The organism is Halocynthiibacter sp. SDUM655004 (assembly GCF_026015885.1).
Taxonomy (GTDB): Bacteria; Pseudomonadota; Alphaproteobacteria; order Rhodobacterales; family Rhodobacteraceae; genus Falsihalocynthiibacter; species Falsihalocynthiibacter halioticoli.
The window spans coordinates 675,511-731,657 of record NZ_JAPDUG010000001.1; the positions used below are offsets into that span (position 1 = coordinate 675,511).

The following is a 56,147-nucleotide window of genomic DNA, read 5'->3' on the forward strand; positions in this document are numbered from 1 at the left end:
CTCCAGTTTGGGTGCTTTCTTAGTAAATTTCGACAGATGCGGCGCTTCGTCTGCTTTCTTGGGCTTGCCATCGGCGCAGAATCTTTGCCATAACGACGCCAAGGTTTTAAGGAGATCGCAATGCGCGCCCGTATTTATCAGCCAGCACGAAACGCCATGCAATCCGGCATGGGCAAAACCAAGACCTGGGTGCTTGAGTTTGCACCTGCCTCGGCTCGTTCGGTTGATCCGCTGATGGGGTGGACAAGCTCGAATGACACGCAAAGCCAAGTGCGCCTGAAATTCGACAGCAAGGAAGCCGCGCTTGCCTATGCTGAAGATAACGGGCTCGAAGCTGTTGTGATGGAGCCGAAAAACCGTAAACCTGTGATCCGTCAGGGCGGCTATGGCGAGAATTTTGCCACCAACCGTCGCGGTGTCTGGACGCATTAACGATTTACGGCTGCTAAGTCGCAGCCAATACAAACAGAACTACGGTCCCGTAGCTCAACTGGATAGAGCACCTGACTTCTAATCAGGGGGTTGGGGGTTCGAGTCCTCCCGGGATCGCCATTATCAGAAAATGCTTGGTTCTCACGGCCTGCCGTTGATGGTTTGCAGTAGCTTCGTGTGCTTTCATCTCGTTCTGTTAGAATTCTGCTCCTTTAAAGCGAAACTCCCACGGGCCAGTAGCTAACCGAATTTCTCACCAATAACTTGTGCGATTGCTTTGACCCCATGCCTTCACACATGGCTCTGGCCAAGGACCTTCAGCCTCTGCAAGACCAGAGGCCGGCCAAGCGCAATCAGCTGCAAGCCCCAAGCACCCTGAGCGGGCCAGCTCAAGCCATATGGCACACTAAAGCGACTTATTCAGGATTGATCGGCGGATTGTATTGGCGCATGACATCTAGTGGTCGTTTTTGGGAGTATGCGACCATCGCGTTTGGGTCCGGGTATCCAACTCCCATGAAGAAAATCGGACGCTCGTATCCCTCAAGACCAAGGACCTTCTCCGCTCGCTTTTCGTTCTTCTCGACATCAGGCCAGTTGAAAATGCAGGAGCTCAAGCCAAGGGTTTCCAAAGCGTAGTTGAAGGACATAGCGGCGAGGGAGCCGTCAATGTAGATCACGTGCCGATCTCGCTCGCTGTAGAAAGCGTCCAGGGTTCCCACGATTGCTACAATCACTGGAATGTTGTGTTTGAAGCCGGCAGTCCCCCCAGGCAATGACGCCACGGTCGAGACTGTTTCCGGGTCATCGAAAACGAGGAACCGAAAGGGTTGCCGATTACATGCACTCGGGGAAAGGCCAGCCACTGTGAAGGCCTTGTCTAACAATTCTCGGGGTACTGGCTTTTGCTCGAACCACCGCACTGATCGGCGCAAGACGGCCAACCGTTCGAATTGCTCGAAGGAAACGGGTTTCTCATCAAGGTTGCGTTTGTAAGGGACACGCTCGGAACCTGTGCAAGTGTCCTTAGGAACCGGACATTTCTCAAAAGCCTCACGGGCCAGATCGAGCACCGGGTCAGGAGCAACTGCGCCGAAATATGTGTTAAGAACGTCGTACGCCCAATGGAGAGATTCTACCGTGCTTTCCTCGGAGCGCGAAGGCTCTGCAACGAGTTTCCGGTAAACGTTGACGGTTTCAAGGATATAGTCCTTCGCAAATACCGGCCGCCGAGGTTGCATCAACAACCCTTTTTCTATGCGATGCACATTCCGACGCATCAGGAAAATATTGGCATCATTCTCTTGCAATTCTGCGTGGTACTTTGCGCGCCCAAGAAGAACCGCTCTTTCTTCTCTTTGGAAACGCCACGACAACAGCGAGTAGTAGGCTGATGCCAAAGGCTTGGCTTGCGATGCAATTTTGAGACCAGATGTATGCGCCGATGAGGCCAAACGAGCCGCTCCCGAAGATCGGTAACGTAGGCGGGCGTCTCGAAGTCGATCAAGCTGACTCTCAGGTAGGATACTCTTTACTAAAGTCTTCATCGTTAACTATTCTCCCTAAAATTATCGCTTTGGGCTCGGGTACATGTGCTTGGCGAGTTCGTCCTTTATGTTTTGACTATCTGCTCAATTGAATGGGTCATACGCGTTTGATCATTAAACGGCCAAACCCCCAAAGCGAACAAGTATAAATTCTCTCAGCGTCAAGCAGGTTTGTTGTTAGCCGCCCGCCTGTGCAATCGGGTTTAATCTTGGCGATCATTAATATTGCCCCGCGCAAGAAGCTTCTGGCCCTCGTCTTAGTTCTCAGAAACCTGTCTGCCTGGCTCTATTACGATACCCGTATCGGTAAGACTGTTGCTTTACGAATGGACCTCCCCGTCGAAGCGCACATGTCTATACCACAACTTTCAGTAATCTTTGTTGAAGCAAAAAACAGATCAATAAACACGCTCAACACTTTAGATGCTGCGAATACAAAAAATATGATCAGACGCCCTGAATGTGGACGGCCCGCAGGCAGCAGTATCAGCCGACTAATCTTTGCAAATCAAGAGTTTTTCTAACGCCGCATAGGGCACAGCAAGGAATGCCAGCCTCACGGACTTAACGATGTACCAACAGGCGGCATTCGGAAATTCAGTCTTTTTGTATGAATGATTGCTACGAAACCTTCGCCTCATTCAACCCTTTTGAAACCCAGATGTGGTCACACTGAGGTAAGACCGCCATCTGACTAGATCGCCTTAAATTTTCATTTTTTCATACAGGCTTGCTTGCAACTTGATGCGCTTTTGTGTGTCAGAATTTCTCTGAAAACCCTGGACTTTGTTGCTGAAAGCTCGAATTGCCATATTTCCATACGAGACTTCGAGCCAACGCGTTTGCTCACCCCGTTTCTTTCAACCGTTGCTGTTTCTGCAGAACTCCCCCAAGTTTTTTCACCGCTCCAATGATAGGTATTGGCGCAAGTTCGTTACCAACCGGCCATTGGATTCATATTAGGCGTAGGAGTTGAAAACACGTCAGAAGATGCGCGGCAGATTCAATCAGCGGATCAAGATGGTGCAAATGATTGATCTTAATTAGGAATGCCCATTTGAGACGGTCGACGCAGTCAACGAAATTTTGAAAGCAACTTCCCTTCAGGCGAGCTACGAGAGTGTAACGCACGCCTCTTGGTAATTGCCGAACAATCTCGGTTTGTTCATTGAATTCAACGCAGAGGAACTATTCAAAAAATATAGTTGTTTTCGCATTGGCTTAGCGGGTGCCTCTCTAGCTTTGGAACCGAATGAAAAATGATTTCGAGTGAAAAGAGCTGCCTCTGGTGCGCTGGCGCTAACTTTTTCGCGTGCAGCACATTCCTCTACCTTTCGCTTTCCATCCATACAACTGGTCTTCGCTGCAACTAATTGGCAAGGCACAATCCACTCAAGGCGCTATGAAGTGCTTCTCAATTGAAATGACTTCGTAACATCATGCATTGCATCACGCGTGTTACGAGGCTGTTTTGTGACGGCGCTCACGGTACAATCAGTGAATCTCGCCCTGATTAACGGTGATATCGAAACGATGAGGCCTACATAACCGATCGCCGAGGCTGTAGCGATTCGCGATGGAACCATCTTGTTTGTTGGCAATTGCGATGATGTGAAGGCTTTGGATGTGCGTCTGCGCGGCATGGAAACGTGCCTCCCATGGCGGCTAACCTCGGCATATGGGAAATTGGCCGCCCGACGATGGTAGACGGGAATGTGAGCCTCGGCGCTGTTCTAAACTCATTGGCGCTGGCAATCGCTGTGACCACCAAATACACGCCTGATATGCAGCCTAGCGCGACCTATTTAGACCGAGACGCGAATGGCAGCCCAACAGAGCTTGCGATTGAAATGAATTTTCGCAGTTTAAGTGAAATCGGTCTTTCGCGATCCAGAACGATCGTGCCGGAACCTACCATGCGCTGCAGCAATTCCTCGCCACTAGAAAACAAGAACGGCGCGGCCACGAAGGCTGCGCCGTTATTTTTTGGAACGCCCTATACCAAATTAGTAGAGGCGCAAACAAAGAGCGGTTTAGTCCCACTCAACCCCGAACTCGCGCACGAGGCCTTGAACCTGTGCTTCCGTAAGCAGATTTGGCGTCATACCGCGGGTCATCAGGGTGAGCTTGGCGGTTTCTTCGAGTTCTTCCATCGCATAGGCCGCCGCCTCGAGCGTTTTTCCCGCCACCACTGGCCCGTGATGAGCTAAAACCACTGCCGAGCGTTTGCCAGCAAGCCCACGGATTGCGCCGCCCATCGCCGGATCGCCGGGCATGAAATAGGGCAGGAGTGCCACCTTGCCCAACCGCATCACGCCGTAGGCTGTAATCGGTGGCAACATGTTGTCTGGGTCCACATCGGGCAGCACAGAAAGCGCGACCGAGTGGCAGGAATGCAAGTGGACAATCGCGCCAGCCTTGTCTCCGCGCGTGTCGTAGAATGCAGAATGCAGTGGCATTTCCTTGGTCGGTTTGTCGCCGCCAATGTGGTTGAGCTTGTCGTCAAATCGGCTCAGGCGGGCGGGGTCAAGGCGCCCGAAGGAACTTCCTGTGGGTGAGACGAGCAACCCGCCATCTTCGGTTCTGGCCGAAATATTGCCGCTCGCGCCCGCCGTAAGGCCGCGATCAAACAGCGACTTTGCAATCAGGCAAATCTCTTCGCGGAGTTTGGTTTCGCTGCTGCTCATAGCTCCTCCAGAAGGGCAAGTGCGTCGGCAAAGAATGTCTCTGCGCCGAAGTTGCCCGATTTGAGGGTGAGTGCGATTTCGGTGTCACCGCTCTCGCAATAAGTCCAAGGCACGCCAGGAGCGATTTCTGGGCCGATGGTCATGCGCTGAACGCCCAGCCCTTTGGTCACAGCGCCCGATGTTTCACCACCTGCGGCCACAAAACGTTGGGTGCCCATGTCACGCGCATCCACGGCCAGTTCGGCAAGCGCCGCTTCAACCAATTCACCCGCGCGCGCAACGCCAAGTTTTTCCTGCGCTGCCAATACGGCCTCGGGTTCTGCGCTGGCATAGATCATTTTGACCGCCTCAATCGGTTGCGCCTTGAGCCACGCGCGCGCCGCTTCGTTGCCATTCTCCGCAAGGTCGAGCGGGTCAAGCCTAAGCGAGGCTGCTGAGCTTTTGATCGCGGCAACTTGTTTGCGGGTCATTTCCGAGCAACTACCTGCTAGAATAATTGCGCCCTTGGCAAGCTGCGGGGCGCTTGGGCGCTCGGCGTTCGCATCAAGTACACCGTCCTTGATGTAAAGGTCAGGCAACGGCATGGCCACGGCGCTGCCCCCTGTCATAAGCGGCATGTCGCGGCAGGCTTCGGCGATCGTATAGAGATCTTGGTTGGCCACGGCGTCAACGATTACGTGCTGCGTCCCCGTTGCTTTCAATTCGTCAAGACGCATACGAAGCGCATCTACGCCGCGATCCACCGCAAGACGATTCACAAGACCAACCGCGCCCGAAACCTGCGGCTCCAGAAGGCGCATCAGGTTGCTGTCGCGCATTGGGGTAAGCGGGTGGTTCCGCATCGGGCTTTCAGCGAGGGGCGCTTCGTTTACGAAGAGGTTGCCCATAAAGATGCTACGCCCGTTTTCTGGGAAGGCTGGGCAATAGATTGTCTGGTCAGTCCCGAGATCTGCCATGAGCGCCTCGGCGACGGGACCGATATTGCCTTTGTCCGTGCTGTCGAACGTAGAGCAGTATTTCCAGAAAAACCGCTCCGCTCCAGCAGCCTTGAGCCATTCAAGAGCACGACGACACTCTGCAACAGCCTCGTCAACGGGCGACGTCCTACACTTAAGGGCGATCACCTCGAATGCGGCGGTTGTTTCGGGTTTGGGCGCTTCATCGGGAATGCCCATGCGTAGCGAAACCTTAACGCCGCTACGTGCCAGTAGTCCGGCCAAATCCGTAGCGCCGGTGAAATCATCCGCGATACATCCGAGAATTGTTTTCATTTTCTTACCTGATGTTTGCAAGCACCGCGTTCGCCGTAGATTCATTTACGGCGAGTTGGGTGTCATAGAGAATGGCCAGTCGAAGAAGCGATTTAACATCAACGTCATGAGGCAGGGCCGACAGCGGGTCTATAAAGAATACAAGCGCATCAAGCCGCCCCTCGGCAATCATTGCTCCAAGCTGCGCATCGCCGCCTTTGGGCCCGCTTTTGAGTGCCGTGAGCGTTAGCCCGACCTCGTCAGTTAGCCGGCCGCCTGTTGTACCCGTGGCAAATAGCGTGAGCGGCTCGAGAGCAGCCTTGTTGCGCTTGGACCAGTCGATCAACAGGTTTTTCATACCATCGTGCGCGACAAGCGCCATTGTACTGCCCGAAGTCATAGGCATCCTTTCTGCATAATTTAATGTATGCGTAGTTTTCGTTTTCTATCCAGTTTCAGTGTGAGCGTAAAGTGCGGCGCCAATGTTTCGCGATTAGAATGGCGTAAATGCGATGGCAACCCCGATCAACGCGATCAAGAGCCCGCCGCGCGCGCCCGAAACAAATTTTTTCATGAGTGCCGCGTCGGGCGCCGTTTTCTTGCGCGCTGCATTCAGGCTCAGGAAATTCAGCGCTGCGGAGCAGCCAAGAACAATCGCCGCGCCGACGAGTTTTCCATAAAAGGCCCAGTTCAGGACCAGCGCCCCCTCCAGCGCCTGCACAAGCGCGATACCGGTAATCCAAAGAACAAGGATAGCGCCGAGGCTTATGAAGCCGAGCGTTCTCATGGCCGATTGAACAGGCGGGGCGGGCGGCGTTTTGGCCTTTGCATGGGCGGACTGCACGATGGAGCTGGCGATGGACACGCCACCGAAAAACAATGCTAGAAAATGCAGAAACTTAAGGAAAATCACCAACACATTCGGCTCCCGTGCTCAGAAATCACTTTGTTAACCGCATCATAGGAAGGTTTTGCATTTGATCCTAATGGTTTGTCCAACAAGTGGGAGTTTTTCTTGATGCCAGCGAGAAGGGGCGCGGGGGCCAAATTTGGCCGTCACGGCCCGAAATGGTAGGGTAAGGGTATTCTCAACCCAAGTTCATTGCAGAGAGTGAAAGGAATTTTCCATGGCCTATGTTGACGGATTTGTTGCCGCTGTTCCTGATGTGCGGAAACAGGAATTTATCGAACACGCTGAAATCATTGGTAAAGTTTTCATTGAACACGGCGCAATTGAATGCGTCGAATGTTGGGGTGATGAGGTGCCCGAAGGAGAGATCACGTCATTTCCGCGGGCCGTTCAAAAGAAGGACGATGAAACCATCGTGTTTTCATGGGTTCTATGGCCTGACAAAGCCACACGAGATGCGGGTATGAAGAAAACCATCGACGACCCGCGCGCACAGCCCGATGTCGCCCCGATGCCATTTGATGGAAAACGCATGCTTATTGGCGGATTTGAACAGATTGTTAAGTCTTAGGCCGTAAGACAGAGTCGCCCCGCGCAATTATCGCTGTTTGAAACGGAGGGTGGCCAAATGTTTGATGTGTTCGGAGCTGTGATGCTGCTTGCATTCATCGCGTTGGCGCTCTGTGCCGTCTATCTGCTGTTTGCGATTATTGGAGACATGGCCAAAGCCCGAGGGCATTCCCCGTGGGCATGGTGGACGATGTCTTTGCTCTGGTCGCCAATCGGCTCAATTTTCGTACTTTGGCTGTTCTTCCCAATTGAGACAGGCAGGGACAGCAACTGATGCAACTGGGCGTAGCCGAAAGCACGAACTACAGCGTTTGCTGAGCCTTGATCGGGAATGTCAGGTAGGATTTGGTGGAGCCTAGGGGAGTCGAACCCCTGACCTCTTGCATGCCATGCAAGCGCTCTACCAACTGAGCTAAGGCCCCTCACGCAGATATTGTCTGCGACCGTGTACTTATGGAAGCGCGCGCCGATGATCAAGCGAAAATCACGCGCGCTTCTGATAATTTTGCGATTAATCGTCGTCGTTGGTAGAGACGTCCGCGATTTCCTCAAGAGGCACTGTATCGTCGTCGTCGTCATCCTCGAGGATGTCGTCGTCGAGTTCTACATCGAGGTCATCTGCATCATCCTCGATCACGGCCTCATCGCCATCAACCAGATCTTTGGCTGTTGTTTCGGCGTCGGCTTTGTCTGCAACAAGGTTGCGTGTTTTCGCGCCCTCTTCGACGACAACTTCTTCGCCCGTGTAGGGGCTGATGATCGGAGTCTTATTGAGATCGTAGAAGCGTTTTCCGGTCTGGGGGCAAACGCGTTTCGTTCCCCATTCTTCTTTGGGCATTGTGATCCCCTTCAAGCTGGCTCATAAATTCGGATTTGGAGCCAACTGCCACAACAATTCGAGGGTGTCAAAGGCTTTTGAGGTTCCGGCACGATTGTTGCGGTATTTGGGCAGAAGTTCGCATAGGTTTGAATGAATGTTTAACAAGCGGGTACAGGTTGACAGTTTGCGGCTTTCAGGGTCTCCCGAGGTTGTTGTGAAGCTGCGCCGGTCTGCGCGTGCCAAGCGTTTGAGTTTGCGTGTGTCCCGTTTGGATGGCCGTGTCACTCTAACATTGCCGACGCGCGCGCGCGTCAAAGAAGCCGAACGATTTGCGAATGAAAAAGCCGATTGGATCCGCGCGCAACTTGGCGCTCAGGTCGAGCAGATTCGGCCCGCGCCGGGAAGTTGGGTCTGGTTTCGCGGGCAACGGTTGGAGATTGCCGAGGGTACGGGTCGCTCTGCGCGCTTGGTTGGCGGGCGATTGGAGGTTTCAGCAGAGCGTGCGGGCGTTAAGGTCGCGACATTCTTGAAACATGCGGCGCGTGCGGATTTGCTCGAGGCGAGCGAGGGGTATGCGCATGATCTCGGCGTCGAAATCGGCAAAATAACCTTGCGAGATACGCGCTCTCGATGGGGGTCCTGTTCTTACGAAGGGAACCTGATGTATTCGTGGCGGCTGGTGATGGCGCCGCCGGATGTCTTGCGTTATGTCGCGGCCCACGAGGTTGCGCATCGGTTGGAGATGAACCACTCACAGGCGTTTTGGGATCAGGTCGCGCGGATCTATCCCGATTATGTAGCGCCCCGTAAGTGGCTTCGAGACAAGGGGCAAGAACTGCACCGGTTTCGCTTCAAGGATTGACCTCCGCAAGATTTGTGATCACATTGCGGCATGACGTTCAAACTCAAGGAAAATGAGGCCGTTCACGAACAGGTCTATCGCCATCTCAGGGCCAAGATCATGCACGGTGAACTTGCGCCCGGCCAATCGCTCACGCTGCGTGGGGTTGGTAAAGATTACGGAATATCCATGACGCCCGTGCGCGAGGCGGCGCGACGTTTGGTAGCCGAAGGGGCGCTGACGCTGTCCTCATCTGGGCGGATTTCGACGCCGGAATTGTCGAACGAGCGGATTGAAGAGCTTGCCGCGCTGCGGGCGTTGCTTGAGCCGGAGCTGTCGAGCCGCGCGCTTCCAAGGGCGCATATGGCGTTGATTGAACGGCTTCAATCCATCAACGCAACGATCGCCGAGCATGTGGCGAAACAGGATGCGGTTGGCTACATCCGGACTAATCTGGAATTTCATCGCACGCTTTATCTGCGCGCACAGGCCCCAGCGATTTTGGCCATGACAGAAACGGTCTGGCTCCAGCTTGGGCCGACAATGCGCTCGCTCTATGGAAAATTGCGCCGGACCGATCCGCCGCGCAATCACCGACTTATCATTGCAGCACTTCGGGCGGGAGACGAGCCAGGGCTGCGCTTGGCCATTCGTACAGACGTTACGCAGGGGCTTCGACTTTTGGCGAGTTGACTGGCGTTATTGCGCAGGAATGACCTGATCGTATGGGGATACAACGGCTGTATCTGGCGTAGGTGCCTGCGCGCTCGCCACGCATTTGTTTACGTCACGCCCTGAAAGGCGAAGGCCAGAAGCAAGGCTGCGCAGGAATTGCACCTCAGGGCGGATCAACCCGCGATGGCGCGTCGCAATCTTGAGGGCCGCACTATAACAGAGTCGACGGTTTGCGAGGCTCAACCCCTTTCCAAGCGCACGACATTCCAGCGGTGTCATATCGCGTTTGGTGTTCTTGATCAGCTTCACGATTTCTTCGGGCGCGATGTGATGGCCTGTCATTTCATAGCCAAGACGCGCGATCACTCGGATTTCATGCGCATCCACCTTACGATCGATGATCGACATATGGCACATGACATTCACAACGGCCTCTGCGTCCGATCTGCTTGGCGGCGTCGCGCGTGCAGGAATGAGCGCGCGCAGTGAGGGTACAAAAGCAAAGAGCGCTGCAATCGCGGCTAACAACAGCGCAAATGCACCAAGGATGACTGGCGTGCGGTGTTTTGGAGAAAGGTCAGGGGTTGCAGGAAGAGCGGCGCTAAACACACCCTCAGCCTGCGCATCCCGGAAGCCACCAGGGAAAAATTCCTTGTGGCTTCCGGGAGTGCAACTGGATTCACTAGCTACATACCGTTGGTTGGTCACTGCGAGCTCTAGCCCAAAAATTGTTGTTACGTCTGCAAGGACACACAGTGAGAGGGCCGGCGCATGGGGGAGCGCGGCGTGTTCTGTTTCGACAAAGTAAAGTTTTTGGCCGGTACGAGCCTCTGATGGGAGAGGCGAATTTACTGCTAGGACACTTGTTAATATAGCCAGTAACGCGTTGCGCATCTTGCACCTTTGCAAAAAGAAGACGGACAGCCCGCAGGGACCATCCGTCACTTGTCATGCAAAAATGCGGCACGATTGTGCCGGATTAGGGAAATTAGCTAGGCGTGGATCGCGCCGTCGCCACAGGCAAGGGCCGCTTCGCGAACCGCTTCCGAGTAGGTCGGGTGCGCGTGGCAGGTTAGGGCGATGTCTTGCGCGCTGGCGCCGAATTCCATGGCCACGCAGATTTCGTGGATCATATCACCCGCAGCAGGGCCGATGATATGCGCGCCGAGAACACGGTCTGTGTCTTTGTCCGCGAGGATTTTCACGAAGCCTTCGCCTTGGAACACGGCCTTTGCACGGGCATTGCCCATGAAGGAAAACTTGCCGACCTTATAGTTAACGCCCTTTTCTTTAAGGCTTTGCTCGGTCGCGCCAACGCTGGCCACTTCTGGGGCGGTATAGATCACGCCGGGGATCACGTCATAGTTCACGTGGCCGGATTTGCCCGCGATCTGCTCGGCAACGGCCATACCTTCGTCTTCGGCTTTGTGCGCGAGCATCGGCCCTTCGATCACGTCGCCAATGGCATAAACGCCGTCGACATTGGTGGCCCAGTGACCGTCGGTTGCGATCTGGCCGCGCTCTGTCATCTTCACGCCAAGCGCATCGAGGCCGAGGTTGTCAACGAACGGACGGCGGCCTGTGGCGACCAGAACAACATCGGCGTCGATGGTTGCTTCGCTGTCATCCTTGCGCAGTTTGTAGTTCACTTTGGCCTTGGTTTTGGTCTTGTCGACGGACTGAACCGCAGCGCCCATAACAAAGCTAAGGCCTTGTTTTTTAAGGATACGTTGCAGAGTCTTCTGAACGTCTTTGTCCATGCCAGGTGTGATTTCATCAAGGAATTCAACCACGGTCACTTCGGCACCCAAACGCGCATAAACCGAGCCAAGTTCAAGGCCGATTACGCCAGCACCGATCACAACCATTTTCTTGGGTGTTTTGGGTAGGTCAAGCGCGCCAGTGGAGGTCACGACGATCTTCTCGTCTACCTCAACACCGGGTAGGCTGCTGGCTTCGGAGCCTGTCGCGATCACGATATTCTTGGCAGTGTGAACCTCGTCACCCACTTTGACTTTGCCAGCTTCGGGGATGCTGCCCCAGCCTTTGAGCCAGTCTATCTTGTTCTTTTTAAACAGGAATTCGATGCCCTTTGTGTTTTGGTCCACGACGTCCTGTTTGTAGGATTTCATCTGGTCCCAATCGACAGAGGGCGACTTTCCTTTGAGACCCATTTTCGCAAAGTTGTGCTCTGCTTCGTGCAGTTGGTGGCTGGCGTGCAGCAGCGCTTTGGACGGGATGCAGCCCACATTGAGGCAGGTGCCGCCGAGCGTTTCGCGGCCCTCTACACAGGCCGTTTTCAGGCCGAGTTGTGCAAGACGGATCGCGCAGACATAGCCGCCAGGGCCGCCGCCAATTACGATTGCATCATAGTTCGCCATGGGTCTTCTCCTTGGTCATTTTCGCCAAAAATGGCGATATTATTTGCATATGTTTTGCATATGATTTCCATATGCTCAAATTCGGACTGGCTTTGCCTGTGTCATGGTGGGTTTTGACAGTGTTCAGAACCATGGCACGAGCGCCGCGATATAGAGGGCGAAGGTGGCCAGAAAACCCGCAAGCCAAATGAGGCTCCGTGCCGGAATCATTCCCTTAAGATAGGTCACCACATAGATCGCCCGCGCCCCCAGAAACAGCCCCGCACAGATTTGGGTGACGGGGGTGGATTGGTCTGTCAGCGCAAGGATGACCACGGCAGGTGTGAAAAAGATCAGCGCCTCGCCGCTGTTGTTCAGGCACCGGTGAAGACGGCCAGTGATCCCCTTGAGGTAGGGCGAAACATCTTCGTCGCGCGTCCCGTAGAGCACCGAATGGGGAACATGCCGGCGCGCGATAATCATCAGCGCCAAGTAGAGCGCCGCGTGGATGAGGCCGGTGAGGGCAAGGGCTGTGAGTTCGGTGGTCATAGGCGGAATGCCTCTGGCGCGGGAAAGGAAAGGGGGCGATGCGCCCCCTTGGTTTTTACAGGTCCATCAACAGGCGGCGTGGATCTTCGAGCGCTTCTTTGACGCGCACGAGGAAGGTTACCGCGCCTTTGCCGTCAACGATCCGGTGGTCATAGGACAGAGCCAGATACATCATCGGGCGGATAACGACTTCGCCGTTGATCGCCATGGGGCGTTCCTGAATTTTGTGCATGCCGAGAATACCCGATTGTGGCGGGTTGAGGATCGGCGAGGACATCAGCGAGCCATAGACACCACCGTTGGAGATGGTGAAGGAGCCACCCTGCATTTCGGCCATCGAAAGCTTGCCGTCGCGGGCGCGGGCGCCTTTTTCGGCGATGGCTTTTTCGATGTCAGCAAAGGACATGCTGTCGGCGTCGCGGATCACAGGCACAACGAGGCCAGTTGGCGTACCGGCGGCGATGCCCATGTGGACATAGTTTTTATAGACGATGTCTGTGCCGTCGATCTCTGCGTTCACTTCGGGCACTTCTTTGAGTGCGTGGCAGCAGGCCTTGGTGAAGAAGGACATAAAGCCGAGCTTGACGCCGTGCTTCTTGAGGAACAGCTCTTTGTACTCGTTGCGGAGTGCCATCACCTCGGTCATGTCCACCTCGTTATAGGTGGTGAGCATGGCGGCGGTGTTTTGGCTATCCTTGAGGCGGCGCGCGATTGTCTGGCGCAGACGGGTCATCTTCACCCGCTCCTCACGCGAAGCATCGTCTGCTGTGACAGGCGTGCGCGCGGATGGCGCGGCTGCAGGGGCAGGGGCGGCTGCCGGAGCCGATGCGGCTTTCTGCACGTCTTCTTTCATGATGCGGCCATCGCGACCTGTTCCCTTAACGGAGGCAGGGTCGATGCCTTTTTCGGCCATAAGCTTTTTGGCGCTTGGAGCATCTTCCACGTCTTTGCCGCTGGTTGCGGCCGCGGGGGCTGCTTCTGCGGCGGCAGGCGCGGAGGAGGCGGAGGCAGTTGCACCGCCGATAACGGCGAGCTTGGCGGATGCGTCAACGGTTGTGCCTTCTTCGGCAACGATCTCGCTCAGGACGCCAGCGGCAGGGGACGGGACCTCAACCGAAACTTTATCTGTCTCAAGCTCACAGAGCATTTCGTCCTGTGCGACGGTATCGCCGACCTTTTTGAACCATGTGGACACAGTTGCTTCGGTCACGGACTCGCCAAGAGTTGGCACCATCACGTCAACCGCTTCGCCACCTGAGTCAGCAGGAGCAGCGGCGGGCGCTGCTTCGGCTTTGGCGGCAGGAGCAGCACTGTCGGATGCGCCATCGGCGATTGTAGCGAGCAGGGCGTCAACGCCAACGGTTGCGCCTTCTTCGGCAACGATCTCGCCCATTGTACCAGCAGCAGGGGCCGGAACTTCGACGGTCACTTTGTCTGTTTCCAGCTCACAGAGCATTTCATCAACGGCAACGGCGTCACCCGGTTTCTTGAACCAAGTGGCAACGGTGGCTTCGGTTACGGATTCGCCCAGTGTTGGAACGCGAACTTCGGTGGACATATTGGTTTATCCTTCGAGTGTGAGCGCGTCGTTAACGAGCGCTGCTTGTTGAGCTTTGTGTTGCGATGCAAGACCTGTGGCAGGGCTCGCGGAGGCGGCACGACCGACATAGACCGGACGTGTGTGCTTGGCTTTGATGCGGTCCAGAACCCATTCGATGTTGGGCTCCATGAAGGTCCACGCACCTTGGTTCTTTGGCTCTTCCTGACACCAGATAACCTCTGCGTCGGGGAAGCGGCCAAGCTCGTTAACGAGCGACATGGCGGGGAACGGATAGAACTGCTCGACGCGTAGAAGATAGATGTCGTCGATGCCGCGGGCGTCGCGCTCTTCGAGGAGGTCATAATAGACCTTGCCCGAACACATGACCACGCGTTTGATCTTCTTGTCGGCTACCAGCTTGGTGTCGCTGTTGCCCTGCTGCGCATCATCCCAGAGGACACGGTGGAAGGAGCTTCCGGTTGTGAACTCTTCTTTGGTGCTGACGGCGAGCTTGTGGCGCAAGAGCGACTTTGGCGTCATCAACACGAGCGGCTTGCGGAAGCTGCGGTGTAGCTGGCGGCGCAGGATGTGGAAGTAGTTGGCTGGCGTTGTACAGTTGGCAACGATCCAGTTGTCTTGTCCGCACATCTGTAGGAAGCGCTCAAGGCGGGCGGAGCTGTGTTCCGGTCCTTGCCCTTCAAAGCCGTGAGGCAGAAGCATCACGAGACCCGACATCCGCAGCCATTTGCTTTCACCAGAGGAAATGAACTGGTCGAACATGATCTGCGCGCCGTTGGCGAAATCGCCGAATTGCGCTTCCCATGCAACAAGGGCGTTCGGCTCGGCCAGCGAATAGCCATACTCGAACCCGAGCACAGCATATTCCGACAGCATGGAGTCAATTACTTCGTAGCGGGCTTGCCCTTCGCGGACGTGGTTCAGCGGGTAGTAGCGCTCTTCGGTTTCCTGATTGATCAGGCCGGAGTGACGCTGGCTGAATGTACCGCGGGTGGAGTCCTGTCCGGCAAGGCGAACGGGATAGCCTTCGGTCAGAAGGGAGCCGAAAGCCAGCGCTTCGCCGGTTGCCCAGTCGATGCCTTTACCGGTTTCGAACATCTTGTTCTTTGACTCAAGCAGGCGGCTCACAGTCTTGTGCAGCGGGAAGTCCGCAGGCACCGTTGTGAGGCTCTTGGCTACATCATCAAAGGTTTTCTCGGAGATAGCGGTTTTGCCGCGCTGGTATTGCTCGCCCTTTTTGTCGAGATGCGACCAGCGGCCATCAAGCCAATCCGCTTTGTTGGGTTTGAAGTCTTTGCCGATTTCAAACTCTTCGTTCAGGTGGGCCTGAAACGCCGCTTTCATATCCTCGATCTCGCCCTCGGGGATAAGGCCGTCTTTGACGAGGCGCTCTGTATAGAGCTGAAGCGTTGTTTTCTGCTTTTTGATCTTCTTGTACATGATCGGGTTGGTGAACATGGGCTCGTCGCCCTCGTTGTGACCAAACCGGCGGTAGCAGAAGATATCCAGAACCACGTCTTTGTGGAACTTCTGGCGGAATTCTGTGGCAACCTTAGCGGCATGCACAACAGCTTCCGGATCATCACCGTTCACGTGGAAGATCGGAGCCTCAACCATCAGCGCGATATCGGTTGGATAGGGGCTGGAGCGGCTAAAGTGCGGCGCAGTGGTAAAGCCGATCTGGTTGTTCACGACGATATGGATGGTGCCGCCAGTTTTGTGACCGACGAGACCAGAAAGGCCGAAACACTCCGCAACAACGCCCTGACCGGCAAAGGCCGCGTCGCCGTGCAGAAGCACAGGCAGGGTTGCGATACGGTCTGCGTCGTTGGTTTGTTCCTGTTTGGCGCGGGCCTTGCCCAGAACAACGGGGTTCACGGCCTCAAGGTGGCTTGGGTTCGCCGTAAGCGATAGGTGAACCGAATTGCCGTCAAACTCACGGTCGGACGATGCGCCGAGGTGATATTTCACGTCGCCGGATCCGTCGACATCCTCGGGCTTAAAGCTGCCGCCCTGAAATTCGTTGAAGATCGCGCGGTAAGGCTTGCTCATCACGTTACAGAGAACGGAGAGACGGCCCCGGTGAGGCATACCGATCACGATATCCTTAACGCCGAGGGACCCACCGCGTTTGATGATCTGTTCCATCGCGGGAATGAGGCTCTCGCCGCCATCAAGGCCGAAACGCTTGGTGCCCATGTATTTGACATGGAGGAACTTCTCGAAACCTTCAGCCTCGACCAGCTTGTTGAGAATGGCTTTACGGCCGTTCTTGGTAAACTGGATTTCCTTGCCAAACCCTTCGATGCGCTCCTTGAGCCAAGCAGCTTCGTCAGGGTTGGAGATGTGCATGTATTGCAGCGCGAATGTACCGCAATATGTGCGCTTCACGATCTCTACGATCTGGCGCAGGGTCGCGATTTGAAGGCCGAGCACATTGTCGATGAAAATCGGGCGATCCATGTCGGCATCGGTGAAGCCGTAGGATTTTGGATCAAGCTCTGGGTGCTTTGTGTCTTCACGCATACCAAGCGGATCGAGATCAGCGGCGAGGTGGCCACGGATACGATAAGCACGGATCAGCATAAGTGCGCGAACGGAATCAAGAACAGCGCGTTTCACTTGCTCGTCCGAAACATACGCGCCTTTTTCGGCGGCCTTTTCTTTGATCTTCTTGCCCGCAGCTTCGGGCTCTGTGCCCCACTGACCATCAAGAGCGGCGGTTAGCTCGTCGTTTGGAACAGGCGGCCAGTCATTGCGCGCCCAGCTTGGGCCAGCCGCTTCGGCAACCACGTCGCTGTCCAGATCGCCAAGAGCCGCAAAATACTCCTGCCACGCCGCATCAACTGCGTTGGGGTCATTGGCATATTGAGCGTAGAGCTGCTCGATATACTCCGCGTTGTGCCCTTGCAGGAAGGACGACGCGTGGAATTGTTCGTTGTTTGACTGGTCGGTCATTGGGGGGCCTCATTCGGGTTGGGACCGTAAGTATTCGGGTTTGGATCAGAGGGGCGTGTCAGCCACCAGATCACAAGAAGCGGGGCGAAAATGCCAATCACAAGTGCGGGAAACAGGATCGCGAGGGACACAGCGCCGAGAGCCGTGGCAAGGCCGCCCAGTCCGAGCGTGCCGCCGGTAAACGCGATGGTTCCGGCAGAGAAGGACAGGAACAGGCCGATGCCAATCATGGCGATCAGCGGGAAAAACAGATACAGGCCGGAGCGTCCGCTGTCGTGCATGCGCCGCCAACCGACCGCGAGAAGCGGGATCATAGTTGCGAGCGAAAACAGGCGGCCGAGCGGGCCGTTGTCGTGAACTTCGGTGGTTGTTGTGTGGGATGCATCATCGGTGGTGATGGTAAGATCAACGCCAAAGAAGGTTACATCCAGCACCGTTGTCACGATATTGCCGAGAATAATAAAAAGGAAAAAATACCAATACTCCGGACGAGAGGCCCGTCCGGAGAAAGTAACGTATTTCTGAAAACACGTCTTTATGGATTGGGTAAAGCTCATTGATCGGCCTCCACAGGGCAGGGACCATATTCGTACTCTCCAGGCTCGGACGGAGCAAACCCCCAGAGAAAAATAATCAGCAGTGCGACGGCAGATAGGATTGTAGCAGGAAGCCCTGTAAGGAAACCCACAATCAGGGCAAGAGGAATTGAAGCGTAGGCAACTAAGCTAGATAGAGTTGCCGCAATGGTCGGCGCAAGGAACGCGCAGAAGACTGCAATCCAAGCGAAGTAGCTGGGATACCCAATGTCGTGGACCCGCCGCGTCAGCATAACCAAAAGCGGCAAAACACAAAGCCAACCGACAATGCTGCTTGCCAGTCTTGGGCCATAATCCGTGACCTGACGTACTTCGACGCTTATTTCACCTGTGAGCAGACTCTTTGAAGTTGTTGTCTCCTCATAAATTTCAGGCCCGAGCACTAACAGATCGAAGGCCAGTGCCGCACACATGGCCAGTAAAATTGGGCCTACGACACGCCAGTAGGATTTGCGGCCAGAACGACCCGCAAAGATAGCGCCAAGCTTACGCTGTGGTGCGGCAGTGTCAGTCATGCCTCGTTTCCTGCTAATTCATTAACGAATGATTTGCGCGATCCGCCCCGACCTACCGAAGGCGAGCCTCCGGTTGATCGAGCAGGCGCATCGCACCTGCCCTCGGGTATGGCGCCGCGTACAGCGCTATGTGCGGATCGCAGCATGTGCATTAACCGAGCTCAATCGCTTTGATCACGGCTTCGCCAAGGGTGGCGGGGCTGTCGGCGACAACGATACCAGCGGATTTCATCGCTTCGATCTTGTCTTCGGCACCGCCTTTACCACCGGCAACGATCGCACCGGCGTGGCCCATGCGACGGCCTGGAGGGGCTGTGCGGCCAGCGATAAAGCCAGCGGTTGGCTTCCAGCGGCCTTTTTTCTTCTGCTCGGCGAGGAATTCAGCAGCTTCTTCTTCTGCGGAGCCACCGATTTCACCGATCATGATGATGGACTGTGTTTCGTCGTCATCAAGGAACATGTCGAGCACGTCGATGTGCTCTGTGCCTTTGATCGGGTCGCCGCCGATGCCAACAGCCGAGGACTGGCCGAGGCCAAGGTCGGTTGTTTGCTTTACGGCCTCATATGTGAGGGTGCCGGAGCGCGAAACCACACCACAGGAGCCACGTTTGTGAATGTGGCCAGGCATGATGCCGATTTTGCAGGCGTCAGGTGTAATCACGCCGGGGCAGTTTGGCCCAATGAGGCGGGATTTGGAGCCTTCAAGCGCGCGCTGAACACGCATCATGTCGAGCACAGGGATGCCTTCGGTGATACAGATGATGAGTTCCATCTCTGCGTCGATGGCCTCGAGGATCGAGTCCGCCGCGAAGGGGGGCGGAACATAGATCACGGACGCATTGGCTTCGGTCACGTGCTTGGCTTCGTGAACGGAGTTGAACACAGGCAGGTTCAGGTGGGTTTGACCGCCTTTGCCCGGTGTTACGCCGCCAACCATCTTGGTGCCGTAAGCAATAGCCTGTTCGGTGTGGAATGTGCCCTGCGAACCGGTGAGGCCCTGACAGATCACTTTTGTGTTTTCGTCTACGAGTACTGCCATGATCCTAGCCCTTCACCGCTTTAACAATTTTTTCGGCGCCGTCTTTGAGATCGTCGGCGGCAATCACGTCAACGTCGGAGTTGTTGATGATGGCTTTGCCTTCTTCAACGTTGGTTCCTTCTAGACGTACAACCAGCGGCACCTTGAGGCCCACTTCTTTCACCGCAGCGATCACACCTTCGGCGATCACGTCACAGCGCATAATCCCGCCAAAGATATTCACGAGGATGCCTTTAACGTTTGGATCGGAGGTGATGATCTTGAACGCTTCGGTCACTTTCTCTTTGGTTGCGCCGCCGCCTACGTCGAGGAAGTTGGCAGGCTCGGCACCGTAAAGTTTGATGATGTCCATGGTTGCCATGGCAAGGCCCGCGCCGTTGACCATACAGCCGATTTCACCGTCGAGCGCGATGTAGTTGAGGTCGTATTTGCTGGCCTCAAGCTCTTTTGGGTCTTCTTCGGTGTCGTCGCGCAGGGCGGCGATGTCGGAATGACGGTAAAGTGCGTTGCCGTCGAAGGAGACTTTGGCGTCGAGCACCTTGAGATCGCCTTTGTCGGTCACGATCAGCGGGTTGATCTCGAGCATCTCCATGTCTTTTTCGAGGAATGCTTTGTAGAGCAGACCCATCAGCGCAACGCACTGCTTGACCTGCGCACCTTTGAGACCGAGCGCAAATGCGATGCGGCGACCGTGGAAGCCTTGGTACCCTGTTGCCGGATCAACCGAGAAGGAGAGGATCTTCTCTGGTGTTGCTGCCGCAACTTCTTCGATGTCCATGCCGCCCTCTGTGGAGCAAACGAAAGACACGCGGGAAGTTTGGCGATCAACGAGCAATGCGAGGTAGAGTTCGGTTTCGATGCCGGAACCGTCCTCGATATAGATGCGGTTCACTTGCTTACCAGCAGGGCCGGTTTGATGTGTGACCAATGTACGGCCCAGCATCGCTTTGGCGTGCTCTGCGGCTTCCTCAACGGATTTCGCAAGACGCACACCGCCTGCTTCGCCCGCTGCTGCTTCTTTGAATTTCCCTTTGCCGCGACCACCTGCGTGGATCTGCGCTTTAACAACCCAAAGCGGGCCGTCCATTTCGCCAGCGGCGGTTTTCGCGTCTTCGGCCTTGAGTACAACACGCCCGTCCGAAACAGGTGCGCCGTAGCTGCGAAGTAGCGCCTTCGCCTGATATTCATGAATGTTCACGAAAAAATCCTATCTACTACTGCGTTCTTTTCCACGTAAACACGCATATAGGTCGTAAACAAACGGATTTCATACAGTGGTGGCGGATTTTGGCTGATTTAGCCGATTTTGTGATCACAGCCCCAAATAGTGTGATCACAAAACGTGAAATACCCGAATCGCAGCGCCTAAAATGTTAGCGCTCCCTTAAGAATAAGGGGTTCGGGGCGGGAAACGAAAAAGGGCCGGAAAACTCCGGCCCAGTTTCAATAGATTTCAAGCAAGGCTTAGCCAAGCGAAGGATCGATTTCCTTACAAGCTTTCACGAGGCCTTTTACCGCGTCGACAGAGTTGTCGAACATGGCTTGCTCTTCTTTGTTCATCTTGATGTCTACAACGCGCTCGATGCCACCGGCGCCGATTACGGTTGGAACACCCACATACATACCTTCGAGGCCGAGAGCGCCGTCAACATAGGCTGCGCAAGGCAGAACGCGCTTCTGGTCTTTGAGGTAGGCTTCGGCCATTTCGATTGCCGATGTGGCCGGTGCGTAGAAAGCGGAGCCTGTTTTCAGCAGGCCAACGATTTCGGCGCCACCGTCGCGGGTACGCTGGATGATCGCGTCGAGCTTCTCTTGTGTGGTCCAGCCCATTTTCACGAGGTCTGGAAGCGGGATGCCTGCAACAGTCGAGTACCGTGCGAGCGGCACCATTGTGTCGCCGTGGCCGCCGAGAACAAACGCTGTGACGTCTTTCATAGAAACGTCGAACTCGGATGCGAGGAAGTGGCGGAAGCGTGCGGAGTCAAGAACGCCAGCCATGCCGCAAACTTTCTCGTGCGGAAGGCCGGAGAATTCGCGCAGCGCCCAAACCATCGCATCAAGCGGGTTGGTGATGCAGATCACGAATGCGTTCGGTGCGTGCTTTGCAATGCCTTCGCCGACGGATTTCATCACCTTGAGGTTGATGCCGAGCAGGTCGTCGCGGCTCATGCCGGGTTTACGTGCAACACCAGCGGTCACGATGCAAACATCCGCGCCAGCGATATCAGCGTAATCGGTTGTGCCCGACATAGTAGCGTCAAACCCTTCGGAAGGGCCGGACTCCGCGATGTCGAGGGCTTTGCCCTGAGGGATGCCGTCTGCGATGTCAAAGAGGACGACGTCGCCCAATTCTTTCATTGCGGCGAGGTGTGCGAGCGTGCCGCCGATTTGTCCCGAGCCGATTAACGCGATTTTGGGTCTGGCCATGAATTTGATCCTTGGTCTGTTATGTCCACGAGTTTCCCTAGCCATTTGCGGCGCGTCACGCAAGTGCGCTGCACTGCGGCGCGTCTGTGGAAAAGGGGTTACGTTAGCGCTATCGAACGTATAATGGTGTTGGGAATTACCAATAAAACACCGCGCTACAGGGCAGTTACACCATGGAATTCGATCTGGTTTTTTTCGCGTTTGCCATTCCGGCTGTGCTGTTTGCGGGTATATCCAAAGGTGGTTTCGGGAGCGGCGCGGCCTTTGCGGCGACCCCGTTTTTGGCCCTGATTCTCGAGCCGGGGCAAGCGGTTGGATTGATGCTGCCACTGCTTATGCTGATGGATATCGGTGCACTTAAGGCGTTCTGGAAGCAGTGGAATTGGGACGATGCCAAACTGATGATCCTTGGCTCGCTTCCCGGCATCCTGCTCGGCGCAGCGCTTTATAGTGTGGCTAATCCCGATGTGTTCAAGTTCTTGATTGGTCTCGTGGCGGTCGGGTTTGTGGCATATACCGCAGCGCGATCAAGCGGGCTTTTGAAGACGGCGGAGAAGCCCTTGCCGCGTGCAGCGGGGGCGATTGCAGGGGCGGTTGCGGGCTTTACAAGTTTCATTAGCCACGCGGGTGGGCCCCCTGCGGCGGTTTATCTTTTGTCGAAAAAGATGAGCAAAACTGAGTTTCAGGCCACAACAGTGATCATTTTTTGGGCGATCAACCTTATTAAGTTTGTGCCTTACCTGATGCTCGGCATCTTCAGCAAAGAAACCGCGATTGCGAATGTCTTGCTTGCACCCGTTGCGTTTCTTGGCGTGTATCTCGGGGTTATCGGGCATCGCAAAATGCCTGAAACTTGGTTCTTCCGTCTGACATATGCGTTTTTGCTGATTACGGGCTGTAAGCTGATTTGGGAAAGCCTCACCTAGGGCGGCTTTGCGGCGGGTGTGACGCGGCGAAAATTGCCGAGGCGGCGGATTTTTCTGCGTTGCGGCAAAAATAGCCTTGCCATTTTGGTGCGAATTGGGGATTGTTTGCGCAATATTATTGCGAGGACGATTGATGTCAGACACCATCCCCCCCAAACTTGTGCGCTCTGTTCTTTATATTCCGGCGTCCAAACCGCGCGCGCTTGAAAAGGCCAAGGGGCTGCCTGCGGATGCGATTATCTTTGATCTAGAAGACGCTGTTTCGCCCGAAGAGAAAGTTGCTGCGCGCGCAACGCTTGCCGATGCACTCAAATTGGGCGGCTATGGAGAGCGGCTCAAGGTCGTGCGGGTGAATGGCGCGGACTCCGAGTGGGGGGCTGCAGATTTGGCGGCTCTCAAAGGGCTCGCGTTTGATGCGGTGCTGCTTCCCAAGGTTCAAACGGCGGACGATGTTGCAGCGGCGCGGAAGGTGCTTCCGGAGGTGCCGGTTTGGGCGATGATCGAAACTCCGCTTGGGGTGCTCAACGCGGCCGAAATCGCCGCTCATCCCGCGCTTGAAGCATTTGTCATGGGGACGAACGATCTTGCCAAAGAGCTCAACTGCCGTTTCCGCGCAGATCGTTTGCCGCTGATGGGGGCGCTTCAATCCTCGCTTTTGGCGGCGCGGGCGCATGGGGTTATTGCGATCGACGGTGTGTTCAACGCATTCAAAGATGACGAGGGCCTTGCCGCGGAGTGCGAGCAGGGGCGCGACCTTGGTTTTGATGGAAAAACAGTGATCCACCCCGCCCAAATTGCAACCGCCAACGCTGTCTTTTCCCCGAGCGAAGAGGCCATCGACCTTGCGAAACGCCAGATCGCGGCGTTTGACGCGGCCAAAGCAGAGGGGCAGGGCGTTGCCGTTCTGGATGGCAAGATTGTAGAGAACCTGCACGTTGCCACAGCCCGCGATATCCTCGCCAGGGCAAAGGCCATTGCGGAGCGCACGGAATAGGGGCAATGTGAACGAGATTCACATTGGGAGGTTTTTATGATCTGGCTTTTTCTCGGCGTTCTACTCTGGATGGACGCGCATATGTTCAAACGGATTTTGCCACAGGTGCGCGAACGCATGGGCAATGCTGGCAAGGGCGTTGTGGCAGGCACGCTCTTATTGAGTATCGTGCTGATGGTGATCGGCTACCGCAGCGCGGAGGTTATTCCGGTTTATACGCCGATGGCGGGGATGGGGCACCTGAACAATCTGCTCATGCTCTTTTCTATTTTCCTGCTTGGTGCAGGAAGCGCTCCGGGCGTTGTGCGGACCAAGATCCGCCATCCAATGTTGACAGGTGTGATTGTTTGGGCGGTTGCGCATTTGCTGGTCAATGGCGATCTGGCCTCGATCATCCTATTCGGTGGTTTGGGTCTCTGGGCCATTGCACAGATGCTGCTTATCAATCATGCAGAGGGCGCTTGGCAACGCCCTGAAGCGGGCACTTGGGCCAGAGATTTGCGCGTCGCGGTAATTGCGATCGTGCTCTATGCGGTCATTGCCGGCATTCACACTTGGCTAGGATATAGCCCATTTCTAGGAACCTACGGATGAAACTTTACCGACTACTCACAGAAGACGATACATCCGCATTTTGCCACAAGGTAACAGATGCGTTGAACAAGGGTTGGGAACTGCATGGCTCTCCCTCTTACGCCTTTGATCAGGCCAATGGCGTCATGCGGTGCGCGCAAGCCGTAATCAAAGAGGCCGAAGGCACATACACACCTGAAACCAAACTGGGCCAGCACTGATGAAAACCAACGCGGGGCGCTTTTTCGAGGATTTTGCCGTTGGGCAAGAGATTATCCACGCTGTGCCCCGCACGCTCTCTGGCGGGGAGCGCGCGCTGTATCACGCGCTTTATCCCGCGTGCCATGCGATCCATTCGTCCGATGAGTTTGCCCGAAGCTCCGGATTGCCCGAAGCACCGCTTGATGGGCTCATCGGTTTTCATACGGTGTTTGGCAAAACGGTGCCTGACATTTCGCTAAATGCGGTTGCCAATCTTGGATATGCGGAGGGGCGTTTCTTAAAGCCGATTTATGCGGGTGACACGCTTCGGTCTGTCAGCGAAGTGATTGGCGTTAAGCAAAACAGCAACGGCAAATCCGGTGTTGTCTGGGTGCGGACCACGGGGTTGAACCAGCGAGATGAGGCGGTTTTAAGCTATGTGCGCTGGGTAATGGTTAAAAAGCGTGACGTCGGCTCAGAGGCGCCAGAGACCGTAATTCCAAAGCTTAATCCTGTCGTGGCGGCGGACGACTTACCCGTTCCAAAGGGATTGAATTTTAGCGGTTATGATTTTGACCTAGCCGGAGAGCCGCATCGGTTTGCAGATTACGAAGCTGGCGAGATCATCGACCATGTAGACGGCGTAACCATCGAGGAAGCCGAGCATATGATGGCCACCCGCCTTTGGCAGAACACGGCCAAGGTGCATTTCGATACGCGGCAGCGCCCAGACGGGCGGCGGCTTATCTATGGTGGGCATGTTATGTCTCTTGCGCGGGCGCTGTCATTCAATGGATTGGCCAACGCGCAACTCATCGTCGCGATCAATGGCGGATCCCACGCGAACCCCTGTTTTGCGGGTGATACGGTCACTGCGTGGAGCGAGGTGTTGGACAAGGCGGAGGTTGGCGCGCCGGGTGTTGGCGCTTTGCGGTTGCGGCTCGTGGCGAGCAAGGGTGGAGCGGTTGGTGCGTTGAAAGACGGTGTGGGGAAATACAATCCCGACGTTCTGCTTGATTTGGATTACTGGGCCTTCGTTCCGGTCTAGGGCAGGTCGCGGCAACCCGAAATCTAGCCAAACCGGCACAATCCTTAGAGATTCTCTTATCTTCGCAAAAGTAGCGAATTGTTACTTTATTTGTGATCACGGGGTTGCAAGCTGTGATCACATCCTGGGGTTTATCGCTAACTTGCGGCAATTTTCCCGCGATTTTACGCGCTCAAAGAGTGACAGCTTCGATTTTTCCGCTATTAGTGGCATAAACATACCAAAGGCATCACATCCTGAAAGGGAGTCCCCATGGCAGATCCAAAGCAGAGCGCGCGGCCGCTCTCTCCGCATCTCACCGTCTATCGCTGGCAGATAACCGCGATCTCTTCGATCCTGACGCGGATCACAGGAAACGCATTGCTGGCGTCATTCGTGCTTGGGGTCTGGTGGCTTTTCGCAGCGGCGAGCGGGCCGGAGTATTTCGACTTCGTCAATGGCATCCTGACCTGCTGGGTTGGTGACATCATCATGACGCTCTCGGTGCTGGGCATTTGGTATCACTTCCTCGCTGGTTTGCGGCATCTCTATTATGATGCGGGCAAGGGGCTTGATATTCCGACCGCCGAGAAGCTGGGCTGGGCCTGTGTGATTGGCTCTGTCGTTCTGACCATTCTGACAATCGTGATCGTCTAAGGGGGCCGAGATGCGTTATATTACAGATCGTAAACGGGCCGAAGGCCGCGGTGCATCGGGCACAGGAACCTATGACCATTGGTACATGCAGGTAAGCGCCGTTGGCCTTGCTGTTTTGACCCCGTTCTTTGTTTACATTTTCGGCAGCGCGCTAGGCGGTACTTATGAAGAGGTGATCGCCACGTTCTCGCGCCCCATCCCTGCGATTATCACAGGCTTGATGCTTGTCTTTGGTCTTCAGCACTTCCGCAAAGGGGCGCAGATGATGATCGAGGATTACCTGCGGGGCTTTGCCAAAAAATTCTGGATCGTGACGGTGATCCTTTTCTCTTACGGGGTAATGGCCGCTGGCCTGTTCTCCCTCGCCAAAATCGCGCTTTAAGGAGCTGGCTCCATGACTGCATATGAATATGAAACCCACGACTATGATGTAGTTGTTGTTGGTGCCGGCGGTGCCGGTTTGCGGGCGACACTCGGAATGGCGGAGCAGGGGCTGCGTACGGCCTGTGTGACCAAGGTTTTCCCAACACGTAGCCACACTGTTGCTGCGCAAGGCGGGATTGCGGCATCGCTGTCGAACATGGGCCCCGATAACTGGCAGTGGCATATGTATGACACGGTCAAAGGGTCGGACTGGCTCGGTGATACGGATGCGATGGAATACCTCGCTCGTGAAGCGCCCAAGGCGGTCTATGAGCTTGAGCATTACGGCGTGCCATTTTCGCGCACCGAAGAGGGCAAGATTTACCAGCGCCCCTTCGGCGGCCACACAACCGAATTCGGCGAAGGCCCCCCCGTGCAACGGACGTGCGCCGCTGCCGACCGGACAGGCCACGCCATCCTTCACACGCTTTACGGCCAGAGCCTCAAGCACAATGCGGAGTTCTTTATCGAGTACTTCGCGATTGATCTCATCATGTCCGAAGATGGCGAATGTCAGGGCGTGGTTTGCTGGAAGCTCGACGATGGGACAATCCACGTCTTTAACGCCAAGATGACCGTACTGGCCACCGGTGGTTACGGCCGCGCCTATTTCAGCGCCACATCGGCCCACACCTGTACGGGTGATGGCGGCGGTATGGTGGCTCGGGCTGGCCTCGCGCTGCAGGATATGGAATTCGTGCAGTTCCACCCGACCGGCATTTACGGCTCCGGCTGTCTGATTACTGAAGGTGCGCGCGGCGAAGGTGGTTATCTCACCAACTCTGAGGGCGAACGCTTTATGGAGCGATACGCGCCGACCTACAAAGACCTCGCGCCACGCGACTATGTGAGCCGGTCGATGACCATGGAAATCCGTGAAGGCCGCGGTGTGGGCGAGGGGAAAGATCACATCCACCTCAACCTGAGCCACCTCCCGGCGGAAGCCTTGGCCGAACGCCTTCCTGGTATTTCGGAAAGCGCCAAGATTTTCGCGGGCGTTGACGTGACCAAGGAGCCAATCCCCGTCATTCCGACCGTGCACTACAACATGGGCGGTATTCCGACGAACTACTTCGGCGAAGTGCTGAACCCGACCAAGAAAGACCCCAACGCCGTTGTGCCGGGCCTGATGGCTGTGGGTGAAGCGGGCTGTGCTTCGGTGCATGGCGCGAACCGTCTTGGTTCGAACTCGCTCATCGACCTCGTGGTGTTCGGTCGTGCCGCTGCTATCCGCGCCGGTTCCGTTGTTGATGCCGAAGCGCCGAACCCTGTGCTGAATCAAACATCGGTTGATGCCGCGCTTGATCGTTTCGACGGGCTGCGCCACGCGAAGGGCAATGTCGCCACCGCCGAGTTGCGCCTGGAGATGCAGAAAACCATGCAAGCCGACGCCGCTGTATTCCGTACCGATAAAACCCTCGCAGAGGGTGTTGAGAAGATGACGGTAATCGCAGGCAAGGTGGATGACCTCAAAGTCACAGACCGTAGCCTCGTGTGGAACAGCGACCTTATGGAAACGCTGGAACTGACCAACCTCTTGCCAAACGCGATGGCAACGATTGTTGGCGCCGAAGCCCGTAAGGAAAGCCGCGGCGCGCACGCGCATGAAGATTATTCCGAGCGCGATGACGAAAACTGGCGTGTCCACACCATCAGCCGCGTGGATGGCAACAAGGTCGATCTGAGCTATCGTCCTGTTGTTGTTGATCCGCTGACGACCGAAAAAGAGGGTGGTATTTCGCTCAAGAAAATCGCCCCTAAAGCGCGGACGTTCTAGGTGTGTTGATGATGAAGCGCTTCACAGAAGACCGGATCAACCTTGCCCCCATGGGCGAGGTTTGTGACACCGACAAAGATTACAGGCGTTAGGAGTCTGAAATGGTTGAACTCGTATTACCGAAAAATTCTAAAATTAAAGTAGGGAAAACGTGGCCAAAGCCCGAGGGCGCGACGAATGTGCGCAAGTTCCAGATTTATCGCTGGAATCCTGATGATGGCAAAAACCCCCAGATCGACACCTACTTCGTCGACATGGACACCTGTGGTCCAATGATTTTGGATGCGCTGATCAAGATCAAGAACGAGATTGATCCAACGTTGACTTTCCGCCGGTCCTGCCGTGAAGGGATTTGTGGCTCCTGCGCGATGAATGTAGGCGGTGTGAACACGCTGGCCTGTATCTATGGCATGGACGAGGTGAAGGGTGACGTTAAGATTTATCCGCTGCCGCATATGGAAGTGGTGAAGGATCTGATCCCTGACCTCACCCATTTCTACGCGCAGCACGCATCGATCATGCCGTGGCTCGAAACCAAGACAAACCGCCCTGCGAAAGAGTGGAAACAGTCTATTGAGGACCGCAAAAAGCTTGATGGCCTCTATGAGTGTGTGATGTGCGCGAGCTGCTCCACATCTTGCCCAAGCTATTGGTGGAACAGCGATAAGTATCTCGGCCCTGCGGCGCTTCTTCATGCGTATCGCTGGATTATCGACAGCCGCGATGAAGCAACCGGCGAGCGTCTGGACGATCTTGAAGATCCATTCAAGCTCTACCGTTGCCACACGATCATGAACTGCGCCAAGACCTGTCCGAAGGGTCTGAACCCCGCAGAGGCGATCAGCCACATTAAGAAAATGATGGTCGAGCGCGCAGTCTAAGGCACGCACATTTTAACGGAAAAGCCCCGCCATTTGGTTGGGGCTTTTTTGTTGGGGGCGTGTCAGTCAACGCAGATGCGTTCAAGCCGCCCTTTGCGTTTGACGATATTTTTGTAATCCCATTGAACCAACGGCGCTTCCGCCAGCCATGCTCGCAATAGGTCATGGTCGATCTCCTGCGCATCAGTAAAGCGCGCTTCTGCTGCTTTGAACTTTCCCTCAGGTGCAAGGCCACGCGCCTCGAAGGATTGTCCGCTCCAAAACAACAGCCGCACGCAATGTTTGAGCTTGCTGTAGCCGACGATCGGGTTACCTTCCAGAAACCAGACCGGATGGGCATGCCATATTTTGCTTTCGGCAAGTGGGAGAGCCGCGTCGATTTCGGCGCGAAGCGCATCGCAAATCTTCTTATCTTCTGGAGATTGTGCGGCGTGATAATCGGAGATCGTCCTATGGGTCATGCGCCCAAAATAGCAGATGAATGCGCCGATTCAAAAAACATCACCACTCTGATTTGCTTTTTGCGTCACAACACCCTAGATGAATCAGCATGGGCATGCGCACGGCGCGGCCACGACATCCAATGTGTTTTTTGGCATATGAGGGCGGAATTATGGGTAAGAATACGCGAAAATTTGCGCTTTTCTAGGACGGGGATTGCCGCCTGAATCCGACGTTGCTCGTTGTATTTCAACGAGTTACGAGCCTCTCTCTCATGCTGATGAAAAAACTTTGAAGTCGCGCAGCAAAAAACTGTTGATTTTGAAAACGATTCATCACAAATACCGCTTCTAGACGCCAACGCACGCGCCTCTGTCCCAAGGGTTTCATCCCCCATGGTTACGTAGCGACGGTAACGTCTCTGAATGGAAGTGAGCGGTCATATATGGCCGGGTCTGTTGGAGATGACCATGAACGCATACGTAACCGAGTTTTCGGTCCCTGAATCCTTTTCGCCTGTTCACCGAGCAGAGCAGTATATCCGTAACACCCGTTTTGACCGCCCCACGCTCGTGGTGGACCTAGAGCAGGTTGCCGCCCAGTATGATGCGCTCAAAGCTGGCCTTGGACGGGCCGCCATGCACTATGCGGTAAAGGCAAACCCAGCTCCGGAGATCATTGCGAAACTGGCGGAAATGGGGTCGAACTTCGATGCGGCCTCCCGTGCGGAAATCGAGTTGTGCCTGTCGCAAGGCGCGCCTGCGGAGCGGATTTCCTTTGGTAACACCATCAAGCGCGTGTCCGACATTGCATTTGCGTATCAAGTTGGCGTGCGTCTCTTTGCGGTCGATGCCGAAGAAGAGATGCACAAGATCGCCGAAAACGCACCGGGGGCGGATGTATTCGTTCGCGTGATCGTTGAGAATTGCGATGCGGATTGGCCGCTCACCCGCAAGTTCGGTTGCGCGCGCGATAAGGTGCTGCACCTGCTGGAACTTGCTGGTTCGCTTGGTCTGAACGCAAAGGGGCTGTCGTTTCATGTTGGATCGCAAACGCGCCAAGCTGCGATGTGGGAAAACACGCTCGATCAGGTTGCTGCGATTTGGCAAGACGCAAAAGAGGCAGGGTTTGATCTGTCTCTGCTTAACATCGGTGGCGGCTTCCCTGCGTTCTACGGCGACGAGATCCAAGGGCCGACTGATTATGCACGCGCCGTGATGGCGCAGGTTCAAGCGCGGTTTGGTGATGTTCCTGAGCTTATCGCAGAGCCTGGTCGTGGGCTTGTTGCCGAAGCGGGGATGATCGCTGCCGAAGTTGTATTGGTCTCGCGGAAGTCTGAAAATGATCTGAGCCGCTGGGTTTACCTTGATATCGGCAAGTTCTCTGGCTTGGCCGAAACCATGGACGAGTGTATCCGCTATCAGTTCCTGACTGATCGCGACTACGAAGACACCGGCCCTTGCATCCTCGCTGGTCCAAGCTGTGACAGTGCCGATGTGCTTTATGAAAAGCGCCCTGTGCACCTGCCACTTGGCCTTAAATCGGGTGACCGGATTATCATCCCGTCCTGTGGGGCCTATACCTCAACCTATGCTTCCGTCGGGTTTAACGGCTTTCCGCCGCTCGATGTGGTTGTGCTACCGTAAATCGGGCAGTAGAGGCAAAAAGAAAAGCGGCGAAGGGCAACCTTCGCCGCTTTCGTTTTAAGAGGTAATTGGTTTACGCAAACGCCGCTTCGAGCGCGATTTCAACCATATCACCAAAGCTCTTCTCGCGGTCCTCGCTTGGCAGGGCTTCCCCTGTCAGCAGGTGGTCACTCACCGTAAGAACAGCAAGCGCGCGGCGGCCATAACGGGCGGCGAGATTATAAAGCTCGGCGGCTTCCATCTCGACGCCAAGAATCCCGTGACGCTGCATTTGCTCGTTCAAGTCCGGGCGTTCGTCATAGAACACGTCGCTTGAGTATATCCCACCAACATGGGTTGGGGTGCCTTTGGCTTCGGCCGCATCCGCAGCCGCTTTGAGCAAGCCATAGTCGGCGCACGGCGCGAAGTTGAGTTCCTTGAAAATCCCGCGCGAAGGGGTTGAGAGGGTGGAGGCGGTCATTGCGATGATCACATCACGCACCCCCACAGATTTCTGCATCCCGCCGCAAGAGCCAATACGGATCAGCGTTTGGGCGTTGTATTCGGAGATCAATTCATTCGCATAGATCGACAGGCTGGGCATCCCCATACCAGAGCCGTGTATTGTAACGCGGTTGCCTTTCCATGTACCGGTAAAGCCGAGCATTCCGCGCACCTCGTTCACGAGTTTTACATCGGACAGAAAGGTTTCGGCCGCCCATTTCGCGCGATAGGGATCGCCGGGCAGGAGGACAGTTTCGGCAATATCGCCGGGTTTTGCGCCAATATGGACAGTCATTGCGGGCCTCGCGTTTTTTGATCGGATGGACAATCACTGCACAAACCGAGGCCGAGTTGCAAGCGTTACTCCGCGGCGGCGCGGGCCGGATCAACGAGGGTCACGATGTCATGCATGATGCGATTGAGCTCGAAATCCTTGGGCGTGTAAATCCGAGCGACCCCCTTGTTGATAAGACGAGTTGCATCCTCGGCGGGGATAATGCCGCCTGCGATGATCGGGATATGCCCAAGCCCCGCGACATGCATCCGCTCAAGCAATTCCTCAATCAGCGGCACGTGGCTTCCCGACAGAATCGAAAGCCCAACAACATGCGGGTTCTCACGTTTTGCCGCGGCAACGATCTCTTCTGGCGTGAGGCGAATACCTTCGTAGCTAATATCCATGCCGCAATCGCGCGCGCGTGTGGCAATTTGCTCAGCCCCGTTTGAGTGGCCATCAAGACCGGGTTTGCCGACAAGCAGCTTCATCCGGCGGCCAAGATTCTGGCTCGCCACATCAACAGCAAGGCGAATGTCCTCCAGCCCCTCCGTCTGGTTTGACGGTGTTTTGCGCACACCGGTTGGCGCGCGATACTGGCCGAATACAGCGCGCACAACATCGCCCCATTCTCCCGTCGTTACTCCCGCTTTGGCACAGGCAATCGAGGCGGGCATGATGTTTTCTCCACTTTGAGCAGCGGCGCGCAGAGCGGCAAGCGCATTGGAAACCGCATTGGTATCACGGCTTTCACGGAAGGCATTGAGCCGCGCGATCTGGTCTTCTTCGGCGCCTGCGTCAGCTTCCATGATCGCACGGTCGCCGGTTGTGAGTGGGCTGTCGGCAGTTTCCGTCCAGCGGTTCACGCCAACAACGGTTGTTTCGCCTGTCTCGATCTTGGCTAAGCGTCTTGCGTTGCTTTCGACGAGCCGCGCTTTCATATATTCAATCGCCGCAATCGCGCCGCCCATGTCTTCGATCTGTGCAAGTTCTGCGCGCGCGCCGTCTTTGAGCGCTTCGACTTTGCGGGTTACGGCAGGGTTCTCGTCAAATAGGTCATCGAATTCCAGCAGGTCGGTTTCATAGGCCAGAATTTGCTGCATCCTAAGCGACCACTGCTGATCAAAGGGGCGGGGCAAGCCAAGCGCTTCGTTCCACGCCGGAAGTTGTACCGCGCGGGCGCGCGCATTTTTGCTTAGGGTTACGGCCAGCATTTCAAGAAGGATGCGGTATACGTTGTTCTCTGGCTGTTGTTCGGTCAGGCCAAGGCTGTTGACCTGAACACCATAACGGAAGCGGCGGTATTTCTCCTCCGTGATGCCGTAACGCTCGCGGGTAATCTCATCCCAAAGCTCAACAAAAGCGCGCATTTTGCACATCTCTGTAACGAAGCGAATGCCCGCGTTTACGAAGAAACTGATGCGGCCAACCATCTGAGGGAAATGCTCTGCTGGTGTTTTCTTGCGTAAGTCATCCAATACGGCAATTGCCGTGGCGAGGGCGAAGGCAAGCTCCTCCTCCGGCGTCGCGCCCGCTTCCTGAAGGTGGTAGGAGCACACATTCGTGGGGTTCCATTTCGGCAAATGCGTGCGCGTATAGGCGGCCACATCAGTAAGCATCCGCAGGCTCGGCTCCGGCGGGCAAACATAGGTACCGCGGCTTAGATATTCCTTGATGATATCGTTCTGCACGGTCCCTTTGAGTTGGGAAACATCCGCGCCTTGCTCTTCGGCGGTGGCAATATACAACGCCAGTAACCAAGGGGCCGTCGCGTTGATGGTCATCGAAGTGTTCATCTGCTCCAGCGGAATATCACGAAACAGAGCGCGCATATCACCGATGTGGTTGATCGGAACGCCGACTTTGCCAACCTCACCCCGCGCGAGCGCATGGTCGCTGTCATATCCTGTCTGGGTCGGCAGATCGAACGCAACCGAGAGTCCGGTCTGACCTTTGGCGAGGTTTTCACGATAAAGCGCATTAGACGCTTTGGCCGTGGAATGGCCTGCATAAGTGCGAAACAGCCATGGGCGGATCTGGTCTGGATTTGACATCTCGGAGTCGCCTTGCAATTAAATTTCTAGATGGGTCATATTCGCGTAATAAAATATCTCTGTCAATCGCTGCATTGCGGCATTAGCGGGTTTACTCCGAGGCAAGGGGCTGAAACCTTGGGCTGATGTTTCAAACCGTTGAAATTCCTGTCTGGGTAATCGTTATTGTCGCGCTATTGGCGGCGGTTGCGGCATTGGAACGGATCCTTGTACCGTCTGTACGATGGTTTTTTCGCCGCCGGATGGAGCGCGTTGTGGCGCGGCTCAACACACGGCTGGAGCGGCCGATCGAACCATTCAAGCTCGCGCGGCGCCATGACACAATCCAGCGGTTGATTTATTCCCCGCAGGTCTCCGAAGCGATTAACGAATATGCCGCAAGCGAAGGTGTTCCGGAAAACGTCGCGTTCGAGAATGCACAGCGTTACGCCAAAGAGATTGTGCCCTCATTTTCGGCAACAGCCTATTTCGGATTTGCGATCCGATTGGCACGGGTGATCTCGCGTTCGATCTACCGGATCAGGATCGGTTATTTCGACGAAGAGGCGCTCTCGAAAATTTCTCCTGAAGCAACGGTTGTGTTCGTGATGAACCACCGTTCCAACATGGATTATGTGCTTGTCACCTATCTCGCGGCAAAGCGTGCGGCTCTCTCATATGCCGTCGGCGAATGGGCAAGAGTCTGGCCGCTCCAAGGGCTGATCCGCTCTATGGGGGCTTATTTTATTAGGCGAAAGTCTTACAACGCGCTCTATCGCGGGGTGTTGGCGCGTTATGTTCAGATGGCCACCGAGGCGGGCGTAGCGCAAGCAGTATTCCCGGAAGGGCGGCTTTCGTTAACGGGCGGCGTCGGCGACGCGAAGCTTGGCATTTTGAGCTATGTGATCTCTGGCTACCACCCGCTGCGCGATCGGGATGTGGTTTTCGTTCCTGTGGCGCTTAACTATGACCGCGTTCTTGAAGATCGGGTACTCCGCGAGGCAGCGCATGGCGGGCGCAGCAAATTCAAATTCTCAGTTTGGCGAAGCTTTGGGTTCATGTTCCGACAGCTTCGTTTCATGCTTACCGGACGTTTCCACAGATTTGGATATGCAGCTGTGAGCTTTGGCGAGCCACTGTCCCTGCGGGCGTTTTCGCAAAGCCAGACTGGGAACCTCCCACCGCTTGTCGCCGAAGAGTTGATGACGCGCGTGCGGGCTGTTGTTCCGGCGGTTCCCGTTCCGATGGTTGCAACGATCTTTGAACAAGCAGAGCGCCCGCTTACGCACGATGATGTTGTCGAGCGATATGTGAAAATGCTCGATCTGCTGCGCTCAAACGGTGTTCATGTGCATGTGCCGCGCGATAACCCTGCTTATGGCGCGGAAGTTGGGCTACGGATGTTGAAGCTGCGCCGCTTCGTGTTGGAACAGGATGATGGCTTTGTAATTAGCCCAAAATCAGCTGAATTCGTTACATATTACGCTGAATCCATTGCGCATTTCTTTGAGGCGCCGGAGGTGTCGCCCTGATTATTCTGCAGCCGCTCGGTTATTAAATTACAAAAATTAATCAAAATGGGTTGCTTTGTTGCTCGCTCGATCTTACCACATAGGTAGGAGCGCTGATTCTGCGGCGCAGAAAACGAGGAGGAGCCCATGGCACTGGATCAAGACAACATTCGCGCGAATTATGATGCGCCGGTCAAAGATCTCTATGAGGTCGGCGAAATGCCACCGCTGGGCCACGTGCCAAAACAGATGTACGCGTGGGCCATTCGCCGCGAGCGGCACGGAGAGCCGGATCAATCCTTTCAGCTTGAAGTTGTGGATACGCCTGAAATCGGGAGTAACGATGTTCTTGTTCTCGTGATGGCGGCGGGCGTGAATTACAACGGTATCTGGGCGGGGCTTGGAATACCGATCAGCCCGTTTGATGTTCACAAAGCCGACTATCATATAGCCGGGTCTGATGCTTCGGGCATTGTTTGGGCCGTTGGCGATAGAGTTACGCGTTGGAAAGTTGGCGATGAGGTTGTGATCCATTGCAATCAGGATGATGGCGATGATGAGGAGTGCAATGGTGGTGATCCGATGTTTTCACCGAGCCAGCGTATCTGGGGCTACGAAACGCCTGACGGGAGTTTTGCTCAGTTTACCGGTGTGCAAGCGCAACAACTGATGCCGCGGCCAAAGCATCTCACTTGGGAGGAGAGTGCTTGTTATACTCTGACCTTGGCCACCGCATACCGAATGTTGTTTGGACACCATCCCCATGAGCTAAAGCCCGGCCAGAACGTGCTTGTTTGGGGTGCCTCAGGTGGCTTGGGGAGCTATGCGATCCAGTTGATCAATACCGCGGGGGCCAATGCAATCGGCGTGATTTCCGATGAGGATAAGCGGGATTTTGTACTCGGCCTTGGCGCTAAGGGCGTAATTAATCGCAAAGATTTCAAGTGTTGGGGGCAATTGCCTACGGTGAACAGCCCTGAATATAAGGAGTGGTTCGCCGAAGCGCGGAAGTTTGGCAAGGCGATCTGGGATATCACCGGTAAAGGCGTGAATGTTGACATGGTGTTTGAGCATCCGGGCGAAGCGACATTCCCAATTTCAACATTCGTTTGCAAAAAAGGCGGCATGGTTGTGATTTGCGCCGGTACCAGCGGATTTAACCTGACCATGGACGCGCGTTATGTCTGGATGAACCAGAAGCGCATTCAGGGAAGCCACTTTGCGCATCTGCAACAGGCGTCGGCTGCGAACCGTTTGATGATCGAGCGCCGTCTTGATCCGTGTATGAGCGAAGTTTTCGGTTGGGACGACATTCCACAGGCCCATGTGAAGATGCGTAAAAACGAGCACCAGCCCGGCAATATGGCGGTTCTGGTGCAGTCACCACGCGCCGGTTTGCGGACATTCGAAGATGCGCTGGAGGAGAGCATCGATCCCCGGCTTTCCTAACGTGCCCGTGACGGGAAGCCCTGAAAGGTCGCCAAAAATGGCGGCCTTTTTTGTGTAAAACAAGGTAAAACCACGAAAAAGCTAGACGAATAGCGCTAAAATTTGCCAGACTAAAATTCTCGCACTGGTTGTGTGGGGCAATCGTGTCGATCGTGGGGGATCTGAAATGACACATGACTGGGTTTTGTGCGTGCTGAATGACTTAAAGACATTCGCCGAGCGCAACAGGCTGCCTATTCTTGCGGAGAATTTGGAAGAAACGAAATTACATGCTGCGTTGGAACTGTCGCAGATTTCTGCCGTGGGGGCGGAGATCAAGGACAGCTATGATGCTCGCAAGCGGGTGGTAAAAGAAATGCGAGACCACTAGGCGCTTGCTCGCGCTTTCGGCTTCGCTCTTGTGATAATGTTGCTGGTCCTTACAAAAGGGCCGCTATATGGTCGCGTTATGAACGTACCCGCAGTTACTTTTTCGGATGATCAGGCCGAAGCTTACGATGCCGTCACCGAGCTTTTGCGCGGGGCAGGTGTTGATCTTGATGAAGCAATGATCACGCCGCTAAGTGGCGGAAAGCAAAAGGTTCTTGCGGTAATCGGCAAGGCCGGTTCAGGAAAAACCCTGCTTCTGGCGCAGCTGTATAAGGCGCTAGAGGACGCGGGCGTAGAGGTCGTTTCCGGCGACTATGAAAGCAAGAGCCGCAAAACCCGCCGTACCCTCGCAATTCTCGCGCCAACCAACAAAGCCGCGAGTGTTTTGCGTAACCGCGGCGTGCCGGCCACCACGATCCACCGCATTCTGTATACGCCGGTTTACGATCCGGAATACGAGAAGATTGCGCAATGGTTGGCGGGTGATTCAGAGAGGCCCGAAATCGAAGGGCTGACCGACGAAGCGCTTGATCGGGCTTATGCGTTTTACCAGATTCACAAGTCCATTCCAGGTGCGCTTGCGGCTGCGGGGCTGCGTGGCTCGGATTTCATTACCGGATGGAGCCGTCGGGATGATGAGCTGGATATCGGCTTTATTGATGAGTCCTCGATGCTTGATGACAAGCAGTTCGAAGATTTGAAAGAGATTTTTCCAACGCTGGTCTTGTTTGGCGATCCTGCGCAGTTGGCACCCGTGGGTCAATCTGGAACGATGGTTTTCGACAAGCTGAAAGAGCCGCAAGTCAAGACGCTTTCGCGCGTGCACCGCCAAACACAGGATAATCCGATCCTTGATTTGGCACATGCTTTGGGTGATCCGGAGCTGACGTTCGAGGGGTTCGAGCGCATGGTCGAGGAGGCCGCGCGCAAGGATGATCGCGTTGTTATGGCTCAACGGGTCGAAAGCGATTTGATGGCGCGTTCGCCGGTTTTGGTTTGGCGGAACGCAACGCGTGTACGGCTTATTCAGGCATTTAGAGGGGCCTTTGGTGCGCCAGCGGATGCGTTATTGCCAGGTGAGCCGCTGATTTGCGACGGGATTGAGTTGCCGGTCAAACACCGTAAGAAACGGATTGATCTTGAGGCGCGCGGGCTGATCAAGGGCGCGCAGGTTGTGTATCTTGGTCCGGGAAAGAAGCCGGGGTTTTCACGACTGCATGTAATTGGCGCGGAAGACCCGCAAGTGAGTGCGGCTTCGATTGTGAAGATCGAATTCCCAGACGAGGAAGAGCCGTTTATCCCCTATGCCGCGCGCATGGGGGCGGCGTTTTTGCACGGCGCGGCGGTTACGATTCACAAGGCGCAGGGATCGCAGTGGGAGCAGGTGCAGGTCTTTGCGCCGGATTTGTATGCAGCAGCGCGCATGGGGCGGATCGAGGCAGGGCATCCCCTGTGGAAACGGCTTGCCTATGTGGCGATTACGCGGGCTGAGAAGCGGCTGCATTGGGTTGTGCGCAACCGTCTTGCGCGGCCATCTGGCCCGCTGGTGACGGATGATTTGCGGGCGACGCCAGCGCCGCTTTCGCTCACGCTAGAGAATGAGGAGAACCAAGCATGAAGTCTATTATCATAACCGGTGCGAGCGGTGGCTTGGGCGCGGCAACGGCACGGCTGTTCCTAGAAAAGGGATGGCGCGTTGGCCTTTTGGCGCGCAACAAAGACAAGCTAGAAGCGCTTGCGGACGGACATGAACGGGCCGTTGTATTGCCATGTGATGTTACCGATGAAGGCTCCATTGAGCGGGCTTTCGCGGCGTTTGACAGGCCACTTGATGCTCTTTTCAACAACGCGGGTACGTTTGGAAAGCAGGCTTTGATTGACGAGATCACGGTGGCCGAGTGGCGCCATACCGTGGACGTGAATTTGACGGGGATGTTCCTCGCTGCGCGCGCTGCTTTCACGCGGATGCGTACGCAAGATCCGACAGGTGGAAGAATTATCAACAACGGCTCGATTTCGGCGCATACACCAAGACCACAAACCGTTGGCTATACAGCTACGAAACATGCGGTAACTGGCTTGACGAAAACGCTGGCGCTCGACGGGCGTCCGTTTCAGATCGCTTGTGGGCAAATTGACATCGGAAACGCAGCAAGTGCCATGACCGAGTCCATGTCGGCAGGCGTACCGCAGGCTGATGGGAGTATCGCGCCAGAGCCAGTGATGAGTTCGGATCACGTAGCCGAAGCTGTATTGCATATGGCCGAACTGCCGTTGTCGGCCAACATACTCAACATGACCGTGATGGCCACGAATATGCCATTTGTCGGGCGGGGATAACGCGGTTTAGGAGTTGAGATACCGGCGGAAGAACGCACTCGCGCCCCAGCCCGCAACAATCGCGATAAACAGCGACAGGATGCCGTAAACCAGCGGCATTTCATGGGCGAGATTAAAGAGCCAGCGTTCAAGTCCGACCTTGCTCACGTCTAATTCGGTTACATATTCACCCACAACGCTGCCCCCACGTACCAAGAGAAAACGGGCGTTATAGTCCCCCTCGGTTAGGTTGGCGGGGAGGGCGATCGAGGTGCGAAACAACGTGTCCTCGGATAGCTCAACACCGTTCTCAAGCGTTTGGTAGAGGCCCTTGTCTTCGCGGATACGGATGAGTGCTTCGGTAAAGTTCTCAGAATCCGTAATTGTTGCGGGTGCACCGACTGAGCGGATTACATTCTCAATGCTCACTTTGTGGCGCAGGTCTTCTGTGTTGGTGAGAATGTCGTCTAACGGGCGGGTCGAAGCGACGGCATAGAAACTTGGAGCGGCGTCAACTTCGACCGCGTCAGTGTTGACCCAAATGCCGACACGCTTGTCCTTGCGGCGCACCATAACCGGCGACATCGGACCAGAAACCGTGATGATCACGTCGAGCGGATCACCTTCAGGCGGAGGGGCAATGCGTTTGACAGCGCCGAAAATCAGAATCTCGGAACCGTCGAAATTCGCAGTGATCGCAACACGATTTTGCGAAAGTCCGGCAACAACCTCTTCGCCCTTCGCGGCAAGCGTAGACAACAGCAGGAGGGGGAGGAGCAGAAGAAAGCGCATCAGTGACCTCCACCCGTGCCAAGCGAATATAGCTCGCTGGGTTGCAACAGAAGATCAAGCGCCAGCTTGCCACAGACCGCAAGCACAAGAACCGCGAGAAGAATGCGCAGTTGCTCGGCCTTGAGTTTCAGGCCGATGCGCGTTCCGATCTGCGCGCCAATTACACCACCGATAAGCAGTAGAACCGCCAGCGCCATATCAACTGTTTGGTTGGTCGTCGCGTGAAGCAGTGTTGTGAATGCGGTAACGAAAATGATCTGGAAAAGCGATGTGCCCACAACAACCTTGGTCGGCATACCGAGAATATAGATCATCGCAGGAACCATGATGAACCCGCCACCAACGCCCATGATCGCCGCCAGAATACCAACCAGTACACCAACCATAATGGGGGGAATGACACTGATATAAAGGCCCGAAGTGCGGAACTTCATCTTGAACGGCAGGTTGTGAACCCAATTGTGTTTGCGCCGCTTCGGTACTGCACCAGGCTTCTTTGAGCGCATCAGCGCGCGCAGGCTTTCGATAAACATCAGCCCGCCGATTATCCCGAGGAAGACGACATACGAAAGCGTAACAAGCAGATCGACCTGCCCGATCTCTTTGAGCGCATTAAAGAGCTGAACGCCGAGCGCAGCGCCAATTAGGCCGCCGACAAGTAAGACGCCGCCCATCCTGAAATCGACCGTTCGTCTTTTGAAATGTGCCAGAACACCAGAGAAAGACGAAGCGACAATCTGGTTTGCCTCGGTTGCCACGGCCACTGCTGGAGGGATGCCGATGAAAAACAAAAGCGGCGTCATCAAGAAGCCGCCGCCAACACCAAACATACCCGATAAAATACCAACCAAACCGCCAAGCCCTAAGAGGAGGAAAGCGTTTACCGATACCTCGGCAATAGGAAGGTATATCTGCATGGGCGAGTCCTGTGATAATCACGGCCCTTATAAGCCGTGATTGACTGAAATTTGAAGCCCACAATCGAGAAAAGAGTCGATTATTGTTCTTTCACATAGGGCTGGCCACCTGCGCGTGGCGGAATTGCCTTGCCAACGAACCCTGCGAGGATGATGACCGTCAGGATATAGGGCAGCGCATCAATGAACTGCGACGCGACTTCGATACCCATAAAGCTCTTGTTTTCAAGATAGGGTGCAGCGGCAGACAGGAAGCCAAAGAGGAGGCATGTTCCCATTGCTTGCCACGGACGCCACTTGGCAAAGATAAGCGCGGCAAGCGCGATAAAGCCTCGACCCGCTGTCATATCCTTTACGAAGTTCGCGGCAAAATCGGCAAGATACGCCCCCGCAAGCCCGCAGAGCAGACCCGCAATCAGAATCGCGTAATAGCGCAACCGAACAACGGAAACCCCAGCTGTATCAACCGCTCCCGGATTTTCGCCCGCAGCCCGAAGGCGCAAACCAAAGCGTGTGCGGAACAAGACGGCCCACGTGACCGGAACGGCAAGCAGCGCGACGTAAACGAGGATCGTATGACCCGAGATGAGTTCGGAGTAGATCGGGCCTAAGATCGGTACATTTTGAAGCGTGTCCGCCAGCGGCAGGTTGATGTTCTGAAAACGCGCTTCGGGTGGAAGGCTTGGTGTACGTCCGCCAAGGCCGAACCACGCCGATGCGATCACAATCGAAAGACCCGCAGCGAGGAAGTTAATCGCAACGCCGGAGATCAACTGATCCCCGTGGTAGGTGATTGAGGCAACCCCGTGGATCAGCGATAGCGCGATTGAAGCAGCGGTTCCTGCAAGCAGACCGAGCCAGATCGATCCGGTCACATATGCTACGCCACCGGTTACGAAAGCCGCGCCGAGCATTTTGCCTTCGAGGCCGATATCTACAACGCCAGCGCGCTCAGAATAGAGGCCCGCAAGACAAGCCAGCAGAAGCGGAGTTGCGTAGCGCAGGGTACTGTCGAAAATGGCGATAAGCGTCATGAAATCCATGGCTCAGAGTCCCTTCGCTTTGTAACGCATAATGAACAGCTTCTCGACCGGACGGCGCACCATATTGTCGAGCGCACCAGTAAGCAGGATCACAAGAGCCTGAATTACGGTGACCATCTCGCGCGGAATCTGGTGCTCGAACTGAAGCTCGGCACCACCCTGCCACAGGAACCCAAAGAGGAGTGCGGCGAGGAAAATACCTATCGGATGGTTCCGCCCCATTAGCGCAACCGCAATTCCGATAAAGCCCGCGCCTTCAACCGCGTTGTGAATTAGACGCTCGGCCTCGCCCATCACATTGTTGATCGCCATCAGGCCAGCAAACGCACCGGAAATCAGCATCGTGATGATGATGATCTTTGCCGGATTGATACCTGCATAAACCGCCGCGGATTCAGACTCGCCAAATGCGCGGATGTTATAGCCAAGCCGCGTGCGCCAGACCAAAATCCAGAACACATAGAGGCAGAGAAGCGCCACAAGAAAGCTGAGGTTGGCTGGAGCGTGTTTGGAGAATTCAATTCCAAAGGGGGCCAGCATTTCATGGAACGTCGGCAGATGCGCGCCTTCGGGGAACTTTGCCGTCTCTGCAGCCATTTTGCCCGGCACCTTGAGAACGCCCGTCAGCAGGTACCCCATCAAAGAAGCCGCAATGAAGTTGAACATGATCGTGGTAATCACGATGTGGCTGCCGCGTTTGGCTTGGAGATACGCTGGAATAAAGGCCCACGCAGCGCCGAACAAGCCGCCAAACAGGATCGCTGCGGGAAGTGCGAGCGTCCAATGGGGCCATGGCACAGCCAGAAGGATCAGCGCAACGCCAAGACCGCCAAGCGCGGCTTGTCCTTCCCCGCCGATGTTGAACATCCGCGCGTGGCTCGCGATGCCCATGGCGAGGCCCGTGAAGATGAAGTTGGTTGTGTAATAGAGCGTGTAGCCCACGCCGCGGCTGCTTCCAAAAGATCCATCGATCATGGTGCCAAGCGCGGCCCACGGGTCTTTACCGATTGCCAGCAATACGAGGCCGGAAATGATAAACGCAATTAACAGGTTCAGGATCGGGATCAGGGCTACATCTGCCCAACGCGGCATCTTCTTCATGCGTCTGCTCCCTGTTTCATACCGGCCATGAGCATGCCCAGTTCACGTTCATCTGTTTCAGAAGACAGGCGCTCGCCCATGATCTGACCGTCAAACATAACCACGATGCGATCCGCCAGAGACAACACTTCTTCAAGTTCCACGCTCACCAAGAGGATTGCTTTCCCCTGATCGCGGAGTTCGACGATTTGTTGGTGAATAAATTCGATGGCGCCGATATCCACGCCGCGGGTCGGCTGTCCGATAAGGAGCAGCTCGGGATTCCGTTCGATCTCACGGGCCAGAACAATCTTTTGTTGGTTCCCGCCCGAGAAATTCGCCGCGTTGAGGCGGGGATTGGGCGGACGCACGTCGAAACGGTCCATTTTGGCTTGGGTCTCGTCCCAGATGGCTTTGTTATCCATCAAAATCTTGTTCTTGTTATATTTCGGGTCGTTCTGGTAGCCAAAAACCATGTTCTCCCACGCATGGAAGTTGAGGATAAGCCCCTCTTCGTGGCGATCCTCCGGCACATGCGCGATACCTTTCAAACGGCGCGATTGCGCGTCGGATTCCGCACCTGAAAGGTCAAGCTCCTCGCCGTGGAGCGAGACTTTCCCCGTCGCTTCCGCGTAACCGCCCAGTACCTCAAGCAATTCGGATTGTCCGTTGCCCGACACGCCAGCGATCCCAAGGATTTCACCTGCGCGGATGTTAAAGCCGATACCTTTGAGGCGCTCGACACCTTGCTCATCGACAACTCGGAGGTTTTCGACCTTGAGGATTTCTTTGCCGAGCTGGGCAGGTTTCTTATCAACGCGCAGCAGCACTTTGCGCCCGACCATGAGCTCCGCGAGGTGCTCGGGGCTGGTCTCTGATGTTTTGACTGTTGCGGTCATCTCGCCGCGGCGCATCACGCTCACCGTGTCGGTGATGTCCATGATTTCGCGCAGCTTGTGTGTAATGAGGATGATGGTTTTTCCAGCATCCCGTAGCCCCTCAAGAATACGGAAGAGGTGATCGGCCTCTGCCGGTGTCAAAACGCCGGTGGGCTCGTCCAGAATGAGGATATCGGCCTTGCGATAGAGCGCTTTCAGGATCTCGACACGCTGACGATGGCCCACAGATAGGTCTTCGATCAAGGCATCCGGATCAACGTTAAGCTCGTACTCTGCCGCAAGTTCCGTCAACAGCTTGCGCGCCTTCCGCAGGCTTGGCGTGAGGCGGAAGCCTTCTTCCGCGCCGAGGACTACATTCTCGAGGACCGTAAAATTTTCGACCAGTTTAAAGTGCTGGAACACCATACCAATGCCTGCGCTGATCGCGGCTTGGCTGTCGGGGATAAGCGTTTCCTTACCTCCGATAAAAATCTCGCCCGCATCGGCTTTGTAAAAGCCGTAGAGGATCGACATGAGCGTCGATTTACCGGCGCCGTTCTCACCGATAATCCCGTGTACCGTGCCTTTTTCGACGCGGATCGAGATATCCTTGTTAGCTTGAACCGGTCCGAACGCTTTGGAAATTCCACGCAATTCGATTGCCGGAGCGGGGGAGGCGAGGGCGGCAGTCTCCTGCCGCCCTGTTTCTGTTGCCGTAGCCATCCTGAATTACAGGGACGGGCAGGATTCGTCGGACATGTAGTCGTGGACTACGATGTCACCTGCGATGATTTTGGCTTTTGCTTCTTCAACAGCCGCTTTCATCTCGTCAGTAACGAGTGGAGCATTGCTGTCGTCAAATGCTGGGCCAACGCCTTCGTTTGCAAGGCCCATGGCTGCGAAACCAGGCTCAACGCCTTCTCCGGCTGTGAAGCTTTCGTAAACGGCGTTGTCTACGCGCTTAACCATGGATGTCAGAACCGAACCAGGCTGAAGGTGGTTTTGGTTGCTGTCCACACCAATCGCGAGGATGCCTTCGTCTTTAGCTGTTTGAAGCACGCCGAGGCCTGTGCCGCCAGCCGCTGCGAAGACAACATCAGAACCTTGGCTGATCTGGCCGCGTGTAAGTTCGCTGCCCTTCACTGGGTCGTTCCATGCTGACGGTGTTGTACCTGTCATGTTAACGATGACGTTGGCGTCAGGATTGGTGTCTTTAACACCTTGCGCATAACCACATGCGAATTTCGAGATGAGCGGGATATCCATACCACCAACAAAGGAAACTGTGCCGGATTCGCTGGCCATCGCAGCCATAACGCCCACAAGGTAAGAGCCTGTGTGCTCGTCAAACACGATGGAGCGCACGTTTGGAGCGTCTACAACCATGTCGATGATGACAAATTTTGTGTCAGGGAAATCGGCTGCAACGGTCTCAAGTGCGGATGCAAAAGAGAAGCCTGCCATGACGATTGGGTTGTTGCCGCCTTCGGCAAAACGGCGAAGAACCTGCTCGCGCTGAGCGTCAGCGGAGAGTTCGAATTCGTCGTAAGAGCCACCTGTCTCGCTGGCCCAACGCTCGGCGCCATTGTAGGCCGCTTCGTTGAAGGATTTGTCGAATTTACCGCCGAGATCAAAAACGATCGCAGGGTCGGCCAATACAGCGCCAGCCGAAAGGGCAAGCGTCGCTGTCGCGCCGAGAATGGTTTTCATGAGGGTCATAATACTCTCCCAGTTGTTGTTATAGGGCGTCATTCCATAAACGACGTTACCCTTTGTTCTGAGCAGATCACAAGAAGATCATCGGCAATTTAGGGGGGAGTCCAGCGATTTGGTCAATAGAATTTTTACCAACCGGTCATATTTTTCGACGGAATGCCGCAAAATAAGGGAAATTCAGGTGTTTAGCCGTTGCCAATCTGTTTGCGCATTATAAGGGCATCTAGGGAATTGCCGCCCTGAACCGCGTAGTAGTGGCGCCTTCTGCCGGATTCGATATAGCCGTTGGCGCGATAGAGCGCGATTGCCCCTAGGTTAGTTTCTGCGACCTCAAGAAATGATTCTGCGGCGCCAAGTTGTGCTGCGCGGCTTTCATATACGCATAGCAGGTCGTTGCCATATCCTCTCCGGCGCATATCAGGAGAAACGGCGAGGGTGAGCAATTCGGCTTCATCGGCGATCACCCGACCAAGCGCAAAACCGTGCTCATGGGGGGCGAGGAAACAGCCGCGTGTGGCAAGGAGTTCGTCAAACTCTTCCGCTCGCCACGGGCGCGGAACGGTAAAACAACGGGCATGTAGAGCGGCAAGACGGCCAGCATCCCAGTCTATGGCTGAAGGATCAGTCAAGAAGCACCGGAGGCGTATCTTTTGCGGGAGCCGCATCCGCCTTGCGCACATAAAACGGGGCAGGGCGCGTATCGGATGGTTGGCTTTCAAAGCGGCGTGCGGCAATGCGCGCGATCGCCTCGGCGATTTGGAATTTCGGCGCGGTAAAGCCAAGATGCTCCGCACCGATGACGGTTTGCTCTCCGGTAATGGCTTTCACATCGGTGACCAGTGGTTGGAGCACGTCGGAAGCGGTGCCGATTTCCTGTAGATAAACATGGTCGCGTCGGGCTTCGATTGCCGAAAACACCGGTTTTTTAAAGCCTTCGGTCTGTGCCTCGAGTGTCGTCACGCCAACCGCCGGAATGCCAAGTGCCAAAGCAAGCCCGCGCGCGGCAGAGACAGAAACGCGGATTCCGGTAAAGTTACCCGGACCGGTGCCGACGCCGATGGCCGCGAGATCGGCCCAACTTACGTCGTGGGCGGCAAGTAAATCTTCGAGGATGGGGAGCAGTGATTCCGCCTGTCCCTTTTTCATCGGAACGAGCGTTTCGCCCAAAACCTCATCGCCCGCAAGCAAAGCGGCCGCGCAATGCGCGGCCGATGTATCAAATCCCAGTACCAGCGGCTTAGGCGGCAACGGGGCGCACCTCCAGCACTTCTGGAATGTAGTGACGCAGCAGGTTTTCGATGCCCATTTTCAACGTCAGTGTCGAAGAGGGGCAACCCGCGCATGCGCCTTGCATATGCAGATATACGATGCCGCGATCAAAACCGTGGAAGGTAATGTCGCCACCGTCTTGCGCAACAGCTGGGCGCACACGTGTATCCAGAAGCTCTTTGATCTGGTCCACAATCTCGCCGTCTTCGCCGGTATGCTCGGCATGGCCGGTTGCGGGTGCGGCGTCATCGTTCAGGATCGGTGCACCGGATTGATAATGCTCCATAATCGCGCCAAGGATGGCTGGCTTGATATGGTCCCATTCGGTGGCATCACCTTTGGTTACGGTCACAAAATCAGTGCCGAGGAACACGCCAGTTACGCCGCCAACAGCGAAGATGCGCTGCGCAAGCGGAGATTTGGCCGCAGCTTCGCCCGAAGGGAAGTCTGCTGTTCCCGCTTCAAGAACAGTCTGGCCAGGCAGGAATTTGAGGGTCGCCGGGTTTGGCGTGGATTCGGTTTGGATAAACATGGTCGCCTCCGTTTGCGCTAGATATGCGCTTTGGGCGAGGAAGTGTCAAGGATTAGAACCATTCTAAACTGCAATCAAGTGATCGCCTCAAGCTGCTCCTTGGTCAGATCGCCGGGCACAATAGTGACAGGGATCGGGAGAGAGCCCGAAGTGTTTGAAAGCGCAGAAACAAGAGGGCCGGGGCCGTGTTTGCTGGTTCCTGCACCAAGGACAAGCACGCCAATTTCTGGGTTCTCCTTGATGTGCGCAAGGATTTCCTGAATCGCTTCACCTTCCCGAATGACAAGGCTCGGGTCAACATTCTGGCGGTCGCGCATCCACTTGGCGAATACTTCGTAGTGCACCTCAATCCGTTCACGCGCTTCAGCACGCATGATATCCGCAACGCCAATCCAGTGGTTGAACTCGTCTGGCGGAATAATCGATAGAATTTCAACGCCGCCCCCCGTGTGCGCCGCTCGCATGGCCGCGAACCGCATAGCGTTCAGGCATTCTCGGCTGTCGTCCAAAACGACAAGAAACTTGCGCATAGGTATCCTCCTTGTGCCGCGATAGTGGCGGCTTGGTGATTGCGACGCAATCCTTTATTTTTGCAAGACTTCTCTGGCGTTATCCGCGCTTGGGCAGGCTGCGTGCCCAGTCCCAGTACAGTTGCTTCAACCGTTTTGTAATCGGTCCTGTCTGGTACTGGGTGTCGTCAAATGCACTGACAGGGGTGATCTTGTTCATGTTGCCCGTGAGGAAGACCTCGTCAGCCTCGTGGAAATCATCCAATTGCAGCACAGTTTCCTGGACTTCGATACCGTCGGCTTGGGCATTCTTGATGTGGCGGGCGCGGGTAATACCAGAAAGGAAGGTGCCGTTCGCGATAGGTGTTTTAAGCACCCCGTCTTTGACCATGAACACATTGGCCGACGCTGTTTCGGCGACATTGCCGAGGGCATCACAGACGAGCGCATTGCCAAACCCTTTGGCTCGGGCTTCGGCGAGCATCCGCGCGTTGTTTGGATAGAGGCATCCTGCCTTGGCATTCACCACCGAGCTATCAAGCACAGGGCGGCGAAACCGCGTAGTTGTCAGGGTTGTGACAGCATTGTCAGGCGCCATCGGGATTTCTTCGAGGCAAATGGCAAAGCCGGTTGAATCCGAAGTGGGAACGATAGCAGATTGATCGCCGTTGATTGCCCAATACATCGGGCGGATATAGACCGCAGCCTCATCGTCGTATGTTGCAAGCCCATCCCAGATCAGCTCTTCCATTTCTTCGGCAGAAACAGTTGGCGTGATCATGAGCGCTTCGGCGCTAGCGTTCACGCGCTGACAGTGCAAATCAAGGTCCGGTGCCATACCTTTCCAGAACCGAGCACCGTCAAAAACCGTTGTGCCGAGCCAGCTTCCGTGGTCGGCCGCGTTCATGATCGGCAGGTCGCCTTTGTGCCAAGCACCATTGTGATAAGTGTGAATATTTTTCCCAACAGCCATGCGACTCTCCTTTTGACATGCAGAGCCTAAATAAGCGCACCAGAAAGGTCGAGTGAGAATGCGAAGCGCCTCTGGTGGGGAAACCAGAGGCGCTTGTAGGTCGCGGAGGCTAGCGGGACAGCAGGAATTGGAGCGCGCCTACGTGTCCTAAGATGCGCTGATTCTGAATCAGTTTCATGACATGGGTTTTCATGGTTGCGGGGCTGGCTCCCTCAACAGATCTTCGAGGTCGAGGCGGGTGTTCACCATGGCAATATTCCCGTCGGTGTCGCGGGGCCAATCGGCTTCGGGTTTATCCCAATAAAGCTCAACACCGTTCTTGTCTGGGTCGTCCAGATAAAGCGCTTCGCTCACCCCGTGATCGGCTGCCCCAGTTAGGGTATATCCGGCAGCATAAACGCGGCGCAGCGCATCGGCTAGGTCAGCGCGTGTCGGATAGAGGAATGCTGTGTGATAGAGGCCGGTGTGCCCTGGTGGAGGGGGCGTTGCACCAAGGCTTTCCCACGTGTTCAGCCCGATGTGATGGTGATATCCGCCCGCTGCGAGAAAGGCCGCGCCTGATCCATAACGCATCGTTATTTCGAACCCGAGAACGCCGGAATAAAAGCCGATCGCGCGTTCAAGGTCACTGACACGCAGATGAACGTGCCCAATGCGCGTTTGGGGGTGGATGGAGGTGGGCTCTTTTTGAGAGGACTGTGTCATAGCGTTTCCTTTTGCTTGGAAAGACTATACGCACAGTAAATTCGAACAAAACCCACGGCGACGCGCAGGTTCTGTTCATTTTTTCACAAGCACTTAGCTGCGGACAAAACCGACAATGTCATACGCTTTGTCAAGGATTGGCGAGGCAATCTTACGTGCCTTTGCAGCGCCTTCGCCAAGGATCTTGTCAATCTCGGCTGTGTCTTCCATCAAGCGCGCCATTTCGCCGGAAATCGGCGAGAGCTTGGCCACGGCCAGCTCTGAAAGCATTGGTTTGAATTCCGAGAATACCTTGCCGCCAACCTCTTTCAACACGGCCTCTGGAGTGCTGTCGTCTAGTGCCGCATAGATGTTGACAAGGTTGCGCGCCTCTAAACGACCCTCAAGCCCCTCGACCTCGCTTGGCAGCGCGTCTGGGTCGGTTTTGGCTTTGCGGATTTTGAGCGCGATTGTGTCGGCATCGTCGGTCAGGTTGATGCGGCTGGCATCAGACGGATCAGACTTCGACATCTTTTTGCTGCCATCGCGCAGGCTCATAACGCGGGTGGCTGCGCCCTCAATCACGGGTTCGGTGATGGGGAAGAAATCCACCCCGTAGTCATGGTTGAATTTTGCGGCGATATCGCGCGTGAGCTCAATATGCTGTTTCTGGTCCTCGCCCACGGGAACGTGCGTTGCGTGGTAAACGAGAATATCCGCTGCCATCAGGCTCGGATAGGTGAACAGACCAGCAGAAGCATTCTCGCGGTTTTTGCCAGCTTTGTCTTTGAACTGTGTCATGCGGTTGAGCCAGCCCATCCGCGCAACGCAGTTAAAGATCCAGCCAAGTTGGGCGTGCTCTGGAACCTGACTTTGGTTGAAGAGGATCGACTTTTTCGGATCAAGACCGGATGCAAGATAGCCCGCCGCCAATTCGCGTGTGGCACGGCGCAGGTTATCTGGGTCTTGCGGCATGGTGATCGCATGCATATCCACCATGCAGTAGAGCGTTTCTACGCCGCTGTCTTGCATATCGACAAAGCGTTTCATCGCCCCGAGATAGTTGCCAAGAGTCAGGCCGCCTGTTGGCTGGATTCCGGAAAAGACGCGCGGCGCAAATTGAGTGCCGGGCTGCGAGGGTGTTTGGACCACCTCGGTCATGGTGAATACTCCGTCTGGATTTATGTGCTCATGTCGCTTACCCATGGCGCAGGTGCGCGTCAACCGTCGCAGAGGTGTCGTGCGTAGAATACGAGACAGAACATGAGTGATTTTTCACCTTCGCCATACACGGAATCGCCATTCCTTGCGCTGCCTTGGGCGGTTGTTTGTCTTGCGTTGGTCGTCGCGGGTGTAGAGGGGTATTTGCTCCTTAGTGAGTTCGGTGCATTTGGCCCCGCCAAGATAGGCATGCGCGGTACAGCCATTCAGGAGTTTGGCTTTAACGGCGCGGTTGTGAGCTATTTCCTCGAAACGGGGCGCATTGTGCCGGGGCATCTTATGCGGCTGTTCACCTATAGCTTTGTGCAGCCAGGTTTCTCGCAGGCGGTTTTTATTGCCGTTCTGGTGTTGGCGCTGGGCAAGTTGACAGCGGAATCCCTAGGCAACGTCGCTCTTTTGATCATTTTCTTCGCCTCGGCGTTTATCGCAGCCTTTGTCTACGGCCTCGTATTCGGGGCGCAGGCAATTGCCTATGGCGGCTATCCCGGCGTGTTCGGTTTGATCGGGGCCTACACCTTTATTCGGTATCAAGAGTATGCGGCGAGCGGCGGGCCAAAAACGCGCGCGTTTAAACTTATCGCTGTTCTTGCTGGTTTACGGCTGTTCCTCGCGTTCTTTTATGGCTGGCAAAGCAATTGGGTTGCCGATTTCGCGGCATTTCCTGTGGGCGTAATTCTTGCGATTGCGCTTGTGCCGGGGGCATTTGCTGGTTTCGTGGCGAAGATGCGGCGGCAATAATTAACGGCGAAGCGCCGAGCGGAAATCTCCAATTCGAAACGCGCCGATCAAATGCCCAATGCCGAAATAGCTTACGATCCCTGAACCAATCAGGATCACCAGACCAAGCACGCCAAACCCTTCGGTTCCGAACATTGGCGTTATGACGATTTGAACACCAAAAAGCGCGCCGCCCATGAGCAGAGCCGCCAGCACAACGCGCCAGACCCGCCCCCAAAACTGAGCATCAAATCGCGCAACTGTTCCGTAGCGCCGTGCGCCAAGGGCTAGAAGTAGAACCATGAACCACCCGGCAACCGTTGTGGCAAGAGCGGCAGCCCAGAAGCCGATGAACGGAGCAAGACCGATTGCGATGGCCGCGTTTATCACCATCGAAACAACTGCATAGTAAAATGGCCGTTTGGTATCTTCGCGGGCAAAGAAAACCGGTTGAAGCAGCTTTTGCAGCACGAAACCCGGGAGCCCAAGGCCGTAGATCGCAACAGCAACAGCGGTAGCGGCTGTATCATCCGCATCAAACGCGCCACGTTCAAAAAGAACAGAGATAAGCGGCGTCGGGATTACCACGAGCGCAACAGCGGCGGGGATTGTCAGCGCCATCGAAATCTCGCCTGCGCGGCTCAGGGCGTCGCGGCTGCCGGCGGCGTCGTTCGCACCAAGGCGACGCGAAAGCTCGGGGAGCAGGACAACGCCAATTGCAATTCCAACAACTCCGAGCGGCAGTTGATAGAGACGGTCGGCATAGGCAAGCCACGCAACCGCGCCTTCGAAATGGCTCGCGACCTGACGACCGACCAACAGATTGACCTGTACAACACCACCAGCCAGCGCGGCAGGGGCGGCGATGATAAGAAGGCGTTTGAGGTCAGGCGTCATTCGCGGGCGCTTTGGAACGAGACGAAATCCGATCCGGCTCGCCGCGACCCAGACAATTGCAAGCTGCACAATGCCCGAAACGGGAACCGCCCAAGCCAATGTTAGGCCAATCGGCCAGCCCAAAGCGTCAGCGCCAAGCATTGCGGCAACAAACACCACGTTGAGAAAAACAGGGGCAGCGGCGGCGGCGGCGAAACGACCGTTGGCATTAAGCACGCCAGCCAAAAGAGCAGAGAGTGAGATGAATAGGATATAGGGAAAAGCGATGCGGCCATATAGAACAGCAAGATCAAACCGCTCGTCGCCGATAAATCCGCTCGCCATCGCGATCACAAGCCAAGGCATCAACAGATGCGCGACAAGCGAGAACACAATCAGGATGCCGCCAAGCCCCGAAAATGCATCGCGGGCGAAGGTATACGGATCTTCGCCGCGCTCCAGTTTTTTGGAGAACATCGGCACAAAGGCCATGTTGAACGCCCCTTCGGCAAAGAAACGGCGAAACATGTTGGGCAGCGAAAACGCAATCAGGAAAGCCTCTGCAACGGGGCCCGTTCCGAGAAAGCTCGCCATCAGAATGTCGCGCAGAAATCCGAGGATACGGCTCATCAGGGTCCAGAACCCAACCGTCATGAAGCCGGAGATCATGCGCGCGGGCTTCATCCGTTGAGTGCCCGTTTGGTGCCTTGCGCGATTGCTGTGCGAATTTTATCCGCCAGAACCTTTTGCTTGTCCTTGGTGTGATACTTCAGGCCGAACATATCCTTAACATAGAAGGTATCCACCACCTGCTCGCCATAGGTCGCGATGGTCGCGGTGGCGATATATACGTTTGCATTGGCCAATGTCCGCGTCAAATCAAACAGCAGGCCGGGGCGGTCGCGGGTATCAACTTCGATGATCGTATAGATTTCGGAACCTTCGTTATCGAAGGTAATGATCGTTGGAACCTTGAAGGCTTTCTCGCGCTTCTTGAGCTTGTCGCGGTCAACCAAGGCGTCTCGCGGTACAACCTCGCCAAGCAGGGTCTTCTTGATCATATTGCGCAGGCGCTGCATTCGGCTTCGGGCGTAGGGATGTCCTTCGGAATCCTGAACCCAGAAAATCGCCGTCACGTAACCGTCTTTGGTCGTGTAAGTCCGCGCATCGACCACATTGGCCCCAACCAGCGCGAGCGCCCCTGCAAGGCGCGAGAATATACCGGGATGATCGACAAGCGCGAAACAGGCTCGCGTTGCGTCGCGGTCCTCATCAAGGCTGAGATCAATCTCGATCTCGTCGTCTTTAAGCTTCTTGAGCATATTGGCAAAGACAATATGCGTGGAAAGTTGATTGCCTTGCCAATAAGGCGGGTAGTGGCGCGTAACTTCTTTGCGGACGGCTTTCTTATCCCAATCTGCAAGCGCGGTGCGCAGGGCTTTCTTGGCCTCTGTTTCGCGCGTTTCCCTGTTGAGGGCTTCAAGGCCGGACTCAAGCGCCATTGTGGTTTGGCCATGAAGATCCCTTAGGAGCATGGCTTTCCAGTTGTTCCACGTGCCCGGCCCAACGCCGCGAATGTCACAAACAGTTAAAACAGTAAGCAGGTCGAGCTGTTTGGTGTTGTTCACTGCCTTAGCAAATCCGCGAACGGTGCGAGGATCGGAAATGTCACGTTTCTGGGCGATATCCGACATCAAAAGGTGATTGCGGACGAGCCACTCGACAGTTTTGCATTCGCTTGGCTTTAGTCCGAGGCGCGGCGCGACCTTGCGGGCAATCCGCGCGCCAACAATCGAGTGGTCCTCGTCGCGGCCCTTGCCGATATCATGCAGCAGCAGCGCGACATAAAGCACCTTGCGGTTGATGCCGTCCTTGAGAATGCCGCTGGCCACGGGAAGCTCTTCGATCAACTCGCCGCGCTCGATCTGTGCGAGGGTCTTGATGCATTGGATGGTGTGCTCATCCACGGTGTAGTGATGATACATATTAAACTGCATCATCGCGACGATCTCTTGAAACTCGGGGATAAAAGCGCCGAGCACGCCGATCTCGTTCATGCGGCGGAGCGCGCGCTCGGGGTTTCCGTGCTTGAGCATGAGGTCAAGAAAAATGCGGCGCGCCTCTTTCTGATTGCGCATGTCGTCGTCGATCAGATCAAGGTTGGAGGCCACAACGCGCATGGCTTCTGGGTGCAGCAATACCCCCGTGCGAAGCCCTTCCTCAAAGATGCGCAGGATGTTCATCTTATCGGCTAGGAATTTCTCCTCATTTGCAAAGGTGAGGCGGTTCTGCACAATCTTGAACCCGTCGCGCGCTTTGCGTTTCCGTTTGAACAGTCCGACCAGTAGCGGCTCTTTCTTGACGTGCGCGGCTTCGAGAGAAGTTAGGAAAATGCGGGTCAATTCACCAACGCGGGTGGCGTGGCGAAAATAGTCCTGCATGAACAATTCAACCGCGCGGCGTCCGGCTGTGTCGATATATCCCATGCGGTCCGCTACTTCGATCTGCATGTCAAAGCTGAGCGTATCCATTGCGCGCCCTGCGATCAGATGCAGATGACAGCGCACGGCCCACAGAAAGTTTTCCGCACGGACGAAGTTGTCGTATTCTTCTTGATCGAACACACCGAGCGCCACGAGTTCTGCGGATGTGTCGACGTTATGCAGGTATTTTGCCACCCAGAACAACGTCTGGAGATCCCGCAAACCGCCTTTGCCTTCTTTGACGTTCGGCTCCACCACATAGCGCTGTCCGCCTTGTTTCTTATGGCGTTCGGCGCGCTCCTGAAGCTTTGCTTCGATGAACTCCGCTGCGGTCCCTTTGAACAGGTTTTTGTACAGGCTGTCCTCAAGGTCGCCCATGAGGTCCTCGGCTCCGGCGATGTAGCGATGCTCGAGGAGCGCTGTTCGTATGGTGATGTCTTCGCGCCCTAAGCGAACGCAATCCTTCACAGTCCGCGAGGAATGGCCCACCTTCAGACGCAAATCCCAAAGGATGTAGAGCATGGATTCAATCACGCTCTCGGCCCAAGGGGTAATCTTGTACGGGGTGAGGAAAAGCAGGTCTACGTCAGAACCAGGCGCCATTTCTGCACGGCCATAGCCGCCAACGCCCAGTAGCGTCAGGCGCTCGCCGTCGGTTGGCGTCGGGTTGGGGTGTAGAAAACCTGTGGCCACGTTATAGGCGACCATCACGAGGCAATCCGTCAGGTAGGTATAGGCG

General features: G+C 55.5%; 55 protein-coding genes and 2 tRNA genes (1 of these 57 running past the window's edge). 22 read left to right on the forward strand and 35 right to left on the reverse strand.

All coding sequences use genetic code 11. From position 1 onward, the window contains the following. The first annotated feature begins 120 nt into the window (after positions 1–120). Together N9C89_RS03315 and N9C89_RS03320 are read left to right on the forward strand one after the other, a co-directional pair. Positions 121–432: an ETC complex I subunit gene (locus N9C89_RS03315; RefSeq protein ID WP_263952416.1), complete on the forward strand. Its 312-nt coding sequence runs from the start codon at positions 121–123 to the stop codon at positions 430–432. Positions 433–475: 43 nt separating this feature from the next. Beyond that, positions 476–552 (forward strand) — tRNA-Arg (locus tag N9C89_RS03320). Positions 553–848: 296 nt separating this feature from the next. Here the strand turns inward: N9C89_RS03320 and N9C89_RS03325 are convergent. From N9C89_RS03325 to N9C89_RS03345, 5 genes are all read right to left on the reverse strand, one after another. Continuing rightward, entirely contained in the window at positions 849–1,979 is a 1,131-nt protein-coding gene (locus N9C89_RS03325) for a nitroreductase family protein (protein WP_263952417.1), read from the reverse strand. 2,033 nt (positions 1,980–4,012) lie between these two features. Next, a complete protein-coding gene (locus N9C89_RS03330; protein ID WP_263952418.1) occupies positions 4,013–4,666 on the reverse strand; it encodes an aldolase in 654 nt (217 codons plus the stop codon). Continuing rightward, positions 4,663–5,937, reverse strand: a complete 1,275-nt coding sequence (otnK, locus tag N9C89_RS03335; protein WP_263952419.1) for a 3-oxo-tetronate kinase — start codon at positions 5,935–5,937, stop codon at positions 4,663–4,665. The genes N9C89_RS03330 and otnK overlap by 4 nt, the downstream gene beginning before the upstream one ends. A 4-nt stretch (positions 5,938–5,941) precedes the next feature. After that, positions 5,942–6,316 carry a methylglyoxal synthase gene (locus N9C89_RS03340; RefSeq protein ID WP_263952420.1) on the reverse strand — a complete coding sequence of 125 codons (375 nt, stop codon included), beginning with the start codon at positions 6,314–6,316 and terminating at the stop codon, positions 5,942–5,944. A 93-nt stretch (positions 6,317–6,409) separates the two neighbouring features. After that, positions 6,410–6,835: a hypothetical protein gene (locus tag N9C89_RS03345; RefSeq protein ID WP_263952421.1), complete on the reverse strand. Its 426-nt coding sequence runs from the start codon at positions 6,833–6,835 to the stop codon at positions 6,410–6,412. A 208-nt stretch (positions 6,836–7,043) separates the two neighbouring features. Between N9C89_RS03345 and N9C89_RS03350 the strand changes: the two genes are divergently transcribed. Both N9C89_RS03350 and N9C89_RS03355 read left to right on the forward strand, forming a co-directional pair. Further along, entirely contained in the window at positions 7,044–7,397 is a 354-nt protein-coding gene (locus N9C89_RS03350) for a DUF1428 domain-containing protein (protein ID WP_263952422.1), read from the forward strand. Positions 7,398–7,454: 57 nt separating this feature from the next. Further along, positions 7,455–7,670 carry a hypothetical protein gene (locus tag N9C89_RS03355; protein ID WP_263952423.1) on the forward strand — a complete coding sequence of 72 codons (216 nt, stop codon included), beginning with the start codon at positions 7,455–7,457 and terminating at the stop codon, positions 7,668–7,670. Positions 7,671–7,742: 72 nt separating this feature from the next. Here the strand turns inward: N9C89_RS03355 and N9C89_RS03360 are convergent. Together N9C89_RS03360 and N9C89_RS03365 are read right to left on the reverse strand one after the other, a co-directional pair. Continuing rightward, positions 7,743–7,818 (reverse strand) — tRNA-Ala (locus N9C89_RS03360). Positions 7,819–7,907: 89 nt separating this feature from the next. Next, positions 7,908–8,234 (reverse strand): TIGR02300 family protein, encoded by a 327-nt coding sequence (locus N9C89_RS03365; RefSeq protein ID WP_263952424.1) that lies wholly within the window; start codon positions 8,232–8,234, stop codon positions 7,908–7,910. Between the two features lie 136 nt (positions 8,235–8,370). Between N9C89_RS03365 and N9C89_RS03370 the strand changes: the two genes are divergently transcribed. Both N9C89_RS03370 and N9C89_RS03375 read left to right on the forward strand, forming a co-directional pair. Continuing rightward, the gene (locus N9C89_RS03370) at positions 8,371–9,078 is read left to right on the forward strand and encodes a M48 family metallopeptidase (protein WP_263952425.1); all 708 of its coding nucleotides are present in this window, start codon (positions 8,371–8,373) and stop codon (positions 9,076–9,078) included. 30 nt (positions 9,079–9,108) lie between these two features. Continuing rightward, on the forward strand, positions 9,109–9,750 hold the full coding sequence (locus N9C89_RS03375) for a GntR family transcriptional regulator (RefSeq protein WP_263952426.1): 642 nt from the start codon (positions 9,109–9,111) through the stop codon (positions 9,748–9,750). Positions 9,751–9,756: 6 nt separating this feature from the next. Here the strand turns inward: N9C89_RS03375 and N9C89_RS03380 are convergent, their stop codons facing one another. The 10 genes from N9C89_RS03380 to mdh all read right to left on the reverse strand — a co-directional run bounded on the left by N9C89_RS03380 (position 9,757) and on the right by mdh (position 21,734). Beyond that, positions 9,757–10,440, reverse strand: a complete 684-nt coding sequence (locus tag N9C89_RS03380) for a hypothetical protein (protein ID WP_263952427.1) — start codon at positions 10,438–10,440, stop codon at positions 9,757–9,759. Positions 10,441–10,724: 284 nt separating this feature from the next. Continuing rightward, positions 10,725–12,113: a dihydrolipoyl dehydrogenase gene (gene lpdA / locus N9C89_RS03385; RefSeq protein ID WP_263952428.1), complete on the reverse strand. Its 1,389-nt coding sequence runs from the start codon at positions 12,111–12,113 to the stop codon at positions 10,725–10,727. Between the two features lie 123 nt (positions 12,114–12,236). After that, the gene (locus N9C89_RS03390; protein WP_263952429.1) at positions 12,237–12,641 is read right to left on the reverse strand and encodes an MAPEG family protein; all 405 of its coding nucleotides are present in this window, start codon (positions 12,639–12,641) and stop codon (positions 12,237–12,239) included. A 55-nt stretch (positions 12,642–12,696) separates the two neighbouring features. Continuing rightward, on the reverse strand, positions 12,697–14,199 hold the full coding sequence (gene odhB / locus N9C89_RS03395; RefSeq protein ID WP_263952430.1) for a 2-oxoglutarate dehydrogenase complex dihydrolipoyllysine-residue succinyltransferase: 1,503 nt from the start codon (positions 14,197–14,199) through the stop codon (positions 12,697–12,699). Positions 14,200–14,205: 6 nt separating this feature from the next. Continuing rightward, positions 14,206–17,157, reverse strand: coding sequence for a 2-oxoglutarate dehydrogenase E1 component (locus N9C89_RS03400; RefSeq protein WP_263952431.1), 2,952 nt, complete (start codon positions 17,155–17,157; stop codon positions 14,206–14,208). Then, entirely contained in the window at positions 17,154–17,714 is a 561-nt protein-coding gene (locus N9C89_RS03405; RefSeq protein WP_263952432.1) for a DUF805 domain-containing protein, read from the reverse strand. The genes N9C89_RS03400 and N9C89_RS03405 overlap by 4 nt, the downstream gene beginning before the upstream one ends. Further along, on the reverse strand, positions 17,711–18,268 hold the full coding sequence (locus N9C89_RS03410; protein WP_263952433.1) for a DUF805 domain-containing protein: 558 nt from the start codon (positions 18,266–18,268) through the stop codon (positions 17,711–17,713). The genes N9C89_RS03405 and N9C89_RS03410 overlap by 4 nt, the downstream gene beginning before the upstream one ends. Before the next feature lie 151 nt (positions 18,269–18,419). Continuing rightward, on the reverse strand, positions 18,420–19,307 hold the full coding sequence (sucD, locus tag N9C89_RS03415; RefSeq protein ID WP_263952434.1) for a succinate--CoA ligase subunit alpha: 888 nt from the start codon (positions 19,305–19,307) through the stop codon (positions 18,420–18,422). Between the two features lie 4 nt (positions 19,308–19,311). Next, positions 19,312–20,505, reverse strand: coding sequence for an ADP-forming succinate--CoA ligase subunit beta (sucC, locus tag N9C89_RS03420; RefSeq protein ID WP_263952435.1), 1,194 nt, complete (start codon positions 20,503–20,505; stop codon positions 19,312–19,314). A gap of 266 nt (positions 20,506–20,771) precedes the next feature. Continuing rightward, positions 20,772–21,734, reverse strand: a complete 963-nt coding sequence (gene mdh / locus N9C89_RS03425) for a malate dehydrogenase (RefSeq protein WP_263952436.1) — start codon at positions 21,732–21,734, stop codon at positions 20,772–20,774. Between the two features lie 173 nt (positions 21,735–21,907). Between mdh and N9C89_RS03430 the strand changes: the two genes are divergently transcribed. The 9 genes from N9C89_RS03430 to N9C89_RS03470 all read left to right on the forward strand — a co-directional run bounded on the left by N9C89_RS03430 (position 21,908) and on the right by N9C89_RS03470 (position 29,193). Continuing rightward, positions 21,908–22,660: a sulfite exporter TauE/SafE family protein gene (locus N9C89_RS03430; protein WP_263952437.1), complete on the forward strand. Its 753-nt coding sequence runs from the start codon at positions 21,908–21,910 to the stop codon at positions 22,658–22,660. 133 nt (positions 22,661–22,793) lie between these two features. Continuing rightward, positions 22,794–23,654, forward strand: coding sequence for an HpcH/HpaI aldolase/citrate lyase family protein (locus N9C89_RS03435; RefSeq protein WP_263952438.1), 861 nt, complete (start codon positions 22,794–22,796; stop codon positions 23,652–23,654). A gap of 36 nt (positions 23,655–23,690) precedes the next feature. Continuing rightward, on the forward strand, positions 23,691–24,248 hold the full coding sequence (locus tag N9C89_RS03440) for an NnrU family protein (protein ID WP_263952439.1): 558 nt from the start codon (positions 23,691–23,693) through the stop codon (positions 24,246–24,248). Beyond that, positions 24,245–24,448 (forward strand): DUF1737 domain-containing protein, encoded by a 204-nt coding sequence (locus N9C89_RS03445; RefSeq protein WP_263952440.1) that lies wholly within the window; start codon positions 24,245–24,247, stop codon positions 24,446–24,448. The genes N9C89_RS03440 and N9C89_RS03445 overlap by 4 nt, the downstream gene beginning before the upstream one ends. Beyond that, a complete protein-coding gene (locus N9C89_RS03450) occupies positions 24,448–25,476 on the forward strand; it encodes a MaoC family dehydratase (protein ID WP_263952441.1) in 1,029 nt (342 codons plus the stop codon). The genes N9C89_RS03445 and N9C89_RS03450 overlap by 1 nt, the downstream gene beginning before the upstream one ends. A gap of 252 nt (positions 25,477–25,728) precedes the next feature. Beyond that, positions 25,729–26,112 (forward strand): succinate dehydrogenase, cytochrome b556 subunit, encoded by a 384-nt coding sequence (gene sdhC / locus N9C89_RS03455; RefSeq protein WP_263952442.1) that lies wholly within the window; start codon positions 25,729–25,731, stop codon positions 26,110–26,112. Positions 26,113–26,122: 10 nt separating this feature from the next. Further along, positions 26,123–26,494, forward strand: a complete 372-nt coding sequence (gene sdhD, locus N9C89_RS03460) for a succinate dehydrogenase, hydrophobic membrane anchor protein (protein ID WP_263952443.1) — start codon at positions 26,123–26,125, stop codon at positions 26,492–26,494. A gap of 12 nt (positions 26,495–26,506) precedes the next feature. Next, on the forward strand, positions 26,507–28,312 hold the full coding sequence (gene sdhA, locus N9C89_RS03465; protein ID WP_263952444.1) for a succinate dehydrogenase flavoprotein subunit: 1,806 nt from the start codon (positions 26,507–26,509) through the stop codon (positions 28,310–28,312). Positions 28,313–28,413: 101 nt separating this feature from the next. Continuing rightward, positions 28,414–29,193 (forward strand): succinate dehydrogenase iron-sulfur subunit, encoded by a 780-nt coding sequence (locus tag N9C89_RS03470; RefSeq protein ID WP_263952445.1) that lies wholly within the window; start codon positions 28,414–28,416, stop codon positions 29,191–29,193. A 62-nt stretch (positions 29,194–29,255) separates the two neighbouring features. On the opposite strand, the gene N9C89_RS03475 is transcribed toward N9C89_RS03470, so the two are convergent. Next, a complete protein-coding gene (locus N9C89_RS03475; RefSeq protein WP_263952446.1) occupies positions 29,256–29,654 on the reverse strand; it encodes a DUF1801 domain-containing protein in 399 nt (132 codons plus the stop codon). Between the two features lie 450 nt (positions 29,655–30,104). Between N9C89_RS03475 and N9C89_RS03480 the strand changes: the two genes are divergently transcribed. Beyond that, positions 30,105–31,280, forward strand: coding sequence for a type III PLP-dependent enzyme (locus tag N9C89_RS03480; RefSeq protein ID WP_263952447.1), 1,176 nt, complete (start codon positions 30,105–30,107; stop codon positions 31,278–31,280). 73 nt (positions 31,281–31,353) lie between these two features. On the opposite strand, the gene deoD is transcribed toward N9C89_RS03480, so the two are convergent. Both deoD and N9C89_RS03490 read right to left on the reverse strand, forming a co-directional pair. Next, entirely contained in the window at positions 31,354–32,058 is a 705-nt protein-coding gene (gene deoD, locus N9C89_RS03485; protein WP_263952448.1) for a purine-nucleoside phosphorylase, read from the reverse strand. Between the two features lie 65 nt (positions 32,059–32,123). Then, positions 32,124–34,091, reverse strand: a complete 1,968-nt coding sequence (locus tag N9C89_RS03490; RefSeq protein WP_263952449.1) for a methylmalonyl-CoA mutase family protein — start codon at positions 34,089–34,091, stop codon at positions 32,124–32,126. 125 nt (positions 34,092–34,216) lie between these two features. Here N9C89_RS03490 and N9C89_RS03495 point away from each other — a divergent pair, with 125 nt between their 5' ends. The 5 genes from N9C89_RS03495 (at position 34,217) to N9C89_RS03515 (ending at position 39,739) form a co-directional block, all read left to right on the forward strand. After that, the gene (locus N9C89_RS03495; RefSeq protein ID WP_263952450.1) at positions 34,217–35,602 is read left to right on the forward strand and encodes a 1-acyl-sn-glycerol-3-phosphate acyltransferase; all 1,386 of its coding nucleotides are present in this window, start codon (positions 34,217–34,219) and stop codon (positions 35,600–35,602) included. A 126-nt stretch (positions 35,603–35,728) separates the two neighbouring features. Next, entirely contained in the window at positions 35,729–37,030 is a 1,302-nt protein-coding gene (gene ccrA / locus N9C89_RS03500) for a crotonyl-CoA carboxylase/reductase (protein WP_263952451.1), read from the forward strand. 166 nt (positions 37,031–37,196) lie between these two features. Then, positions 37,197–37,400 carry a hypothetical protein gene (locus N9C89_RS03505; protein ID WP_263952452.1) on the forward strand — a complete coding sequence of 68 codons (204 nt, stop codon included), beginning with the start codon at positions 37,197–37,199 and terminating at the stop codon, positions 37,398–37,400. A gap of 78 nt (positions 37,401–37,478) precedes the next feature. Further along, the gene (locus N9C89_RS03510) at positions 37,479–39,017 is read left to right on the forward strand and encodes an ATP-dependent DNA helicase (protein WP_263952453.1); all 1,539 of its coding nucleotides are present in this window, start codon (positions 37,479–37,481) and stop codon (positions 39,015–39,017) included. After that, a complete protein-coding gene (locus N9C89_RS03515) occupies positions 39,014–39,739 on the forward strand; it encodes an SDR family oxidoreductase (protein WP_263952454.1) in 726 nt (241 codons plus the stop codon). The genes N9C89_RS03510 and N9C89_RS03515 overlap by 4 nt, the downstream gene beginning before the upstream one ends. A gap of 6 nt (positions 39,740–39,745) precedes the next feature. Here N9C89_RS03515 and N9C89_RS03520 read toward each other — a convergent pair whose 3' ends face one another. The 13 genes from N9C89_RS03520 to trpS form a co-directional block, all read right to left on the reverse strand. Further along, positions 39,746–40,510 (reverse strand): TIGR02186 family protein, encoded by a 765-nt coding sequence (locus tag N9C89_RS03520; RefSeq protein WP_263952455.1) that lies wholly within the window; start codon positions 40,508–40,510, stop codon positions 39,746–39,748. Beyond that, on the reverse strand, positions 40,510–41,427 hold the full coding sequence (locus tag N9C89_RS03525) for a sulfite exporter TauE/SafE family protein (RefSeq protein ID WP_263952456.1): 918 nt from the start codon (positions 41,425–41,427) through the stop codon (positions 40,510–40,512). Before N9C89_RS03525 ends, N9C89_RS03520 begins: the two co-directional genes overlap by 1 nt. 80 nt (positions 41,428–41,507) lie before the next feature. Beyond that, entirely contained in the window at positions 41,508–42,470 is a 963-nt protein-coding gene (locus tag N9C89_RS03530) for an ABC transporter permease (RefSeq protein ID WP_263952457.1), read from the reverse strand. Positions 42,471–42,473: 3 nt separating this feature from the next. Beyond that, positions 42,474–43,571 (reverse strand): ABC transporter permease, encoded by a 1,098-nt coding sequence (locus N9C89_RS03535; RefSeq protein ID WP_263952458.1) that lies wholly within the window; start codon positions 43,569–43,571, stop codon positions 42,474–42,476. Next, on the reverse strand, positions 43,568–45,151 hold the full coding sequence (locus tag N9C89_RS03540) for an ABC transporter ATP-binding protein (RefSeq protein WP_263952459.1): 1,584 nt from the start codon (positions 45,149–45,151) through the stop codon (positions 43,568–43,570). Before N9C89_RS03540 ends, N9C89_RS03535 begins: the two co-directional genes overlap by 4 nt. A gap of 6 nt (positions 45,152–45,157) precedes the next feature. Next, positions 45,158–46,147: a BMP family lipoprotein gene (locus tag N9C89_RS03545; RefSeq protein ID WP_263952460.1), complete on the reverse strand. Its 990-nt coding sequence runs from the start codon at positions 46,145–46,147 to the stop codon at positions 45,158–45,160. 182 nt (positions 46,148–46,329) lie between these two features. Further along, positions 46,330–46,773, reverse strand: coding sequence for a GNAT family N-acetyltransferase (locus tag N9C89_RS03550; protein WP_263952461.1), 444 nt, complete (start codon positions 46,771–46,773; stop codon positions 46,330–46,332). Continuing rightward, positions 46,766–47,392, reverse strand: coding sequence for a tRNA (adenosine(37)-N6)-threonylcarbamoyltransferase complex dimerization subunit type 1 TsaB (gene tsaB / locus N9C89_RS03555; protein WP_263952462.1), 627 nt, complete (start codon positions 47,390–47,392; stop codon positions 46,766–46,768). The genes N9C89_RS03550 and tsaB overlap by 8 nt, the downstream gene beginning before the upstream one ends. Further along, positions 47,382–47,945, reverse strand: coding sequence for a NifU family protein (locus N9C89_RS03560; RefSeq protein WP_263952463.1), 564 nt, complete (start codon positions 47,943–47,945; stop codon positions 47,382–47,384). Before N9C89_RS03560 ends, tsaB begins: the two co-directional genes overlap by 11 nt. A gap of 74 nt (positions 47,946–48,019) precedes the next feature. Beyond that, positions 48,020–48,475 (reverse strand): universal stress protein, encoded by a 456-nt coding sequence (locus N9C89_RS03565; protein ID WP_263952464.1) that lies wholly within the window; start codon positions 48,473–48,475, stop codon positions 48,020–48,022. A 79-nt stretch (positions 48,476–48,554) separates the two neighbouring features. Then, the gene (locus tag N9C89_RS03570; protein ID WP_263952465.1) at positions 48,555–49,427 is read right to left on the reverse strand and encodes a branched-chain amino acid aminotransferase; all 873 of its coding nucleotides are present in this window, start codon (positions 49,425–49,427) and stop codon (positions 48,555–48,557) included. A gap of 189 nt (positions 49,428–49,616) precedes the next feature. After that, positions 49,617–50,132, reverse strand: a complete 516-nt coding sequence (locus N9C89_RS03575) for a VOC family protein (protein WP_263952466.1) — start codon at positions 50,130–50,132, stop codon at positions 49,617–49,619. Positions 50,133–50,225: 93 nt separating this feature from the next. Continuing rightward, positions 50,226–51,272 (reverse strand): tryptophan--tRNA ligase, encoded by a 1,047-nt coding sequence (gene trpS / locus N9C89_RS03580; protein WP_263952467.1) that lies wholly within the window; start codon positions 51,270–51,272, stop codon positions 50,226–50,228. A 102-nt stretch (positions 51,273–51,374) separates the two neighbouring features. Between trpS and N9C89_RS03585 the strand changes: the two genes are divergently transcribed. Next, positions 51,375–52,070 (forward strand): rhomboid family intramembrane serine protease, encoded by a 696-nt coding sequence (locus N9C89_RS03585; RefSeq protein WP_263952468.1) that lies wholly within the window; start codon positions 51,375–51,377, stop codon positions 52,068–52,070. Here N9C89_RS03585 and murJ read toward each other — a convergent pair whose 3' ends face one another. Both murJ and N9C89_RS03595 read right to left on the reverse strand, forming a co-directional pair. Beyond that, complete coding sequence (gene murJ, locus N9C89_RS03590) at positions 52,071–53,609, reverse strand: murein biosynthesis integral membrane protein MurJ (RefSeq protein ID WP_263952469.1); 1,539 nt, start codon at positions 53,607–53,609, stop codon at positions 52,071–52,073. Then, a protein-coding gene (locus N9C89_RS03595; protein ID WP_263952470.1) for a [protein-PII] uridylyltransferase crosses the window boundary here: on the reverse strand, positions 53,606–56,147 show its 3' portion. The gene runs 278 nt beyond the window's last position; the window shows 2,542 of its 2,820 coding nt (coding positions 279–2,820); its start codon lies off the right edge, out of view — the gene reads right to left on this strand; the stop codon is at positions 53,606–53,608. The genes murJ and N9C89_RS03595 overlap by 4 nt, the downstream gene beginning before the upstream one ends.

Excerpts from the sequence above, each read along its gene's own strand:
- deoD (WP_263952448.1), bottom strand. The coding sequence starts at position 32,058 with ATGACTGTCCATATTGGCGCAAAACCCGGCGATATTGCCGAAACTGTC.
- otnK (WP_263952419.1), bottom strand. The coding sequence starts at position 5,937 with ATGAAAACAATTCTCGGATGTATCGCGGATGATTTCACCGGCGCTACG.
- N9C89_RS03575 (WP_263952466.1), bottom strand. The coding sequence starts at position 50,132 with ATGACACAGTCCTCTCAAAAAGAGCCCACCTCCATCCACCCCCAAACG.
- N9C89_RS03410 (WP_263952433.1), bottom strand. The coding sequence starts at position 18,268 with ATGACTGACACTGCCGCACCACAGCGTAAGCTTGGCGCTATCTTTGCG.
- N9C89_RS03325 (WP_263952417.1), bottom strand. The coding sequence starts at position 1,979 with ATGAAGACTTTAGTAAAGAGTATCCTACCTGAGAGTCAGCTTGATCGA.
- N9C89_RS03505 (WP_263952452.1), top strand. The coding sequence starts at position 37,197 with ATGACACATGACTGGGTTTTGTGCGTGCTGAATGACTTAAAGACATTC.
- odhB (WP_263952430.1), bottom strand. The coding sequence starts at position 14,199 with ATGTCCACCGAAGTTCGCGTTCCAACACTGGGCGAATCCGTAACCGAA.
- N9C89_RS03560 (WP_263952463.1), bottom strand. The coding sequence starts at position 47,945 with ATGTTTATCCAAACCGAATCCACGCCAAACCCGGCGACCCTCAAATTC.
- lpdA (WP_263952428.1), bottom strand. The coding sequence starts at position 12,113 with ATGGCGAACTATGATGCAATCGTAATTGGCGGCGGCCCTGGCGGCTAT.
- N9C89_RS03315 (WP_263952416.1), top strand. The coding sequence starts at position 121 with ATGCGCGCCCGTATTTATCAGCCAGCACGAAACGCCATGCAATCCGGC.
- N9C89_RS03400 (WP_263952431.1), bottom strand. The coding sequence starts at position 17,157 with ATGACCGACCAGTCAAACAACGAACAATTCCACGCGTCGTCCTTCCTG.
- N9C89_RS03565 (WP_263952464.1), bottom strand. The coding sequence starts at position 48,475 with ATGCGCAAGTTTCTTGTCGTTTTGGACGACAGCCGAGAATGCCTGAAC.
- N9C89_RS03525 (WP_263952456.1), bottom strand. The coding sequence starts at position 41,427 with ATGCAGATATACCTTCCTATTGCCGAGGTATCGGTAAACGCTTTCCTC.
- mdh (WP_263952436.1), bottom strand. The coding sequence starts at position 21,734 with ATGGCCAGACCCAAAATCGCGTTAATCGGCTCGGGACAAATCGGCGGC.
- N9C89_RS03340 (WP_263952420.1), bottom strand. The coding sequence starts at position 6,316 with ATGACTTCGGGCAGTACAATGGCGCTTGTCGCGCACGATGGTATGAAA.
- sdhD (WP_263952443.1), top strand. The coding sequence starts at position 26,123 with ATGCGTTATATTACAGATCGTAAACGGGCCGAAGGCCGCGGTGCATCG.
- murJ (WP_263952469.1), bottom strand. The coding sequence starts at position 53,609 with ATGAAGCCCGCGCGCATGATCTCCGGCTTCATGACGGTTGGGTTCTGG.
- N9C89_RS03430 (WP_263952437.1), top strand. The coding sequence starts at position 21,908 with ATGGAATTCGATCTGGTTTTTTTCGCGTTTGCCATTCCGGCTGTGCTG.
- N9C89_RS03350 (WP_263952422.1), top strand. The coding sequence starts at position 7,044 with ATGGCCTATGTTGACGGATTTGTTGCCGCTGTTCCTGATGTGCGGAAA.
- N9C89_RS03585 (WP_263952468.1), top strand. The coding sequence starts at position 51,375 with ATGAGTGATTTTTCACCTTCGCCATACACGGAATCGCCATTCCTTGCG.
- N9C89_RS03515 (WP_263952454.1), top strand. The coding sequence starts at position 39,014 with ATGAAGTCTATTATCATAACCGGTGCGAGCGGTGGCTTGGGCGCGGCA.
- N9C89_RS03450 (WP_263952441.1), top strand. The coding sequence starts at position 24,448 with ATGAAAACCAACGCGGGGCGCTTTTTCGAGGATTTTGCCGTTGGGCAA.
- N9C89_RS03495 (WP_263952450.1), top strand. The coding sequence starts at position 34,217 with ATGTTTCAAACCGTTGAAATTCCTGTCTGGGTAATCGTTATTGTCGCG.
- N9C89_RS03530 (WP_263952457.1), bottom strand. The coding sequence starts at position 42,470 with ATGGATTTCATGACGCTTATCGCCATTTTCGACAGTACCCTGCGCTAC.
- N9C89_RS03535 (WP_263952458.1), bottom strand. The coding sequence starts at position 43,571 with ATGAAGAAGATGCCGCGTTGGGCAGATGTAGCCCTGATCCCGATCCTG.
- ccrA (WP_263952451.1), top strand. The coding sequence starts at position 35,729 with ATGGCACTGGATCAAGACAACATTCGCGCGAATTATGATGCGCCGGTC.
- N9C89_RS03545 (WP_263952460.1), bottom strand. The coding sequence starts at position 46,147 with ATGACCCTCATGAAAACCATTCTCGGCGCGACAGCGACGCTTGCCCTT.
- N9C89_RS03435 (WP_263952438.1), top strand. The coding sequence starts at position 22,794 with ATGTCAGACACCATCCCCCCCAAACTTGTGCGCTCTGTTCTTTATATT.
- trpS (WP_263952467.1), bottom strand. The coding sequence starts at position 51,272 with ATGACCGAGGTGGTCCAAACACCCTCGCAGCCCGGCACTCAATTTGCG.
- N9C89_RS03480 (WP_263952447.1), top strand. The coding sequence starts at position 30,105 with ATGAACGCATACGTAACCGAGTTTTCGGTCCCTGAATCCTTTTCGCCT.
- N9C89_RS03390 (WP_263952429.1), bottom strand. The coding sequence starts at position 12,641 with ATGACCACCGAACTCACAGCCCTTGCCCTCACCGGCCTCATCCACGCG.
- N9C89_RS03405 (WP_263952432.1), bottom strand. The coding sequence starts at position 17,714 with ATGAGCTTTACCCAATCCATAAAGACGTGTTTTCAGAAATACGTTACT.
- N9C89_RS03510 (WP_263952453.1), top strand. The coding sequence starts at position 37,479 with ATGAACGTACCCGCAGTTACTTTTTCGGATGATCAGGCCGAAGCTTAC.
- N9C89_RS03520 (WP_263952455.1), bottom strand. The coding sequence starts at position 40,510 with ATGCGCTTTCTTCTGCTCCTCCCCCTCCTGCTGTTGTCTACGCTTGCC.
- N9C89_RS03330 (WP_263952418.1), bottom strand. The coding sequence starts at position 4,666 with ATGAGCAGCAGCGAAACCAAACTCCGCGAAGAGATTTGCCTGATTGCA.
- N9C89_RS03540 (WP_263952459.1), bottom strand. The coding sequence starts at position 45,151 with ATGGCTACGGCAACAGAAACAGGGCGGCAGGAGACTGCCGCCCTCGCC.
- N9C89_RS03445 (WP_263952440.1), top strand. The coding sequence starts at position 24,245 with ATGAAACTTTACCGACTACTCACAGAAGACGATACATCCGCATTTTGC.
- sucD (WP_263952434.1), bottom strand. The coding sequence starts at position 19,307 with ATGGCAGTACTCGTAGACGAAAACACAAAAGTGATCTGTCAGGGCCTC.
- sdhC (WP_263952442.1), top strand. The coding sequence starts at position 25,729 with ATGGCAGATCCAAAGCAGAGCGCGCGGCCGCTCTCTCCGCATCTCACC.
- N9C89_RS03370 (WP_263952425.1), top strand. The coding sequence starts at position 8,371 with ATGTTTAACAAGCGGGTACAGGTTGACAGTTTGCGGCTTTCAGGGTCT.
- N9C89_RS03570 (WP_263952465.1), bottom strand. The coding sequence starts at position 49,427 with ATGGCTGTTGGGAAAAATATTCACACTTATCACAATGGTGCTTGGCAC.
- N9C89_RS03375 (WP_263952426.1), top strand. The coding sequence starts at position 9,109 with ATGACGTTCAAACTCAAGGAAAATGAGGCCGTTCACGAACAGGTCTAT.
- N9C89_RS03490 (WP_263952449.1), bottom strand. The coding sequence starts at position 34,091 with ATGTCAAATCCAGACCAGATCCGCCCATGGCTGTTTCGCACTTATGCA.
- N9C89_RS03440 (WP_263952439.1), top strand. The coding sequence starts at position 23,691 with ATGATCTGGCTTTTTCTCGGCGTTCTACTCTGGATGGACGCGCATATG.
- N9C89_RS03365 (WP_263952424.1), bottom strand. The coding sequence starts at position 8,234 with ATGCCCAAAGAAGAATGGGGAACGAAACGCGTTTGCCCCCAGACCGGA.
- sdhA (WP_263952444.1), top strand. The coding sequence starts at position 26,507 with ATGACTGCATATGAATATGAAACCCACGACTATGATGTAGTTGTTGTT.
- N9C89_RS03475 (WP_263952446.1), bottom strand. The coding sequence starts at position 29,654 with ATGACCCATAGGACGATCTCCGATTATCACGCCGCACAATCTCCAGAA.
- N9C89_RS03470 (WP_263952445.1), top strand. The coding sequence starts at position 28,414 with ATGGTTGAACTCGTATTACCGAAAAATTCTAAAATTAAAGTAGGGAAA.
- N9C89_RS03355 (WP_263952423.1), top strand. The coding sequence starts at position 7,455 with ATGTTTGATGTGTTCGGAGCTGTGATGCTGCTTGCATTCATCGCGTTG.